General features: G+C 72.4%; 55 protein-coding genes (2 of these 55 only partly in view). 15 read left to right on the top strand and 40 right to left on the bottom strand.

What is annotated here, in order from left to right; all coding sequences use genetic code 11:
* The 9 genes from ACFYUV_RS44320 to ACFYUV_RS44280 all read right to left on the bottom strand — a co-directional run.
* Nucleotides 1-74 carry the beginning of a PucR family transcriptional regulator gene (locus ACFYUV_RS44320; RefSeq protein ID WP_387680322.1) on the bottom strand. It extends 1,432 nt beyond the left edge of the window, so 74 of the gene's 1,506 nt are visible here — the first part of the coding sequence; it begins with the start codon at nucleotides 72-74; its stop codon lies beyond the left edge, outside the window.
* The gene (locus ACFYUV_RS44315; protein ID WP_387680319.1) at nucleotides 71-1,126 is read right to left on the bottom strand and encodes a DUF917 domain-containing protein; all 1,056 of its coding nucleotides are present in this window, start codon (nucleotides 1,124-1,126) and stop codon (nucleotides 71-73) included. The genes ACFYUV_RS44320 and ACFYUV_RS44315 overlap by 4 nt, the downstream gene beginning before the upstream one ends.
* On the bottom strand, nucleotides 1,123-2,058 hold the full coding sequence (locus ACFYUV_RS44310; protein WP_387680317.1) for a hypothetical protein: 936 nt from the start codon (nucleotides 2,056-2,058) through the stop codon (nucleotides 1,123-1,125). The genes ACFYUV_RS44315 and ACFYUV_RS44310 overlap by 4 nt, the downstream gene beginning before the upstream one ends.
* On the bottom strand, nucleotides 2,055-3,374 hold the full coding sequence (locus tag ACFYUV_RS44305) for an MFS transporter (protein ID WP_387680314.1): 1,320 nt from the start codon (nucleotides 3,372-3,374) through the stop codon (nucleotides 2,055-2,057). The genes ACFYUV_RS44310 and ACFYUV_RS44305 overlap by 4 nt, the downstream gene beginning before the upstream one ends.
* 176 nt (nucleotides 3,375-3,550) lie before the next feature.
* A complete protein-coding gene (locus ACFYUV_RS44300) occupies nucleotides 3,551-3,967 on the bottom strand; it encodes a nuclear transport factor 2 family protein (protein ID WP_358299091.1) in 417 nt (138 codons plus the stop codon).
* 88 nt (nucleotides 3,968-4,055) lie between these two features.
* A complete protein-coding gene (locus ACFYUV_RS44295; RefSeq protein WP_387680311.1) occupies nucleotides 4,056-5,015 on the bottom strand; it encodes an alpha/beta hydrolase in 960 nt (319 codons plus the stop codon).
* A gap of 110 nt (nucleotides 5,016-5,125) precedes the next feature.
* Entirely contained in the window at nucleotides 5,126-5,881 is a 756-nt protein-coding gene (locus ACFYUV_RS44290) for an ATP-binding cassette domain-containing protein (protein ID WP_364341843.1), read from the bottom strand.
* Nucleotides 5,878-6,918 (bottom strand): ABC transporter permease, encoded by a 1,041-nt coding sequence (locus tag ACFYUV_RS44285; RefSeq protein ID WP_387680308.1) that lies wholly within the window; start codon nucleotides 6,916-6,918, stop codon nucleotides 5,878-5,880. Before ACFYUV_RS44285 ends, ACFYUV_RS44290 begins: the two co-directional genes overlap by 4 nt.
* A gap of 64 nt (nucleotides 6,919-6,982) precedes the next feature.
* A complete protein-coding gene (locus ACFYUV_RS44280) occupies nucleotides 6,983-7,963 on the bottom strand; it encodes a sugar ABC transporter substrate-binding protein (RefSeq protein ID WP_387680305.1) in 981 nt (326 codons plus the stop codon).
* 130 nt (nucleotides 7,964-8,093) lie between these two features.
* Here ACFYUV_RS44280 and ACFYUV_RS44275 point away from each other — a divergent pair, with 130 nt between their 5' ends.
* The gene (locus ACFYUV_RS44275; protein WP_352364129.1) at nucleotides 8,094-8,732 is read left to right on the top strand and encodes a TetR/AcrR family transcriptional regulator; all 639 of its coding nucleotides are present in this window, start codon (nucleotides 8,094-8,096) and stop codon (nucleotides 8,730-8,732) included.
* Nucleotides 8,733-8,743: 11 nt separating this feature from the next.
* On the opposite strand, the gene ACFYUV_RS44270 is transcribed toward ACFYUV_RS44275, so the two are convergent.
* Together ACFYUV_RS44270 and ACFYUV_RS44265 are read right to left on the bottom strand one after the other, a co-directional pair.
* The gene (locus ACFYUV_RS44270; RefSeq protein WP_387680301.1) at nucleotides 8,744-9,586 is read right to left on the bottom strand and encodes an HpcH/HpaI aldolase/citrate lyase family protein; all 843 of its coding nucleotides are present in this window, start codon (nucleotides 9,584-9,586) and stop codon (nucleotides 8,744-8,746) included.
* A complete protein-coding gene (locus ACFYUV_RS44265) occupies nucleotides 9,583-10,770 on the bottom strand; it encodes a CaiB/BaiF CoA transferase family protein (RefSeq protein WP_387680298.1) in 1,188 nt (395 codons plus the stop codon). Before ACFYUV_RS44265 ends, ACFYUV_RS44270 begins: the two co-directional genes overlap by 4 nt.
* Nucleotides 10,771-10,830: 60 nt before the next feature.
* Here ACFYUV_RS44265 and ACFYUV_RS44260 point away from each other — a divergent pair, with 60 nt between their 5' ends.
* The 4 genes from ACFYUV_RS44260 to ACFYUV_RS44245 all read left to right on the top strand — a co-directional run bounded on the left by ACFYUV_RS44260 (nucleotide 10,831) and on the right by ACFYUV_RS44245 (nucleotide 13,787).
* Complete coding sequence (locus ACFYUV_RS44260; RefSeq protein WP_352364123.1) at nucleotides 10,831-11,484, top strand: GntR family transcriptional regulator; 654 nt, start codon at nucleotides 10,831-10,833, stop codon at nucleotides 11,482-11,484.
* 110 nt (nucleotides 11,485-11,594) lie between these two features.
* Complete coding sequence (locus tag ACFYUV_RS44255; RefSeq protein WP_387680295.1) at nucleotides 11,595-12,320, top strand: hypothetical protein; 726 nt, start codon at nucleotides 11,595-11,597, stop codon at nucleotides 12,318-12,320.
* Nucleotides 12,317-13,018 carry an HAD family hydrolase gene (locus ACFYUV_RS44250; RefSeq protein WP_387680292.1) on the top strand — a complete coding sequence of 234 codons (702 nt, stop codon included), beginning with the start codon at nucleotides 12,317-12,319 and terminating at the stop codon, nucleotides 13,016-13,018. The genes ACFYUV_RS44255 and ACFYUV_RS44250 overlap by 4 nt, the downstream gene beginning before the upstream one ends.
* 28 nt (nucleotides 13,019-13,046) lie before the next feature.
* A complete protein-coding gene (locus tag ACFYUV_RS44245; protein WP_358299066.1) occupies nucleotides 13,047-13,787 on the top strand; it encodes a GntR family transcriptional regulator in 741 nt (246 codons plus the stop codon).
* On the opposite strand, the gene ACFYUV_RS44240 is transcribed toward ACFYUV_RS44245, so the two are convergent.
* The 3 genes from ACFYUV_RS44240 to ACFYUV_RS44230 form a co-directional block, all read right to left on the bottom strand.
* Nucleotides 13,731-14,378, bottom strand: coding sequence for a DedA family protein (locus ACFYUV_RS44240; protein ID WP_357977400.1), 648 nt, complete (start codon nucleotides 14,376-14,378; stop codon nucleotides 13,731-13,733). The two genes, ACFYUV_RS44245 and ACFYUV_RS44240, sit on opposite strands and share 57 nt — an antisense overlap.
* Before the next feature lie 212 nt (nucleotides 14,379-14,590).
* On the bottom strand, nucleotides 14,591-15,094 hold the full coding sequence (locus ACFYUV_RS44235) for a MarR family transcriptional regulator (RefSeq protein WP_352364113.1): 504 nt from the start codon (nucleotides 15,092-15,094) through the stop codon (nucleotides 14,591-14,593).
* Between the two features lie 84 nt (nucleotides 15,095-15,178).
* Nucleotides 15,179-17,368, bottom strand: coding sequence for an FUSC family protein (locus ACFYUV_RS44230; RefSeq protein WP_387680288.1), 2,190 nt, complete (start codon nucleotides 17,366-17,368; stop codon nucleotides 15,179-15,181).
* A gap of 261 nt (nucleotides 17,369-17,629) precedes the next feature.
* Here ACFYUV_RS44230 and ACFYUV_RS44225 point away from each other — a divergent pair, with 261 nt between their 5' ends.
* A complete protein-coding gene (locus tag ACFYUV_RS44225; RefSeq protein ID WP_387680285.1) occupies nucleotides 17,630-18,028 on the top strand; it encodes a hypothetical protein in 399 nt (132 codons plus the stop codon).
* Between the two features lie 168 nt (nucleotides 18,029-18,196).
* Here the strand turns inward: ACFYUV_RS44225 and ACFYUV_RS44220 are convergent, their stop codons facing one another.
* On the bottom strand, nucleotides 18,197-20,287 hold the full coding sequence (locus ACFYUV_RS44220; RefSeq protein WP_387680282.1) for an alpha-galactosidase: 2,091 nt from the start codon (nucleotides 20,285-20,287) through the stop codon (nucleotides 18,197-18,199).
* Nucleotides 20,288-20,557: 270 nt separating this feature from the next.
* Between ACFYUV_RS44220 and ACFYUV_RS44215 the strand changes: the two genes are divergently transcribed.
* Nucleotides 20,558-20,890, top strand: a complete 333-nt coding sequence (locus tag ACFYUV_RS44215) for an STAS domain-containing protein (RefSeq protein WP_352324744.1) — start codon at nucleotides 20,558-20,560, stop codon at nucleotides 20,888-20,890.
* Between the two features lie 36 nt (nucleotides 20,891-20,926).
* The gene (locus tag ACFYUV_RS44210; protein WP_387680368.1) at nucleotides 20,927-22,342 is read left to right on the top strand and encodes an RNB domain-containing ribonuclease; all 1,416 of its coding nucleotides are present in this window, start codon (nucleotides 20,927-20,929) and stop codon (nucleotides 22,340-22,342) included.
* A 116-nt stretch (nucleotides 22,343-22,458) separates the two neighbouring features.
* On the opposite strand, the gene ACFYUV_RS44205 is transcribed toward ACFYUV_RS44210, so the two are convergent.
* From ACFYUV_RS44205 to ACFYUV_RS44160, 10 genes are all read right to left on the bottom strand, one after another.
* Nucleotides 22,459-22,629 (bottom strand): hypothetical protein, encoded by a 171-nt coding sequence (locus ACFYUV_RS44205; protein WP_352331507.1) that lies wholly within the window; start codon nucleotides 22,627-22,629, stop codon nucleotides 22,459-22,461.
* Nucleotides 22,630-22,825: 196 nt separating this feature from the next.
* Nucleotides 22,826-23,404 (bottom strand): TetR/AcrR family transcriptional regulator, encoded by a 579-nt coding sequence (locus ACFYUV_RS44200; protein WP_387680279.1) that lies wholly within the window; start codon nucleotides 23,402-23,404, stop codon nucleotides 22,826-22,828.
* Nucleotides 23,405-23,532: 128 nt separating this feature from the next.
* Complete coding sequence (locus tag ACFYUV_RS44195; protein WP_387680276.1) at nucleotides 23,533-25,182, bottom strand: ABC transporter ATP-binding protein; 1,650 nt, start codon at nucleotides 25,180-25,182, stop codon at nucleotides 23,533-23,535.
* A gap of 574 nt (nucleotides 25,183-25,756) precedes the next feature.
* On the bottom strand, nucleotides 25,757-28,483 hold the full coding sequence (locus ACFYUV_RS44190) for a DEAD/DEAH box helicase (RefSeq protein ID WP_387680273.1): 2,727 nt from the start codon (nucleotides 28,481-28,483) through the stop codon (nucleotides 25,757-25,759).
* Nucleotides 28,484-28,562: 79 nt separating this feature from the next.
* Nucleotides 28,563-29,447 (bottom strand): diacylglycerol/lipid kinase family protein, encoded by an 885-nt coding sequence (locus ACFYUV_RS44185; RefSeq protein ID WP_387680270.1) that lies wholly within the window; start codon nucleotides 29,445-29,447, stop codon nucleotides 28,563-28,565.
* Nucleotides 29,448-29,463: 16 nt separating this feature from the next.
* Entirely contained in the window at nucleotides 29,464-30,333 is an 870-nt protein-coding gene (gene tatC, locus ACFYUV_RS44180; protein ID WP_387680267.1) for a twin-arginine translocase subunit TatC, read from the bottom strand.
* A 35-nt stretch (nucleotides 30,334-30,368) separates the two neighbouring features.
* Nucleotides 30,369-30,719 (bottom strand): Sec-independent protein translocase subunit TatA, encoded by a 351-nt coding sequence (tatA, locus tag ACFYUV_RS44175; RefSeq protein ID WP_358299048.1) that lies wholly within the window; start codon nucleotides 30,717-30,719, stop codon nucleotides 30,369-30,371.
* Between the two features lie 13 nt (nucleotides 30,720-30,732).
* Nucleotides 30,733-30,951 (bottom strand): hypothetical protein, encoded by a 219-nt coding sequence (locus tag ACFYUV_RS44170; protein ID WP_358299046.1) that lies wholly within the window; start codon nucleotides 30,949-30,951, stop codon nucleotides 30,733-30,735.
* Nucleotides 30,948-31,916 (bottom strand): WYL domain-containing protein, encoded by a 969-nt coding sequence (locus ACFYUV_RS44165; protein ID WP_364341813.1) that lies wholly within the window; start codon nucleotides 31,914-31,916, stop codon nucleotides 30,948-30,950. Before ACFYUV_RS44165 ends, ACFYUV_RS44170 begins: the two co-directional genes overlap by 4 nt.
* A complete protein-coding gene (locus ACFYUV_RS44160) occupies nucleotides 31,913-32,875 on the bottom strand; it encodes a WYL domain-containing protein (RefSeq protein WP_358299042.1) in 963 nt (320 codons plus the stop codon). Before ACFYUV_RS44160 ends, ACFYUV_RS44165 begins: the two co-directional genes overlap by 4 nt.
* 38 nt (nucleotides 32,876-32,913) lie before the next feature.
* Between ACFYUV_RS44160 and ACFYUV_RS44155 the strand changes: the two genes are divergently transcribed.
* Nucleotides 32,914-33,981, top strand: coding sequence for a DUF3866 family protein (locus ACFYUV_RS44155; RefSeq protein WP_387680262.1), 1,068 nt, complete (start codon nucleotides 32,914-32,916; stop codon nucleotides 33,979-33,981).
* On the opposite strand, the gene ACFYUV_RS44150 is transcribed toward ACFYUV_RS44155, so the two are convergent.
* The 8 genes from ACFYUV_RS44150 to prcB form a co-directional block, all read right to left on the bottom strand.
* Nucleotides 33,927-34,406, bottom strand: coding sequence for a DUF3291 domain-containing protein (locus ACFYUV_RS44150; protein ID WP_357977352.1), 480 nt, complete (start codon nucleotides 34,404-34,406; stop codon nucleotides 33,927-33,929). The genes ACFYUV_RS44155 and ACFYUV_RS44150 overlap by 55 nt on opposite strands.
* Nucleotides 34,407-34,439: 33 nt before the next feature.
* A complete protein-coding gene (locus ACFYUV_RS44145) occupies nucleotides 34,440-35,087 on the bottom strand; it encodes a helix-turn-helix domain-containing protein (RefSeq protein WP_364341809.1) in 648 nt (215 codons plus the stop codon).
* A gap of 19 nt (nucleotides 35,088-35,106) precedes the next feature.
* The gene (locus tag ACFYUV_RS44140) at nucleotides 35,107-36,033 is read right to left on the bottom strand and encodes an FKBP-type peptidyl-prolyl cis-trans isomerase (protein ID WP_387680259.1); all 927 of its coding nucleotides are present in this window, start codon (nucleotides 36,031-36,033) and stop codon (nucleotides 35,107-35,109) included.
* 94 nt (nucleotides 36,034-36,127) lie between these two features.
* Nucleotides 36,128-37,036 carry an FKBP-type peptidyl-prolyl cis-trans isomerase gene (locus ACFYUV_RS44135; RefSeq protein ID WP_387680256.1) on the bottom strand — a complete coding sequence of 303 codons (909 nt, stop codon included), beginning with the start codon at nucleotides 37,034-37,036 and terminating at the stop codon, nucleotides 36,128-36,130.
* Nucleotides 37,037-37,155: 119 nt separating this feature from the next.
* Nucleotides 37,156-38,514 carry a Pup--protein ligase gene (gene pafA, locus ACFYUV_RS44130; protein WP_125642647.1) on the bottom strand — a complete coding sequence of 453 codons (1,359 nt, stop codon included), beginning with the start codon at nucleotides 38,512-38,514 and terminating at the stop codon, nucleotides 37,156-37,158.
* 136 nt (nucleotides 38,515-38,650) lie between these two features.
* Nucleotides 38,651-39,238, bottom strand: coding sequence for a hypothetical protein (locus tag ACFYUV_RS44125; protein ID WP_387680255.1), 588 nt, complete (start codon nucleotides 39,236-39,238; stop codon nucleotides 38,651-38,653).
* A 152-nt stretch (nucleotides 39,239-39,390) separates the two neighbouring features.
* Nucleotides 39,391-40,257 carry a proteasome subunit alpha gene (prcA, locus tag ACFYUV_RS44120; RefSeq protein WP_387680252.1) on the bottom strand — a complete coding sequence of 289 codons (867 nt, stop codon included), beginning with the start codon at nucleotides 40,255-40,257 and terminating at the stop codon, nucleotides 39,391-39,393.
* 21 nt (nucleotides 40,258-40,278) lie between these two features.
* Entirely contained in the window at nucleotides 40,279-41,145 is an 867-nt protein-coding gene (gene prcB, locus ACFYUV_RS44115) for a proteasome subunit beta (RefSeq protein WP_387680249.1), read from the bottom strand.
* A 152-nt stretch (nucleotides 41,146-41,297) separates the two neighbouring features.
* On the opposite strand from prcB, the gene ACFYUV_RS44110 reads away from it, so the two are divergent.
* From ACFYUV_RS44110 to ACFYUV_RS44090, 5 genes are read left to right on the top strand one after another with little or no spacing between them, the layout of a single operon-like run.
* Entirely contained in the window at nucleotides 41,298-42,662 is a 1,365-nt protein-coding gene (locus ACFYUV_RS44110; protein ID WP_387680247.1) for an extracellular solute-binding protein, read from the top strand.
* Entirely contained in the window at nucleotides 42,637-43,563 is a 927-nt protein-coding gene (locus tag ACFYUV_RS44105; RefSeq protein ID WP_357977328.1) for a sugar ABC transporter permease, read from the top strand. The genes ACFYUV_RS44110 and ACFYUV_RS44105 overlap by 26 nt, the downstream gene beginning before the upstream one ends.
* Nucleotides 43,560-44,378 (top strand): carbohydrate ABC transporter permease, encoded by an 819-nt coding sequence (locus tag ACFYUV_RS44100; RefSeq protein WP_352364067.1) that lies wholly within the window; start codon nucleotides 43,560-43,562, stop codon nucleotides 44,376-44,378. The genes ACFYUV_RS44105 and ACFYUV_RS44100 overlap by 4 nt, the downstream gene beginning before the upstream one ends.
* Entirely contained in the window at nucleotides 44,375-45,421 is a 1,047-nt protein-coding gene (locus tag ACFYUV_RS44095; RefSeq protein ID WP_364338303.1) for an ABC transporter ATP-binding protein, read from the top strand. Before ACFYUV_RS44100 ends, ACFYUV_RS44095 begins: the two co-directional genes overlap by 4 nt.
* A gap of 32 nt (nucleotides 45,422-45,453) precedes the next feature.
* Nucleotides 45,454-46,500, top strand: a complete 1,047-nt coding sequence (locus ACFYUV_RS44090; RefSeq protein WP_387680243.1) for a DNA polymerase IV — start codon at nucleotides 45,454-45,456, stop codon at nucleotides 46,498-46,500.
* Nucleotides 46,501-46,585: 85 nt separating this feature from the next.
* Here the strand turns inward: ACFYUV_RS44090 and ACFYUV_RS44085 are convergent, their stop codons facing one another.
* The gene (locus tag ACFYUV_RS44085; protein WP_132622197.1) at nucleotides 46,586-46,795 is read right to left on the bottom strand and encodes a ubiquitin-like protein Pup; all 210 of its coding nucleotides are present in this window, start codon (nucleotides 46,793-46,795) and stop codon (nucleotides 46,586-46,588) included.
* 149 nt (nucleotides 46,796-46,944) lie between these two features.
* Here ACFYUV_RS44085 and ACFYUV_RS44080 point away from each other — a divergent pair, with 149 nt between their 5' ends.
* The gene (locus tag ACFYUV_RS44080) at nucleotides 46,945-47,349 is read left to right on the top strand and encodes a hypothetical protein (RefSeq protein WP_352327589.1); all 405 of its coding nucleotides are present in this window, start codon (nucleotides 46,945-46,947) and stop codon (nucleotides 47,347-47,349) included.
* A 25-nt stretch (nucleotides 47,350-47,374) separates the two neighbouring features.
* On the opposite strand, the gene dop is transcribed toward ACFYUV_RS44080, so the two are convergent.
* The 6 genes from dop to ACFYUV_RS44050 all read right to left on the bottom strand — a co-directional run.
* Nucleotides 47,375-48,892: a depupylase/deamidase Dop gene (gene dop / locus ACFYUV_RS44075; protein WP_358299020.1), complete on the bottom strand. Its 1,518-nt coding sequence runs from the start codon at nucleotides 48,890-48,892 to the stop codon at nucleotides 47,375-47,377.
* 86 nt (nucleotides 48,893-48,978) lie between these two features.
* Nucleotides 48,979-50,058: an acyltransferase family protein gene (locus ACFYUV_RS44070; protein WP_387680239.1), complete on the bottom strand. Its 1,080-nt coding sequence runs from the start codon at nucleotides 50,056-50,058 to the stop codon at nucleotides 48,979-48,981.
* Between the two features lie 66 nt (nucleotides 50,059-50,124).
* A complete protein-coding gene (locus ACFYUV_RS44065; protein WP_387680236.1) occupies nucleotides 50,125-51,144 on the bottom strand; it encodes a pyridoxal-phosphate dependent enzyme in 1,020 nt (339 codons plus the stop codon).
* Nucleotides 51,145-51,209: 65 nt separating this feature from the next.
* Nucleotides 51,210-53,468, bottom strand: a complete 2,259-nt coding sequence (gene hypF, locus ACFYUV_RS44060; RefSeq protein WP_387680233.1) for a carbamoyltransferase HypF — start codon at nucleotides 53,466-53,468, stop codon at nucleotides 51,210-51,212.
* Between the two features lie 147 nt (nucleotides 53,469-53,615).
* Entirely contained in the window at nucleotides 53,616-55,379 is a 1,764-nt protein-coding gene (gene arc / locus ACFYUV_RS44055) for a proteasome ATPase (protein WP_357706964.1), read from the bottom strand.
* 204 nt (nucleotides 55,380-55,583) lie between these two features.
* Nucleotides 55,584-56,180, bottom strand: the 3' portion of a protein-coding gene (locus tag ACFYUV_RS44050) for a tRNA (adenine-N1)-methyltransferase (RefSeq protein WP_352326892.1). 255 nt of this gene lie beyond the right edge of the window; only the last 597 of its 852 coding nucleotides appear in the window; its start codon lies off the right edge, out of view; it ends in the stop codon at nucleotides 55,584-55,586.

The raw sequence follows: 56,180 nt of genomic DNA, 5'->3' as shown, positions 1-56,180 counted from the left end.
GCCAGCGGGCCGGCGTTGACCAGCTCCGCCACCGTGACCGGCGCCTCCCAGCCGGGCTCGCGCAGGCCGCTCACGGCGACTCCGCCCGCTGCTCGAACGGGATCCCGAACGCCCGCAGCCCGCCCAGCGCGAGCCCCGCGTCCGTGTGCCAGACCGGCGCGGCCTTGACCACCATGACCTCCACCTCCATGCCGGGCGCCGCCTTGTCGACGTCCACGACCAGGCCGTCGGCGGACGAGATCATGCAGATCTGGTCCGGCGCCATCGCCACCGGCGCCCCGTCGGCCAGGGCGAGCACGATCTCGTTGTGCGCCTCCAGCCGGACGAGCCTGCGCAGGCCGCCCGTCTCCTGCACCACGATGCTGGAGGGCAGCGAGGGCATGGCCACGTCGACGCCGTGCCCCGTGCTGCCCTCGACGGCCAGGATGCGGCCCGCGCACAGCGTGCGCACCCCGTACGGGGCGGCCGCCGAGCGCGGCGCGCCGGGCACCCCGGCCGCCAGCAGCAGGCTGACCGTGCCCGGCACCAGCACCCGGGCCAGGTCCCGCGCCGCCATCGGGTAGCAGGCGGCCACCGCCCACCCGCCCACCGCCAGCACGACGGGACGCAGCAGCTCCTCCACCCGGCCGCCCGCGGTCTCCAGCAGCGCCAGCTCCCCCGACGCCCCGGCCAGCGCCAGCGGGGACGCGCTCAGCCCGCCCAGCGTGTACGTCGTCTGCTCCACCAGCGGGAACACCCGGCCCGTCCCGTCGCCGTCGACCAGCGGCACGCCCAGGGCCGCGGCGGCGACCAGCGGGATCAGCGCGTTCTCGGCCGCCAGATTGAGCGCCGCCACGGCTCCGGCCCGCTCCCCCAGCCGCCGCTCCAGCGCCCGCACCGCCCGTACGGGCTCGTCGCCCGCGGGCAGCTGCTCGCCCAGCGCGGTCGTGGACCCGACCAGGCTGACCACCATGCACAACGTCCCCGGGTCCAGCTCGTGCGCGGCGGCCAGCTCGACGCCGTCGCCGAGCACCGACTCCGCCCAGGCCAGGGTGAGGCCGTAGGAGGACTCGCCCGCGCCCGTGGCGAACAGCCGCGACCCCGCCGAGAAGCGGCGCAGCTCATCGGGGCCCACGAGCCGGGTCACGGCGTCGCGCCTTCGGCCGTGACGCGCACCCGGTAGAAGCCGTCGGGCAGGTAGGACAGCGGGTTGACGGTGGTCTCGGCGATCCGGGCGAAGCCGGGCGCGGCGCCGGCGCTGACCACGCGGGTCAGGGCCTCGTCCCTGGCGTCCTGCAGCGCCCGGTCCAGCTCGGCCCGGCCGCGGGCCTGCACGATGCGCTCCACCTGGGCCTCGGGACGGGCGAGCGCCGCGCCGTAGGCCGCGGCCAGCAGGTCCTCGCCCGCGGACTCGATCACCTGGAACGGCGCCGGGACGTCCGCCGTGGCCAGGGCGGCCCGGCCGCGGCGCAGGCTGGTCGTCCCGCCGCGGTCGCAGGCCCGCGGGAACCTGCGGAAGTAGTGCGCCGACACCAGGCCGCTGCCGGTGCGGGCGAAGAACACCGGCACCCCGGGCAGCTCCCGCGCCACCCGGTCGGCGATCCGGCCCGCCTCGGGGCCGAGCGCCGCGTTCCGGATCGCGTGCGCCTCGCGTTCCCGCAGGCCGGGGCGGCCGAACTCGTACGACAGCGTGATCCTGGCCGCGGGCACCTCGGCGGCGATGATCGCGGCCACCGCCAGCTCGTGGTCGGCCAGCATCGGCGAGCCGGTCGCCGTCACCGCGAAGTCGACCAGGCCGCAGCCGGCGGCGAACTCGCGTACCGCGCCGGTGTCCAGCGGCGCCAGCGGGCGGCCGGTCAGGCTGTGCCCGCCGCGCACGATCGTGGCCACCCCCGGGTCAGCGACCGGCCGCAGCACCGGCGGGCACGGTCCGCCGACGCGGATCGCGGCCACCGGCGCGCGGGCTATCCCGTCGAGGTCGACCGCCACGCAGGCGCGTACGGCCTGCGACGGCGGAGCGCCGTCGCCGACGGCCACCACCGCCGGCGACGGCCCGTCCAGCGCGACGCCGAGGATCACTCCAGCTCGCGCCCTTCGGTCTCGGGCAGCGGCATGGCCAGCAGCGCCGTGGCCACCATGAACGCGTTGATCACCAGCATCGTCGCGGTGAAGCCGGTGGCGTGGGCCAGCAGCGCGCCCACGGCCGACGGCGCGACCGTGGTGGCCACGAGCTGGGAGGCCGTGGCCCAGGAGTAGCCGGTGCCGCGCAGGGCGGTCGGGTAGAACTCGCCGTTCCAGGTGTTCCAGACGCCCCACGCGCCCAGGCTGAAGAACGACAGGACGAAGTTGCCCAGGTACAGGCCGGTCAGGCTGCTCGCGGTGGCGAACCACAGGCCGCCCAGCACGGCGGCGACGACGTAGAACAGGAAGACCTTCTTGCGGCCGAACCGGCCGGTCAGCAGGGACGCGCTCACGTAACCGGGGATCATCATCAGCGCGCTGAGCGCGGCGAAGCCGAGCGAGGCCGACAGCGACAGGCCCTTGGCCTGCAGCAGCGTCGGCAGCCAGGTCTGCAGCCCCCAGTAGCCCCAGTTGAAGACGAAGTTGAGCAGCAGCATGAGCACGGTGATCCGGGCCAGCCGGCCGCGGAACAGGTCCATGGGGTTGCCGGCCCGCGCGCCGGCCACCGTTCCGGCGATCGTGAACGTGGCCTCGGCGTCGGGGCTGCCCAGGACGCGCAGCACGGCCCGCGCCTCCTCCTGCCGCCCGCGGGCGGCCAGCCAGTACGGCGACTCGGGCACCCACGCCCTGATCGCGAACGCCCACAGCCCGGCCGCCGCGCTGGCGATGACCACGACGTGCCAGCCGAGCCCGCCGAGCGTCACCGAGGCGGCGATGGCCGCCAGCATGCCGATGGGCCAGCCGATCGACAGGTAGACCGCGGCCCGGCCCCGGTGCCTGGTCGGCAGCAGTTCCAGGAAGAGCGGGAAGGTGATGGTGTAGACCCCGGCCAGCGCGAGCCCGGAGCAGACGCGCAGCGCGACCAGGGTCGCCATGTTCGGCGCGAACGCCGAGGCGAGCGCGATCACGCCGTATGCCAGCAGCGACCAGAACGCGGTCGGCCGGCGCCCGACGCGGTCGGCGAGCGGTCCCCAGACCAGCACGCCGGGGATCATGCCGAACGCCACCGCCGACAGCACGACGCCGATCCCGGCCTCGTCGATGCCGAACGCCGGCCCGAGGTCGCCGGAGACGTAGACCAGGGCCAGCTGCTCCCAGGACTCGATGACGAAGGCGATGAACAGGGCGAGCGCGATGAGCACGTGCCGGCGGGAGAACGGCATCCGGTCGAACGCCGCCCCGATGGGGAGCGTCGGTGCGTCGGTGGCGGTCATGCAAGCTCCTCGGAGGGGGGCGCGAAGTATTGCCGCACCATAGGGCCGTCCCCCTTCCTCCTCGGTGTGCGCGACGCCCGGCCGGGGCGGGCCCGGCTGTGCGGGGCGCACTGCCGGGTCACTGCCGGTGTCACTGCCGGGGCCGTCGCGTGGCGCGCCCGCGCCCGGTCAGGTCGTCAGGGCGTGTCCGCGCGCGCGTCGTCCGTGTGCGGCCTGGTGCACGAGCTGAGCGTGTTCTCGTGCACGTGGACGATCTTCCACTCGCCGTCCACCAGGCGCAGCACGCTGGTCGTCCGGACGAGTTCGGGGTCGCCGTGCTCGAAGTCCACCTGCAGCAGGTACCGGGCCAGGGCGGTGTCGCCCCACACGTCCACGATCTCGTCGATGGCCCGGACGGAGGTCTCCGCCGGGCCGTCCGACGGCCGCGCGTCGCGCACTCTTTCGAGCTGCCGCCTGCTGGTGATCAGGCCGGGCTCGGCGGAGTCCCAGATCGTGGCCTCCGGGTGGAGGAGCCGGTCGATGCCCTGCCTGTCGCCTCGCGCGTAGGCGTCGTACATGCCGGTAATAACGGCCCAGACAGCGTCGCGTGCCACGCTTCCGTACTCCTTTGGCTTGGTGGAGAAATATCGTTCTTTCTCACCGTATGGGCAGCGTGAAACGCAGGCGTCTTTACGTTGTAGATCAGGCGTTCAGCCACTCGCGCAGCTTGGCGACCGCCAGGCTCATGGCGGCCTTGTTGGCGTTGGTGTCGCGCAGCAGGTCCACCATGGCGAAGTCGTGCACCATCCCCGCCAGCTCGACCGCCGTGACGTCGTTGCCCGCCTCCCGCAGCCGGGCCGCGTACGCCTCGCCCTCGTCCCGCAGGACGTCGGCCTGGCCGTTCAGCACCAGGGCCGGCGGCAGGCCGCGCAGTTCCTGGTCGCTCGCGCGCAGCGGCGAGGCGTGGCTCTCCGCGCGCTGCGCCGGATCTGTCGTGTACTGGTCCCAGAACCACTTCATGCCGTCCCGGTTGAGGTAGTAGCCCGTGGCGAACTGCTTGTAGGACTCGGTGTCGAAGTTCGCGTCCGTGACGGGGTAGAACAGCACCTGGCCGAGCAGCCGCACGTCACCGCGCTCCTTGGCCATGAGCGTGAGCACGATCGACATGTTGCCGCCCACCGAGTCCCCGGCCACGGCCATGCGGGAGGGGTCCAGGCCCTTCTCCGCGCCGTGCTCGGCCACCCACTGGGCGGCGGCGTAGTTCTGCTCGATCTGCGTGGGGTACTTCGCCTCGGGCGCGCGGTCGTACTCGGGGAAGACGACGGCGGCGCCGGTCCGCACGGCCAGCTCCCGCACGAGCCGGTCGTGCGTGTGCGCCGAGCCGAACACCCAGCCCGCGCCGTGGATGTAGAAGATGACCGGCAGCGTGCCCGTGGCGCCCTTGGGCTTGACGATGCGCACCGGCACGATGCCCGTCGGGCCGCCCTGGACCTGGATCCACTCCTCGTCGATCTCCGGCTTGGGCACGCTGGGGTCGGACTGCAGCTTCTCCAGCACCTCGCGGCCCTGCTCGGGCGGCAGCTCGTAGATGAAGGGCCGCTTGGCGTTGGCGTCGGCGAACTCCTGCGCCGCCTTCTCCAGCACGATCTGCTTGCTGATCATCGTCGTCACGGTGGCCGTCCCCGGGGTCGTCAGTCGTCGTCCACCCGGTTCCTGCCTTGGCCTACCTCGATCCGATCGCCCGATTCCGTCAAATTCCGATCAAGCGGCGATCATTCGCGCCGGAGCTCGTGGTCCAGCTCCGCCAGCTCCGCGCCGCCGGCCATCAGCGCGGTCAGCTCGTCCTTGCCGATGTCGGACTTGGCGTACTCGCCCATGCTGGTCCCGCGGTTGAGCAGGAGGAAGCGGTCGCCGACCGGGTAGGCGTGGTGCGGGTTGTGGGTGATGAACACCACGCCGAGCCCCCGGTCGCGGGCGCGGGCGATGTAGCGCAGCACCACGCCCGCCTGCTTGACGCCCAGCGCCGAGGTGGGCTCGTCCAGGATGAGGACCCGCGCGCCGAAGTGCACGGCCCTGGCGATGGCGACCGACTGCCGCTCGCCGCCCGACAGCGTGCCCACCGGCTGGTCGACGTCCCGGATGTCGATGCCCATGGCGCGCAGCTCCTCCGCCGCCACCCGGCGGGCCCTGGCCACGTCGAAGGCGAGCCCCTTGCGGGGTTCGGAGCCGAGGAAGAAGTTCCGCCAGACCGACATGAGCGGGATCATCGCCAGGTCCTGGTAGACGGTGGCGATGCCTCGGTCGAGCGCCTCGCGCGGGCCGGCGAAGCGCACCTCGGCGCCGTCCACCAGGTACGTCCCCGTGTCGTGCTGGTGCACCCCGGCCAGGATCTTGATGAGCGTGGACTTGCCGGCCCCGTTGTCGCCGAGCACGCAGGTGACCGAGCCCGCCTCCACGCCCATCGACACCCCGCGCAGGGCCAGCACCGAGCCGAACGTCTTGCCGATGTCGCGGGTCTGCAGGATCAATGCCGCACCTCCTCGGCGTAGCGCCGGACCATCCGGTTGGCCAGCGTGGCGAGCAGCAGCATGGCTCCGAGGAAGAACTTGAACCAGTCGGCGTCCCAGCCCAGGAACACGATGCCCTTGTCGGCCATGCCGAAGATCACCGCGCCGATGGAGGCGCCGACGGCGGAGCCGTACCCGCCGGTCAGCAGGCAGCCGCCGATGACGGCCGCGATGATGTAGACGAACTCCTGCCCGATGCCGATGTTGGCCTGGACGGAGGTGTAGCGCAGCGCCAGGATCGAGCCGACCAGCCAGGCGGCCACCGCCGTGGTCATGAACAGCGCGATCTTCGTCCGGGCCGCCGGCACCCCGACCGCCCGCGCGGCCTGCTCGTCGCCGCCCACGGCGAAGATCCAGTTGCCCGGCCTGGAGCGCATGAGCACCCACGTGGCCAGCGCGGTGATCGCGATCCACCACAGGATCGCCACCCGGAACGACGTGCCGCCGATCTGGATCGTGCCCGCGAGCAGCGCGCTGGCGCCGTCGAACCCGGCCGCCCGGCGCAGGCCGCCGACCTGCACGGTCCCGGTGACGGCCTTGGTGACGCCGAGGTTGACGCCCTGCAGCATGAGGAACGTGCCCAGCGTGACGATGAAGCTGGGCAGCTTCGTCCGGGTCACCACCAGGCCGTTGGCGAACCCCACGGCGAGCGCCACGACCAGCCCGGCCAGCATCGCCGGCCACACGCCGAACCCGTAGCGGGTGGCCAGCGTGACCAGGATCAGCCCGCTGGTGCCGGTCAGCACGCCCGCCGACAGGTCGAACTCGCCGCCGATCATGAGCAGCGCCACGGCGACCGCCATGATCCCGAGCGTGGCGGCCGGGTCGAGCCAGTTGGCGATCCCGGCCGGCGAGCGGAACACCTCCGACTGCGCGGCGAAGAACGCGAACACCACGACCAGCCCCACCACGGCGCCGAGCTCGGGCCGGACGATCAGGCGGCGGGCCAGGCCGACGCGGGCGACCCGCTCGTCGGCCCGCGCGGGAGCGGCCGTCATCGGCGGCCCTCCCCGCGCCCGGCCCCGTGCCCGGCCGCGTCCCCGCCCGCGTCCCGGCGGCCGCTCATCGGGTGCCCGCCTCGGCCAGCTTGGCCACCTGCTCGGCGTTGTCCTTGGTGACGAACCCGGGCCCGGTGTTGACCGGCAGCCCGCCGCCGACGGTGTTGAGGTTGTCCTTGTACAGCTTCAGTACCGTGATCGGCAGGTAGCCCTGCAGGTACTGCTGCTGGTCGACGGCGAACAGGATCTCGCCGTCCTTGATCGCGGCGACCACGTCGCCCGACAGGTCGAAGGTGGCGAGTTTCGCCTGCGAGCCCGAGTCCCTGATCGCGTCCCTGGCCGCCACGGCGACCGCCGGGTTGAGCGCGAGCACGCCGTTGACCTGCTTGTCCGACTGCAGCTTGGCGGTGACCTTGGAGGTGACGTCGGCCAGGTTGGCGACGTCCACCTGCAGGCGCTCGACCGTGCCGCCCAGGGTCTGCTCGGCGCCCTTGCAGCGCTGGTCGAGGCCGACGTTGCCGGCCTCGTGGACTACGCACAGCAGCTTGGTGACGCCCGCGGCCTTGAGCTGCTCGCCGGCGCCGCGCCCGGCCACGTCCTCGGACTGGCCGACGTGGGTGAGGGCGCCGAACGCCTTGGAGGAGTCGGCCCCGGAGTTGATGGTGACGACCGGGATCTTCGCCGCGACGGCCTTGCCGACGGCCTCCTTGAGCGCGTCGGGGTTCGCCATCGAGACGACGAGGCCGTCCACCTTCTCCGCGACGGCCTGGTCGATGAGCTGCGACTGCTTGGCGGGGTCGCCGTCGCCCTGGTAGGTGACCTTGACGCCGTACTGCTTGCCGGCGGCCTCGGCGCCGTTCTTGACCACGTCCCAGAAGGCGTCCCCGGCGCCGCCGTGGGTGATGACGGCGAAGCTGCCGCCGCCGGCCGCCGGGGCGGCGGCCGAGCCGGGCGCGGCGCTCTGCGCGCCAGGCTCGGCGGAGGAGGAACAGCTGGTCAGGGCGAGTACGCCGGCCAGCGCCAGCACGATCGGGGTACGTCTCATCGGATACCTCCAAGACCAACGGGCTAGCCTGGTTCTACCGCAATGTGCTCTCTTTGTATAGACATACGGACCAGCTCTTCGATCTTCACCGGAAGTAGAACGGAATCTTTCGTTCCCGTATGCTGGGGGCATGACCAGCGCACCCATGAGCGGCCGCAAGGCGCAGGCCGCCCGCAACGACGAGCTGATCCTCCAGGCGGCCAGGGCGGTCTTCACCGCCGATCCGGGCGCCCCCATCGCGGCCGTGGCCGAGAAGGCGGGCGTCGGGATCAGCGCGCTCTACCGCCGCTACCCCAGCAAGGAGGCGTTGCTGCAGAAGTTGTGCGGCGACGGGCTGAAGCTCTACGCCGCCGTGGCCCAGCGCGCGATGGACGACGAGGGCGACCCCTGGGAGGCGTTCGCCTCCTACCTGCGCGGCATCGTGGACGCCGACACCAACTCCCTGACGATCAAGCTGGCCGGCACCTTCCAGCCGACGGAGGAGCTGTACCACGACGCCGTCCGCGCCGGCGACCTGGCCACCCGGCTGCACCGCCGGGCGGTCGAGGCGGGCGTGCTGCGGGCCGACGTCACGGTGGCCGACATCGCGCTGCTGTTCGAGCAGATCGCCTCGATCAAGCTCGGCGACGAGGAGCGCACCTCCCAGCTCCGCCACCGCTACCTGACGCTGATGATGGACTCGCTGCGGGTGCCGCCCGCCCACCGCGACCTGCCCGGCCCGGCCCCGGCGGACGAGGAGCTGCAGGTCCGCTGGTACCCGTCGCGTTAACCGGGTTCGGGTCAACCGGGTTCGGGCCGGTCCGCCGGGGCGAGCCGGCGGGCCAGGTCCAGCACGCGGCGGGCCCTGGCGAGGACCGGGGCGTCCACGAAGCGGCCGTCGGGCAGGGCCACCGCCCCCGTGCCCGTGCCCGTGCCCGCCCGCTCGGCCGCCTCGACGATCTCGGCGGCCCTGGCCGTCTCCTCCTCGGTGGGACGGAAGGCCCGCCGGATGGCCGGGAGCTGCGCGGGGTGGATGGCGGTCCTGCCGAACAGGCCGAGCGCGCGGCCGGCCCGGCAGGAGGCGAGGAGCCCGTCCTCGTCCTTGATGTCGGGGTAGACCGACATGGGCACCGGCGGCAGGCCCGCGGCCGCGGCGGCCAGGACGACCTGCAGCCTGAGATGGTTCATGGCGGTTCCGTCGGTGAGGGACAGCTCGGCGGCCAGGTCCTGCTCGCCCAGCGCCACGCCGGCCACCCGCGGGTGCGCGGCCACGGCGCGGGCCTCGACGATCCCGGCCGCCGACTCCAGCAGCGCGTACAGGGGGGCCGTGCCGGGCAGGGCGTCCAGCGCGGCGGCCGACTCGACCTTGGGCAGCCGCACGGCGTCGGCCAGCTCGCCCACGGCGGCCAGGTCGTCCAGGCCGCGCGCGGTCGTCACGTCGTTCACCCGGACGTGGATGCGCGGCCCGGCCTGCCTGGGCCCGCGCAGGTAGGCGACGGCGTGGGCGCGGGCGGCGTCCTTGGCGGCGGGCGCGACCGCGTCCTCCAGGTCGATGATGACGACGTCGGCCCCCGAGGCGACGGCCTTGGCGAAGCGCTCGGGACGGTCGCCGGGCACGTACAGCCAGGTGACGGGGGCGTTCACGCGATCACCCCGGCCTCGCGCAGGGCCGCGACGGTCTCGGCCGGGTAGTCCAGCTCGCCGAGCACCTCGTCGGTGTCGTGGCCGAGCGGGCGGCCGGGCCAGCGGATCTCGCCGGGCGTCTCCGACAGGCGGAACAGCACGTTCTGCAGGGTGACCGTGCCCAGCTCCGGGTCCGGCAGCTCGACGAACGTGCCGAGCGCGGCGTACTGCGGGTCGGTCGCCAGGTCGGTGACGTCGTAGATGGGGGCGACGGCGGCCTGGGCCTCCTCGAAGCGGGCGATCACCTCGTCGGCGTCGCGGGCGGCGATCCAGGTGGCGACCGCCTCGTCCAGCTCGTCCACGTGCTGGACGCGGCCGTGACCGCTGGCGAACCAGGGCTGCTCGACCAGGTCCGGCCGCCCGACGAGGGTGACGACCCGCTCGGCGATGGGCTGGGCGCTGGTGGAGATCGCCACCCAGCGGCCGTCGCGGGTGCGGTAGGTGTTGCGCGGGGCGTTGCTGCTGGACCGGTTGCCGGTGCGCCGCGGCACCACCCCGAGCGCCTTGTAGGCGGTCATCTGCGGCCCGAGCAGGCCCAGGATCGGCTCGATGATGGCCAGGTCGATCACCTGCCCGCGGCCGGTCGCCGCGCGGGCGTGCAGGGCCACCATGATCGCGTACGACATGGCCAGGCCGGCGATGCCGTCGGCCAGGGCCAGCGGCGGCAGGGTCGGGGGGCCGTCCGGCTCGCCGGTCATGGCCGCGAACCCGCTCATGGCCTCGGCCAGCGTCCCGAACCCGGGCTGCCCGGCCATCGGGCCGATCTGCCCGAAGCCGGTCATCCGGGCCACGATCAGCCGCGGGTTGGCCTTGAGCAGGTCCTCGGGGGCCAGGTTCCAGCGTTCCAGGGTGCCGGGACGGAAGTTCTCGATCAGCACGTCGGAGCGCTCGGCCAGGCGGCGCAGGATCTCCTGGCCCTCGGCGCGGGAGAGGTCGACGGCGGCGGTGCGCTTGTTGCGGGACAACGACTTCCACCACAGGCCGACGCCGTCCACCGAGGCGCCGTGGCCGCGCGAGGGGTCGCCGCGGCGCGGGTGCTCGATCTTGATCACGTCGGCGCCGAAGTCGCCGAGCATCATCGCGGCGGAGGGGCCGGCGAACAGCGTCGCCGCGTCGATGACCCGCAGGTCGGCCAGACTTGTCATAGTTTGTAAGTTATAAGAAATAATTTATAGCCGCGACCGGCCGTGCGAGAGACTGGGGACATGACAGCCAGCGAGCCCACGCCGCCCATGAGCAAGGCCGACTACGTCTACAGCGTGCTGCTGGACGAGATCCGCGGCGGCCGCATCCCGGGCGGCACCGCCCTGCGCGCCGGGGCCGTCGCCCGGCGGCTCGGCGTCTCGGTCACCCCCGTGCGCGAGGCGCTGCGCCGGCTGGAGAAGGACCGGCTGATCAGCTACGAGGCCCACCACGGCGCGACCGTCATCGACCTCGGCGACGACGCCCTGGCCGAGTACTACGGGCTGCGCGCGGTCGTCGAGGGCCTGGGGGCGCGGCTGGCCGCCGCCCGGATCACCGCCGACGACCTCGCCGGGCTGCGCGACCTGCACCGCGAGATGGCCGCCGACGCCGAGCAGGGCAGGCACGACCGGCTGGCCGACCAGAGCAGCCGCTTCCACCTGCGCATCGTCGACATCGGCGGCCCGGCCTTCCTCGGCGCCCACGCCAGGTCGGTGCGCAACGGCGTCCCGGTGCCCGCCGAGGCGTCGCTGTGGCTCGACCCGGAGCAGGTCGGGCGGCAGCTCCAGGCGCACGAGCGGCTGCTGGCCGCGCTGGAGGCGGGCGACGCCGACGCCGCGGAGCGCGTCATGATCGACCACATCCGGCAGGCGGGCGAGTACCGCAAGCACCACTGATGACAAACATCATCGTTCACCCCCGGTTCATTGATTCACCGTGACGGGTGTTGCACGATGAGTCACTCTGATGGTCTTGCCGCGACCCCGACGCCGAAGGAGCCGACACTGTGGCGGACGTGTGGACGCTCAATCCCGACTACCGCACCCCCCGGGTCCCCACAGACCAGGCCACCGAACCCGGCCCCTGGCGCCACCCCGACGGCCAGGTGATGAACGGCGCCTACGAGCGCAGGCGTCCCAAGCGGCGCACCGAGGTCGTCACCGTCTGGTACGGCTACGCGCTGAGCCGCTGCCTGGGCCCCCGCATGCCGCGCTTCAGCAGCCCGCTGGTCTCGGCCTGGAACCCGGTGCTGGCCCAGGGCCTGAGCTGCGACCCGGGGTCGCCGACGCCGTACCGCGACGAGCACTGGTGCGACCGCTGGATCGCCGAGGCCCTGCTGTACGGGCGCAAGCCGTACGGCACCTTCACCCTGCCCGCCGAGGAGGCGCTGCGCTGGTTCGCCAAGAGCGGCGGCACCGGCCTGGTCTACCGGGCGCGCGCCGAAGGCTCGGCCGTCCGGGTCGTGGCCGGCACCACCGAGCCCTACGAGCGGCTCTTCGACCTCGACTCCCTGATCGCCGACTACCACGAGGCCCTGCCCCCCGGCCGGGCCGCGGCCGAGGTGGCGGCGCTGGAGTCGCATCGCGGCCTGTCCCCCGCCCTGGCCTACGTGCTGGGCGAGGACGCCGAGGCGCGCTTCGCCGCCGCGCCGCGCTCGGTGCGCGGCCTCACCCTGGGCTACCCGCCGCGCGAGACGGCCGCCCGCGTCGCCGCCGATATGCTCGCCGGGTGAGCGGCAGCATCAAGGGCATCCTGTTCGACCTCGACGGCACTCTGCTCGACCATCGCGGCGCGGCCGACGCCGCGATCACCGCGTGGGCGTCGGAGCTGGCCCCCGGCCATCCCCGCCTGCCCGAGGTCGCCTCGCTGTGGGCGGCGCTGGAGATCCCCCACCTGGCCGCCTGGCAGGCCGGCGACTGCTCCTGGCAGGAGCAGCGCCGCCGCCGGGTGCGCGCCCTGTGCCGGGAGCTGTCCGTGGAGGCGCCCGCCGACCTGGAGGCCGCCTTCGCCGGCTACACCGACCACTACCGGCGCGGCTGGGCCGCCTACCCCGACGTGGCCCCGGCGCTGGCCGGGCTGCGCGGCTACACGCTGGGCGTCCTGACCAACGGGTCACAGGGCGTGCAGGAGGCCAAGATCCGGGCGCTCGGCCTCGACGTGGGCCCGGTGCTGACCGGCGAGTGCCTGGGCGGGCACTTCAAGCCGTCCGCCGCCTGCTACGCCGCCGCCGCGCGGGCCCTCGGCCTGCCGCCCGAGCAGGTGCTCCTGGTGGGCGACGACCTCGACAACGACGTACGCGGCCCGGCGGCGGCCGGCATGCCCTCGGTGTGGCTCGACCGGCTGGGCGTCGAGGCGGCACCGGCCGGGTTCCCCCGCCTCACCTCGCTCGCCGGGCTGCCCGCGCTGCTCGCCACTCGCTATTTGTCTTGACATTCTGACCTCGGTTAGGCTGATCAGCATGACCCCGAACCTGGCCATCGACCTGGACCGATCCAGCCCTGTGCCGCTCTACTTCCAGGTGGCCGAGCAGATCGCCGAGGCGATCCGGCGCGGCGACCTGGCGCCCGGCTCCCGGCTGGACAACGAGATCCTGCTCGCCGACAAGCTCGGCCTGTCCAGGCCGACGATCCGCCAGGCGATCCAATACCTCGTGGACAAGGGCCTGCTGGTGCGCAAGCGCGGCGTCGGCACGCAGGTGGTGCACGGCCAGGTCAAGCGCTCGGTCGAGCTGACCAGCCTCTACGACGACCTGCGCCGCTCGGGCCAGGAGCCGGCCACGCAGGTGCTCGCGCTGGAGCCGCGCCCGGTCGAGGAGGACAAGGCGGCCATCCTGGGCGTCGAGCCCGGCACCGAGATCCTCTACCTCGAACGCCTGCGCTTCGCCGCCGGCGAGCCGCTCGCCGTGCTGCACAACTGGCTGCCGCTGGGCCTGGCCCCGCTCTCGGCCGCCGACCTGGAGGGCCGCGGCCTGTACGAGCTGCTGCGCGGCGCGGGCGTGCGCATGCGGGTGGCCAACCAGCGCATCGGGGCCCGCGCCGCCGGCCAGATCGAGGCCAAGCTGCTCGACGAGCGCCGCGGCGCGCCGCTGCTCACCATGATCAGGACGACGTACGACGACCAGGGCCGGGCCGTCGAGCACGGCTCACACGTCTATCGGGCCTCGCACTACTCCCTCGAGGTCACCCTCATCGAGCGCTGAGGCCGCGCGGCGCTTGAGATAGAGCGTGGTGCCGATGCCGAACAGCACGGCCACCCCGAGCCCGACCCAGGAGAAGCCCTTCAGCCACTTCTCGGCCACCATGCCGAGATAGTAGATCACCGCGGTGGTGCCGCCCGCCCACACGATGCCGCCCAGCACGTTCGCCACGGCGAACCGCCAGTACGGCATGCGCAGCGCCCCCGCCAGCGGCCCGGCCAGGATGCGCAGCAGCGCGATGAAGCGGCCGACGAACACGGCCCAGACGCCGTACCGGTGGAAGTAGTCCTCGGCCTTGGCGACGTGACGGGGGCCGAAGTGGCGGGGGAAGCGGCGGCCCAGCCGTTCGAACAGCCGGCGGCCGCCCTTGCGCCCGATGGCGTAGCCGGCGGAGTCGCCCACGATCGCCCCCGCGCTCGCGCACACGCCGACGGCGACCGGGCTGACCACGCCCTTGGCGGACAGAATGGCGGCGCTGACCAGCACGATCTCGCCGGGCAGCGGGATGCCGAGGCTCTCCAGGCCGATCACGAGCGCGACCATCGCGCACAACCAGGCGGCGGGGATCGCTTGCAGCCATTCGTCGATATGCACGCGGCCACCCTAACCCCGCTCCCCGCCTCCTCCATCCGTCCGCCACCCGAACCGCACACCCGAGCCGCACTTCTTGGGGCCGCACTTCTTGGGGCCGCACTCCTTGGGGCCGCGCTCCCGGCCCCCTCCCCGGCCCCCTCCCCGGCCCCCTCCCGGGGCCGCCGTCGGCGGGCCCGCCATGCGGAGGTGGGCGTGCGGAGGCGGCGGGGGGCTCAGCCGAGGAGGCCGCCGAGGCGGCCCTCCAGGACGAGCAGCAGTTCGGCCAGCAGGTCGGCGAGCTGGCGTTCGCGGTCGCGGGGAAGCCCTTCCAGCAGCTCGGTCTCGTAGTCGAGCTGCTCGGGCAGCAGGCGCAGGATCAGCTCCCTGCCGCGTCCGGTCAGCGAGAGGTGGGCGACGCGCCGGTCTCGCTCGTCCACCCGCCGGGCGACCAGGCCGATCTCCTCCAGCCGCCTGACCCGCTTGGTCACCGCCGCTCCCGAGGCGAACGTCTCGCGGGCCAGCCTGCCCGGCGTCAGCTCGCCGCCGACCCTGAGCAGGGCGCACAGCAGGTCGTACTCGGGACGGCTCACCCCGGCGCGCCCGAGCGGGGCGTCGGCGGCCTGCTGCAGGAGCGCGGCGCAGCGGTTGAGCCTGCCGATGACGGCGATCGTGTCGAGGTCGGCGTCGGGAAGGACCTGCCGCCATTGCCGCAACGCCTTCGCGACGGCGTCCTCCACGTGCTGGTTCCTCTCATCGTGCCGATCTTCCGGTGGCTCCGATCGTACGCGCCGACGGCGCCGCTCCGGCCCCCGGTGGAACGATCAGGCGTACAGGGTGGCGAGTCTGCGGTGACCGGCGCGCTCGGCGGCGGCGATGCGCTCATGGGGCAGCGCCCCGGTCCACCACTCGCCCGAAGCGACGTCGGCCGCTTCGCGGACCTCGACCAGCGCCGCGCGGAGCCGGTCCCGCTCCCCCGGCTCCGGCGTCCCGGCCAGCATCCGCTCCAGACGTACGAGCCCCGCCCGTACGCGCCGGGCCGCCCTCCGGTCCGGCACCAGCACGCAGGCCAGCAGCCCCGCCACCGCGCCGAGACACGTGTCCAGCCAGCGATCGGCCACGAGCTCGGCCACCGGCCGCGTCCCGGCGAACTCCCCCATGAGGATGGCCATCGGCGTGACGAAGACGCTGCCCAGCCAGTAGTTGCGCGTGATGGCCGCCTCCGTCGCGAACTGCAACGCCAGCACGGCCACGACGAGCGCCACCGCGCCGAGCCGGGTCACGGGGGCGACCAGGGTGAACAGCCCGACGCCCAGCAGGTTGCCGACGACGCGCTGGATCGCGCGGCTCCAGGAGAGAGTGGTGTTGGCCGCGAACACGGCCGCCGCCGTCACCACCGCCCAGTACGGCCTGCCCACCCCCAACGCCATGGACCCCCACCCGGCCACAGCGGCCCCGGCGCACACCATCCCGACAACCCGCCACCGCCTCACCACCTCGCCCACCACCCGCACAACGCCACCCCCTGTCCCACGCCGCACTACCTCGCCCGATCCACGCACCCCGCCGCCCGCTGCCCCACGCCGGACTCGGCCAGCCGCCGCCGCACGCCCTACTCCGCCGGCCGCCGCCGCACGTCCCGGCCTGTCCGCTCCGGTCATCGCGGACTCGTCCCGTCCAGCCGCGACGCCTTCGAGTTCGGCCCGCTCATCCGCAGGGAGCGCGACCTCGCGCGGGGACGGCAGCGGGCGCCCTTTGCGCAGGTCGCGGGCCCAGCGGGCGAGCTCTCCGGGGGTGGCCCGCCGCATTGCACCTGAAGCAGCGAGAGCGCCAGGAACCGCCTGAGCCCCCGAAACACCGGAAACATTCGGAACACCCGGAACACCGGGTAGGCCCGGAACACCCGGAACACCGGGAGGGCCAGAAACGCCGGGAAGGCTCGAAACACTCGGAAGGCCCGGAGCCCTCGCAGCGCAGGGACCGGTCTCCCCGACAATCCCAGCGGCAGCCGACTCGGCGCGGACCAGCAGCCGGGCCAGCGCGTCACGGCGCCGAGCGGGGACGCCGGAGCGCAACAGCGTCTGCCAGGCGGCGTTGACCGCCGCCGCAGCGGCATGGCGCGCCTGGTGGACCGCAGCGGCCTCGCGCCCCTCAGGGAAGTCGCGCCCCTCAGGGAAGTCGCGGGCCTCCGAGAGGTCGCAGGTCTCGGCGAGACCGCGCCCCTCGAAGAGGCCGCGGATGCCGGAGAGAGCATGCCCATCGAAGAGGCCACGGGCGCCGGGGATGCTGCGGGTGCTGAGGACGCTGCGTCCCTCCAGGAGAACGCGAGTCTCGGGGAGAGCGCACGTCTCCGGGAGGGCGCGGGGCTCGGGGAGGGCGCGGGGCTCGGGGAGGGCGCGGGGCCCGGGGGCTGTACGCAGGAGGTGGGCGGTGGATTCGAGGGCGCGGGCGACGGCGATGCGTTCGGGGCCGTCGGGGCGCAGGAGGACGGGGGCCATGCCGACCGTCCAGGCGAGGAGCCCGCCGAGCAGCCCGAGACCGACGTGGGCCGGCACGTCGCCCAGTTCCTGCGGGACGAACACCGCGCCGGCGGCGACGAACGTGAGCACGACGTTCCCCGGCGGCCCGATCCGGGTGGCGTCGCAGACCGCCTTGTGCAGCCCGGCCAGCAGGGCGGCCACCGCCACCCGGACGGCGACCGAGCCGGTGAGGGCCGAGACGACCAGCGCGACCGCCGTGCCGGACGTCATCCCCAGGACGACCCAGGCCAGCGCCCTGGCACGGGCCGCGTACGGCAGGCCGTGACCGTACAGGGCGCACATCGAGCCGGCGGCGGCGTAGGGCACGAGGTCGAGCCGTCCGGCCCACAGGAGGGCGAGCAGCGGGACGGCGAGGGCGACGACGGCGCTCAGGGCGGGTTTGTGCCAGATGTCACCGACGGGCCCCAGCCGTAGCGCCGCACGCACGGGCAGCCGCGCCCGCCACCCCGCCGACGCCCCCACCGCAGACCACAATGAACGCTCCTGCGACGGCGACGGCGACGGCGAAGCAGGGGACGGCAGGGATCGGGCACGGGATCGGGCACGGGATCGGAGCGCACTGGTCATCCCCAAAAGGTTACCAGGTGTTTTACCTGTGAAATAAACCAGGTCGGCGACGGGATCTTGCAACCGGCGATCAAGCGGCGGTCAAGCCGTCCCGGCTAGAAAGTCCTTCGAGATCAGACGGAACGAGCCGCCCGGACGCCGGGCGGAGGACAGAACTGGGGAAGCACAGTGACCACGGGAATCTTGCTGGCTGTGGCGATCACCGCCGGGACGACGCTGCTCACGGCCGCGGTCGGCGTGCCGTTCCTGATCATGGCGAGGAACGGCCAGCGACTCCTGGCGACCGGGATTCCCGCGCAGGCCGTGGTGGAGTCGATGGCCGACACCCACATGTCCGTCAACGACCAGCCCGTCGTCAGCTTCGGGCTGGTGGTGCAGCCGCACGAGGGCCCCGCCTACCGGGTCGCCCACCGCCAGACGCTGCCGCGCATCCCCATGGGCCTGGTGGTCCCGGGCGCGGTGCTGCCCGTGAAGGTGGACCCGGCCCGGCCGGACCGGGTGCGCATCGACTGGGCGGCCTGGCGCCCCTCCCCCGCCGACGCCCCCTGGCGCCCGGCCACCCACTGACCGCCCCGCAGACCGCACCGCTGACCGCACCACCGGCCGCGCCATCGACTGCCCCGCTGAGCACACCACCGAGCACCCCCACGGGACCGGCCCCCGGCCTGAGCACCGCGTGACCGGGAGCGGTCCTCGTGCCACGGAATCGGGCGGCTGGGCCCCGCGATCGAGCGGCTAGCTCTGCCGGCCCCCTGCCACCCGTTCGACCTCGAAGACCAGCGCCGAGGCCGGACGCAGCGCGGGCCCCGGCAGCCCCAGCTCGGCCAGCGCCGCCCCCGGCAGCCGCGCCGGCGCGAACACCCACTGCGGCAGCCCCGCGCCCTCCGGCAGCGGCCCCGCGGCCCGCACCTCGTACAGCGCGGCCGGGTCGAGCCCCGGCAGCCGCAACGGTTCCGGGCTGACGGTGACGCGGCTGGTGAGCTGGACGCAGGCGAACACGGCCTTTTCGGGCAGCACGACCCCGTGCACCAGCGTCGAGGGGTCGGGATGGTCGGCCCGCACGACCCGCCCGGCGTGCAGCACCGGCCGCAGCCGCTTGTGCAGCGCGATCCAGACGCCCAGCTCCTCCAGTTCCTGCGGACTCGCCGAGGTCAGGTCCCACTCCACGCCCATGTGGCCGAACATCGCGGTCGCCGCCCGGAAGGCGAGCGGCAGCGCGCGGCCGGTGATGTGGTCGTGGGGCGCGCCGACGTGGCAGCCCATGCGGTCCGGCGGCACCAGCAGCCCGGTCCAGCGCTGGATGGCCTGCCGGTCGAGGGCGTCGTTGCTGTCGGAGGCCCACACGCGGTCGGTGCGAGCCAGGACGCCGTAGTCGATGCGCGCGCCGCCCGACGAGCACGACTCGATCTCCAGCCCGGGGTGGCGGCGGCGCAGCTCGTCGATCAGCCGGTAGACCGCGGCCGTCTGCGCGTGCACGCCCGGCGTTCCGTCGTGGACGGGCTCGGCCAGGTCGCGGTTGTGGTCCCACTTGATGTAGTCCAGGGCGTACTCGCGGGTCAGCGTGTCCAGGCGGTCGAGGAGGTAGTCGTAGACCTCGGGCCGGGCCAGGTCGAGCACCTGCTGGTTGCGCCAGAGCGCGGGCGGACGGGCGGCGCGGGCGAGGATCCAGTCGGGGTGGGCGCGGGCCAGGTCGGAGTCGGGGTTGACCATCTCGGGCTCGAACCACAGGCCGAACTGCAGGCCCAGCTCGCGTACGTGCTCGGCCAGCGGGTGCAGGCCGCCGGGCCACACGTCCTCGTCGACGTACCAGTCGCCGAGCCCGGCGCGGTCGTGGCGGCGGTGGCGGAACCAGCCGTCGTCGAGCACGAACCGTTCGACGCCGGCGGCGGCCGCCTTGTCGGCCAGCTCGCGCAGCCGGTCGAGGCCGTGGTCGAAGTAGGTGGCCTCCCAGTTGTTCAGGGTGACCGGGCGGACCGGGAGCGGGCGGGCGGCGCGCAGGTGGTCGTGCAGGCGGCCGGCGGCCTCGTCCAGGCCGCTGCCGGACCAGGTGAAGTAGACCCACGGGGTGGTGTAGGCGCCGTCCTGGGCGAGGGTGATCTCGCCGGGTTCGAGCAGTTCGCCGGCGGCCAGCACGGCCTGCCCCTCGACGAGCCGTTCTGCGTAGTGGACGTGGCCGCCGCTCCAGCCGGCGTGCACGGCCCACACCTCGCCGGAGCGGAACCCGAAACCGGGCGTGCCGGCGACGAGCAGGCCGGTCGCGTCGTGCCCGGTTCGGCCGCGGCGGCTCTCCCGCGACCACACCCCCTGCCCGAACTCCCTGCGCTGCGGCACCTTCTCCAGCGCCCACCGTCCGGTGAAGTCCAGCAGCTCCCCGGCCCTGGCGGGCAGCGGCAGCGCGCACGTCAACCCCTGCAGCCGGTACGGCGAGGCGGCGGTGTTGGTCACCGTGTGCCGCATCATGACGACGCCGGAGGCGTCCATCACCAGCTCGCTGAGCAGCCGCAACCCCGCCTCGGCGTCCACGGCGGCGACGGCGACGCGGCCGCCCGCGCCCGGCTCGGCCGCCGTCTCGACGCTCTCGGCGCTCCAGCGCACCGGCCAGTGCTCACCGGCCCGGTCACCGGACAGACCCGGCCGGCCGAACCAGGACTCGTCCTGGCCGGGCAGCAGGGCCAGCGCGGGGGTCAGGGAGAGCAGGGCGGGCGCCAGGTCGGCTCCGGCGACCGCCCCGAGGTCGGCGCCGTAGTGCCGCACCCGCGGCAGCCCGGGGCCGGAGTCGTCGAGCACCAGGGCCGAGCCGGCGGCGGAAAGGATGACGGGGGGCACGTCACGCTCCTCTATGTCAGTAGATCAGGTGGAACGAGACGTTACCGGGCAGTACGCCCCCGCCCGCAACGCCCGTGGCGCCGGTCCCCGCGGGCTCTTCGCACGGAGGGGGCCTGCTCCGCGAGCCCGGACAGGAGGGCATGTACACTCCTCTTCGGAAACAGACCGTAGCGCTGCGTGACGATCATCGCATCCGGCGCCTTCGGCCAGGGGCGGGTCCCCGTAGTCAGCACCACCTTCCTCCGCCCGGACCGACAGCGGGGAGCCGACATGGATTCTCTTCACCTGACCACCAGCCGCCACGACACGACCGTGACCGTCTCCCTGAGCGGCGAGCTCGACATCGCCACCACCGAGGCCGTCCGCGGCCACCTGCTCGGCGTGCTGGAGGAGGCCGGGCGGGCGCGGCGGCCGGACATGTCGGTGGTGATCGAGGTGGGCGGCCTGTCCTTCATCGACGCGGCCGGGCTCGGCATCCTGGTCTCCCTGCACAACCAGGCCGCCCGCGGGCACACCAGCCTGCGGCTGGCCAACGTCCCGCCCAACATGAAGCGCCTGCTGCGGATCACCGGCCTCGACGCCCACCTGACGCCCCAGTCGTGACGGTACGCCCGCCTTGAGTAGGTTGTGGGCGTGTCGATGATTCAGGTTCCTGGCCCGATCCCCGCCAGGCTGGAGGACGGGTTCGACCGCGTGCTGCGCGAGCAGCGGCTGCCCGCCGGGTTCCCCCAGGACGTGCTCGACGAGGCCGACTGGGTGGCGCAGGTGCCCAGGCTTGACGCCAAAGACCTGACCGACGTGCCGTTCGTGACCATCGACCCGCCGGGCTCGATGGACCTCGACCAGGCCCTGCACCTGGAACGGCTGCGCGACGGCTACCGCGTCTGGTACGCCATCGCCGACGTCGGGGCCTTCGTCCGGCCGGGCGGCCCGATCGACGTCGAGGCCCGGACCAGGGGTGAGACGGTGTACCTGCCGGTGGGCAGGGTGCCGCTGCATCCCAAGGTGCTGTCGGAGGGCGCGGCGAGCCTGCTGCCGGGCGCGATCCGTCCGGCCGCGGTCTGGCGCGTCGACCTCGACGCCGAGGGCCGGATCGTCGGCGCGGACGTGCAGCGCGCCCGGGTGCGCAGCCGCGAACGGCTCGACTACGCCTACGTGCAGGCGGCCGTGGACACCGGCACCGCCGACGGCACCCTGAGCCTGCTGGCCGAGATCGGCGCGCTGCGGCTGGGGCTGGAGCGAGCGCGCGGCGGCGTCACCCTGCCCACGCCCGAGCAGGAGGTCGTCCGGGACGCCGACGGCGGCTACCGGCTGGAGTTCCGCGTGCCGCTGCCCGCCGAGGCGTGGAACGCCCAGATCTCGCTGCTGACCGGCATGGCCGCCGCCTCGATGATGCTGGACGCCGAGGTCGGCATCCTGCGCGTGCTGCCCGCGGCGCAGCCGGACGACCTGGCCAAGGTGCGCAGGGTCGCGCAGGCGCTCGGCGTGCCGTGGCCCGAGGGCGCCGGTTACGGGGAGGTCGTGCACGATCTCGACCCGAAGAACCCGCAGCAGGCGGCGTTCCTGCAGGAGTCGAAGGTGCTGCTGCGCGGCGCCGGGTATGCGGCCTTCGACGGCGCGCCGCCCAAACTGGCCGAGCACGCAGCGGTGGCGGCGCCGTACGCGCACGTCACGGCGCCGCTGCGGCGTCTGGTGGACCGGTACGCGACCGAGGTGTGCCTGGCGGTCGCGGCGGGCGAGCCGGTGCCCGCCGAGGTACGGGCCGCGCTGCCGCTGCTGCCCGACATCATGTCGGCGACCGGCCGCCGCGCGGGGGCGGTCGACCGGGCCTGCGTGGACCTGGTGGAGGCGTTCCTGCTGCGGGAGCGGATCGGCCAGTCGTTCGAGGCGATGGTGATCGACGTGGACGAGCGCCGCGGCGGCGGCCAGGTGCAGCTCGTCGAGCCGGCCGTGATCGCCCGCTGCGACGGCGTCCTGCCGCTGGGCGAGCGGGTCGCCGTGCGCCTGACGCAGGCCGACCCGGCCACCCGCGAGGTGCGCTTCACCCTGGCCTGAAACCCACCGGGCCGGCCACCCGCGGGTACGGCGAGGGCCGTGCCGCCGGGCGCCCGCGGGCACGGCGAGGGCCGCGCGCTCGACGATCTCGCGCGCGGCCCCCGGTACCCCTGCCCTCACCGCTTGAGCGGCGACCATCCCGCGCCGACCCCCAGCAGGTGGAGGGCGACGCACAGCAGCCCGGCCGTGGTGAGCGTGCCCGCGGTGAGCACGTTGCCGACGGCGGTGCCGGCGATGTCGAAGATCAGGGCGAGCAGGAAGAACAGGGCGGCGATGAGAGCGAACACGGGTTACCTCCCGAGCTGACCGGACCCGGCCGATGGGCCTGAAGGGGGATCCCTTTCCTACGTCTTGGGGATGTCCGCCGGATTCGACGGAGAAACTGCCCCGAGGGTGACGATCTGTAGCCATATGACGACACCTCCTTGACCGGCCGGTCAGTCGGCTCCGGCCGCCGTGATCTGCGGCGGGACGGGCGGCCGGTCAGTCGGCTGTGGCGCGCATGCCGTCGCACATCACGGCCGCCATCCGCCCGGCCGCGCCCCTGCCCCGCGCGTGGCGTTCGGCCGCCAGGGCCCCGCGCAGCAGGTCGCGGACGTCGTCGGCGGACAGGTCGCGGCGCACGGCCCCGGCGCGCTGCGCGCGGGCCAGCAGCCGCCCGACCGCGTCGGCCAGGTCGGCCTCCAGCGCCGAGCCGGGCCGCGACCCCGGCCCCGCGCCACCGTCCAGCAGGTCGCACAGCGCCTGGTGGGCCGCGGCCTGCTCGGCGACCCGGCAGAACCAGCCGAAGAAGGCCCGCCCGGCGTCCTCGGCGGTGGCCAGCGCGCGGGCGTCGGCCACGAAACGTTCGGCCCGACCCAGCAGCACGGCCTCCAGCAGCGCCTCCTCGGTGGGGAAGTGGCGGTGAACGGTGCCGACCCCGAACCCGGCGCGGCGGGCGATCTCGTCGAGGGAGATGGTCAGCCCGTCGGCGGCCAGCGCCTCCTGCGCGATCTGCAGCACCCGCTCGCGGTTGCGGCGGGCGTCGGCGCGTAACGGCCGGGCGGAGCTGTGGTCGCCCATGGGGAACCTGCCTTTGGCAAGCGGAGGGAGGGCTCCGATTCTACCGGGCGGTAGCCCGGCGTGGCGCGGCCGCCCGCCCTGGCCGGAGCCAGGAGGGGCGGCCGCGTGGGACCTGTCGCACCCGCCGCTCAGGGCGGCGTCGTCAGCCGCGGCCCGAGGCCGAACGAGCCGACGCGCTTGAGCCGGATGCGCTCCTCGCGGGGCACCGGCTCCAGCTCCACGGCTCGCGCGCCCTCGGGCACGTGACGCAGGTCGTGGGTGATGAGGATGGTCGTGCGCCCGGCCATCAGCCGCCGCAGCGGCTTCATGACCTGGGCGACGGTGGCGTCGTCCAGCCCGGTCATCGGCTCGTCGAGCACCAGGACGGGCGCGTCGCGCAGGATGGCCCTGGCGATCCCGATCCGCTGCCGCTGGCCGCCGGACAGCAGCCGGCCCCGCTGCCCGACCGGGGTGTCGTACCCCTGGGGCAGCAGCTTGACGAAGTCGTGCACGCCCGCCGCCTCGGCCGCCCTGATCACCTCGTCGAGCGAGGCGCCCGGCCGGCCGTAGGCGATGTTGTCGCGTACGGACCCCGAGAACAGCAGCGTCTCCTGGTGCAGGATCGCCACGTTGGCACGCAGCGACTCCCGCGTCAGGCCCCTGATGTCACGGCCGTCGAGCAGGATGCGCCCGCGTTCCGGGTCGTAGAACCGCAGCAGCAGCTTGGCCAGCGTCGACTTGCCGCTCCCGCTGGGCCCGGTGCAGACGATGAGCTCGCCGGGCCCGGCGGTGAACGACACATCGCGCACGGCAGGACGGCTGCGTCCCGGATAGGTGAAGCCGACGCCGTCGAACTCCACCCGTCCCTCGGCCCGGCCGGGCAGCGCCACCGCCCCCTCGGGGTCGGTGACGAGGGGCCGGACGTGCAGGACCTCGATCACCCGGTCGGATCCCGCCGCCGCCTCCGACACCGTCAGCGCGAGCTCCCCCAGGCTCTGCACGGCCGGGTAGAGCATCGCCAGGTAGGCGGCGAAGGCGAGCAGGCCGCCCAGGGTGAGCCGTCCGGAGACGATCTCCCAGGCGCCGAACCCGATGATGACGATCAGGCAGACCGTCTCGATGACCTGGACGACGGGCTGGTAGAGCCCCGACAGCCAGGCCTGGGACAGGTTGGCGCGCAGCCAGCGGCGACCCTCGCCGTGCAGGCGCCCGGACTCTGCCCCCTGCCGGTTGTAGGCCTGGACGAGCGCCTGGTTGGCCAGGCCCTCCTCCAGCACGCTGTTCATGGCGCCGTTGCTGAGCCGCTCGCGCGCCGCCGCCGTCCTGAACCTGGCCGCGAACAGCTTCGAGACGACCAGGAACGCCGGGATCAGCGCCATCGTGACGAGGGCGAGGTCCCAGCGGATGAGGAAGGCGGCGCCGGCGAAGAACACCACGCTGGCCGCGGTGGTGAACAGTTTGACCAGGCCGGAGCCGACCAGTTCCTCGATGGCCTGGATGTCGTCGGTCAGCCGGGCCATGAGGTCACCGAGCCGCCGGTTCTCCGAGAAGTCCGGCGACAGGGTCTGGATGTGCGCGAACACGCGGTCGCGCAGGGCGAGCAGGAAACGTTCCGCGCCGTAGGCCGTGGCGTACGTCCCGACGAAGGACGTCAGCCCGGCGAAGGCGGCGAGCCCGAGCCAGGTGAAGGCGGGCGCCCAGAAGGCGTCCAGATCGCGGGTGGCGAGCACGTCGTCCGTGATGTGCCCGAACAGGCGGATCGCGGCGACCTCGCAGAGTGCCGCAAGGACGGCGAACACCACGCCACACGCGAAGAACCGGCGCAGACCTTTGGTGTCCGGCCAGAACTCGCGAAAGGTTCGACGGATGGAAACGGCAGGAGCGAGTTCACGGCCGGAGAGCGTAAGGGAGAGCCGGCGGCTGGGCCGCCGGCTCTCACGGGGTTGCTCTACCACCCCCAGCCCCACCACCTGCGGTAGCAGCAGCGACGGCGGTACCACCGGCGACGGCGGCAGCGCCAGGACTCCTGGAAGCCGGGCTGGGTCAGCTGGTTGTTAGCCATGTTTTCCTCCCCCGTATGGCTGTTCCATTCGACAAATGGGACGATACCCACGAATTCGCCGCAAATCACCAGAAGTACGGACTTAAAGGGAGAATTGACCGGTGAATCCCGGCCACAAAGGCACTACTGCCGGCCACTTAAATGAGCCGTAAATCGCGAAATCCGCCGATAGCGGTCACGGAACGCCCAAAGATGCTACTCAGAACTGGTTCTCACCTAATCGGAAAACCCGAAGGGCGGGCGGATCCGGCCGGATCCACCCGCCCTTCGCGGGCATTCCCGGGGCTCAGGTGAGCCCTCAAGGGGAGTCCTCAGGTGAGCGACGAGTACGCAACGACGCCGCGGCGCATGGCGTCCATCGCCTTGCCCGCGGTCTGCTTGATCTTGCTGCCCTCGGGGGCCGCGCTGCCGAGCTGGCCGAGCAGGTCCATCAGCTGCTTGATCCACCGCACGAAGTCGCCGGCCGCCAGCTCGTTGCCGGCCACGCCCTCCAGCAGCACCGCGTCGAGGCTGTGGCCCTTGGCCCACCGGAACGCCGCCCACGCGAACCCCAGATCGGGCTCACGGATGGTGGACAGCCCGTGGTCGGACTCGATGCCCTCCAGCTCGCCCCACAGCCGGATCATCGACGACAGCGCGTCCTCGGCCCGCCCGGCCGGGATCTTGGGACGGCGCGCGTCGTCGGACTGCCGCGACTCGAACACCAGCGCCGACACGCACGCGGCCAGCTCGGCCGGTTCGAGCTCCTCCCACAGGCCGCCGCGCAGGCACTCGGCGGTCAGCAGGTCGAGCTCGGTGTAGAGGCGGCCCAGGCGGCGGCCCTCGTCGGTGACGGCCTCGCCGTCGAGGTAGCCCAGCTGCTCCAGCACCGAGCAGATGCGGTCGAAGGTGCGGGAGATGACGTGGGAGCGGCCCTCGACGCGGCGGCGCAGCCCCTCGGTCTCGCGCTGCAGCTTGTAGTAGCGCTCGGCCCAGCGGGCGTGGTCCTCCCGCTCGTCGCAGCCGTGGCAGGGGTGCTGGCGGATGCTCCGGCGCAGCTCGTTGACCTCGTCGTCGTCGACCGAGTGGTCGCGCGCCCTGGCCGGCTTGCCGAGGTCGCGGTCGCCGATCTTGGCCAGCAGGGTGGAGACGAGGTTGGCGCGTTCCTTCGGCGAGCGCCCGTTGAAGTTCTTCGGGATGCGCAGCTTCTCCAGCGGCTCGACCGGCACCGGGAAGTCGGCCGGGTCGAGCTTCTTGACCTGCTTGCCGATGGTCAGCACCAGCGGGCTCGGGCCGTGGCCACGCGGGTTGCGCCCGGGGTCGAGCACGATGGCCAGGCCCGCCCGGCGCCCGCCCGGCACCCGGATCACGTCGCCCGGCTGCAGCGCCTCCAGCGAGCGCACGGCGGCCGCCCGCCGGGCCGCGCCACGCTGCTTGGACAGCTCGGCCTCACGGTCCGACAGACGCCGGCGCAGCGCGGCGTACTCGGGGAAGTCGCCCAGGTGGCACGTCATGGCCTCCTGGTAGCCCTCCAGGGCCTCCTCGTGCTTGCGCAGCTGCTTGGCCAGGCCCACGACCGCCCGGTCGGCCTGGAACTGCGCGAAGGACTCCTCCAGCAGCGTGCGGGCGCGCTCGCGGCCGAACTGGCCCACCAGGTTGACGGCCATGTTGTAGGACGGCTGGAAGCTGGAGCGCAGCGGGTAGGTGCGGGTGCCGGCCAGCCCGGCCACCGACAGCGGGTCCATGCCCGGCTGCCACAGCACCACCGCGTGCCCCTCGACGTCGATGCCGCGCCGCCCGGCCCGCCCGGTGAGCTGGGTGTACTCGCCCGGGGTGAGGTCGGCGTGGGTCTCGCCGTTCCACTTGTCGAGCTTCTCGATCACCACGCTGCGCGCGGGCATGTTGATGCCGAGCGCCAGCGTCTCGGTGGCGAAGACGGCCTTGACCAGGCCGCGGGTGAACAGCTCCTCGACGACCTCCTTGAAGGCCGGCAGCATGCCCGCGTGATGGGCGGCCAGGCCGCGCTCCAGGCAGTCGCGCCACTCCAGGTAGCCCAGCACGGCCAGGTCCTCGTCGGGCAGGTGGGCGGTGCGCTCGTCGACGAGCTGCCTGATCTCGTGGCGCTCGCGGTCGGTGGTCAGCCGGATGCCGGCGTAGAGGCACTGCTGCACGGCCGCCTGGCAACCGGCCCGCGAGAAGATGAACGTGATCGCCGGGAGCAGCCCCTCGGAGTCGAGCTTCTCGATCACCTGGACGCGGTCGGGCGGCCGCGAGCGGTGGACCTTGCCGTAGCCGCGGCGCCCGCGCCGCCCGGCCATCAGCCGCTCGGCGTCGCGCGTCACCCGCATCAGCGCGGGGTTGATGCGCGGCGTCAGGTCGTCGGTCATGAACATGTCGTAGACGCGGTTGCCGACCATCATGTGCTGCCACAGCGGCACCGGCCGGTGCTCGTCGACGATGACCGTGGTGTCGCCGCGCACCTCGCCCAGCCACTCGCCGAACTCCTCGGCGTTGCTGACCGTGGCCGACAGCGCCACCAGGCGCACCGACTCCGGCAGGTGGATGATGACCTCTTCCCACACCGCGCCGCGGAAGCGGTCGGCGAGGTAGTGGACCTCGTCCATGACGGCGAAGCCCAGCCCGGCCAGGGTGGCCGAGCCGGCGTAGAGCATGTTGCGCAGCACCTCGGTGGTCATGACCACGATGGGGGCCTCGCCGTTGACGCTGTTGTCGCCCGTCAGCAGGCCGACCTTGGCCGTGCCGTAGCGCTTGACCAGGTCGTTGTACTTCTGGTTGGACAGCGCCTTGATGGGGGTGGTGTAGAAGCACTTGCGGCCCTGCTCCAGGGCCAGGTGGACGGCGAACTCGCCGACGACCGTCTTGCCCGACCCGGTGGGCGCGGCCACCAGGACGCCGTCGCCCGCCTCCAGGGCCCGGCAGGCGTCGAGCTGGAAGTCGTCGAGCTCGAAGTCGTAGAGACCGCGGAACGATCTCAGCGCCCCTCCGTCGTCTCCGTGCTTCTGACGGAAGGCCGCGTAGCGTTCCGCTGGCGTTGTCATACCCGTCAGCCTACCGAAATCGCCATTCCGGTCCGTCCCGGCGGACTCGGCCCGCGGCGAACAGCCTTCACGTCGTGGATCAGGTGATCACGCGCAGCGCGCCGGGCTGGATCTCGCAGCTGACCGGCACCGGCCCCACGCGCTCGCCGTCGGCGTAGGCCACCACGTCGGCCGCCTCCAGCGTGACCCGGCGGGCCCGCCGCACCGACACCGCCGGATGCCCCACGTGGGTGCCCCGGTAGACGCCCGGGAAGACGCGCAGGAACTCGCCCTTGGACACCGCGCCGACCATCATCACGTCGAGCAGGCCGTCGTCGGGCGAGGCGTCGGGGCACACGCGCATGCCTGCCCCGTAGGAACGGGTGTTGGCCACGGCGACCATCATGGCCTCCTGCTCGACCACCTCCCCGTCGTCGAGGGTGACCCGGAACGGGATGGGCCGGAAGGCGCGCAGCTCCTCGGCCACCGCCACCAGGTAGCGGCCCCTGCCGGGCGGCCAGGTGCGCCGGTTGGCGCGTTCGTTGACGCGCGAGTCGAAGCCGCAGCAGAGCACCCCGGCGAACAGCTCCTCCGACCCCCCGGCCCGTACGCGGGCCGCGTCGACCGGCCGGGCCCGCATCCGCAGCACGGTCCTGGCCGCGGCCAGCGGGTCGCGCGCCAGCCCCAGGGCGGCGGCGAAGTCGTTGCCGGTGCCGGCCGGGATGATGCCGAGCGGCACGTCGGTGCCCGCCACGGCCTGGACGGCGAGGTGGACCAGCCCGTCGCCGCCGAAGGCGACCAGCGCGTCGGGGCGCTCGGCGACGGCGGTGCAGGCACGTTCGAGGGCGTCGGCGGCGTCGGCGCCGACGATCACCGACAGCTCGGCGCCGCCGGCCCGCAACCGGCGGGCGACGGGTTCGAGCAGTCGCAGGGTGCGCCCGCCGCGCGCGGCGGGGTTGACGAGCAGGGCGATTTGGGGGGCCACGCCCGGAACCTATCGCCTATCGGGCGCCGTCGGAATCCTCGGCGTCGGACGCGGCGTCCGCCAGCGGCGAGGCCTCGTCGTCGGACAGGTGCGAGAAGTCCTCGCCCGCGGGCCTGCGGCGCTCCCGCACGTACATGAAGAGCTCGGCGAGGAAGTACAGGATGATCATCGGCGCGGCCAGCGCCATCATGGTGAGCGGGTCGCCACCGGGGGTGATGACCGCCCCGAACACGAACATCGCGAAGATCACCGTACGCCGGTGCTTCTTCACGGTCGCGTGGGACAGGACGCCGATGACGTTGAGGAAGACCAGCAGCAGCGGCAGCTCGAACGACACGCCGAAGATCATCAACATGATCAGGACGTAGTCGAGGTACTCGTCGATCGAGATCGTCGCGACGGTGTCCTCAAGCGAGAAGCTCAGCAGGATGCCGAGGCTGGTGTCCATGATGACGTAGGCCAGGCCCGCGCCGAACACGAACAGCGGGACGGCCAGGCCGAGGAACGCGATCGAGTAGCGCTTCTCGTTGCGGTAGAGGGCCGGGGTGACGAAGGCCCAGATCTGGTAGAGCCAGACCGGTGAGGCCACCACGACGCCCACCATCGCCGAGACCTTCAGGGTGATGAAGAAGGACTGGAAGATGCCGTTGTAGACCAGGCTGCAGTGACCGTTGAGCTGGCGCGACTGCACCGTCTCGCAGTAGGGCGCGCGCAGCGCCTCCCACACCGGGTCGAACAGCATCCAGCCGACGACGATGCCCACGACCACCGCGAGAACCGAGATGAGCAGCCTGTTGCGCAGTTCGCGCAGGTGCTCCATGAGCGGCATCCGGCCCTCGGGGTCGGGGGCCGATCCGGAATCTCTCGACCGTTTGAGCAGCGCCATTCGCACGTCCAGGGGTGAAGGAGGAGGAAGGGGGGTCAGCCTTGCTTGTCGGCCTGGGCGGCGCTGGCGCGCAGGCGGGCGGCCTGCTCCTCGAGCTGGCGGGCCTGCTCCTCGGCCGAGAGCGCCGGGGCGGCGGCGGGGGCCGGGGCGGGAGCGGGGGTGATCGGCTGCGGTGCGGCCTGCTGGGCCGGAGCCGGGGCCGGCTGCGCCTGGACCGTGGTGTGGGGCGTGTCGTCGTCGTCATCGCGGAGCTTGGCGGTCTCCGACTTGAAGATGCGCAGCGACCTGCCGACGCCCCTGGCCACGTCGGGCAGCTTCTTGGCACCGAACAGCAGGACGAGCACGCCTGCGATGATCAGGAGCTCGGGAACTCCAAGGTTCGACATGAAACGTCCTTTATCAGCGAGTGCCGGTCTTCAGCCCCGATGGTACGCCCCCAGGGGCCGTGGTCTCATCCTTCCGGGGCGTCAATCTGACCTGCCCCCGCTCCAGACGCGCCTTCGCCGCGGCGACCTCCCTCTTCAGGGAACGTGCCGCGGCGGCGGCCCTGGCGCCCGCGACGCCGAGCACGGCCAGCCCGGCCAGGACCAGCCCGGCGGCCAAGAAGATCCACGTCATGGGTGCTGAGCGTACAGGGCCAGGGCCCGCTCGGCCTCCCCGCGCACGGTCTCGGCCATCGCCGGCGGGAAGACGACCCGGCCGGTGTCGCCGAGCCGCAGCGCCAGCTTGACGATCCAGTCCTCGTCACGCGCCCGCAACGAGATCTTCAGCCGTCCTTCACCGAGCTCGGTGACCTCCTCGCACGGGTAGTACTCGGCCACCCACCGCCCGGCGGCGCTGACCTCCAGCTCGACCAGCTCGTCGGTCGGCGAGGGACGGAAGACGCCGCGGGTGACGTCGATGGGCTCGGCCTCGGCCGGCGGGTCGGCCGGCACGTCGAGCACGTCGACGCCGAGCACCCGGTCGAGCCGGAACAGCCGCATCGCCTCGGCCCGGTAGCACCAGCCCTCCAGGTACGTGCGGCCGTCGACGACCACGACCCGGGTCGGGTCGACCTCGCGCGGGGTGACCTCGTCGCGCCCGGGCACGTAGTAGCGCAGCGACAGCCGGCGCCGGGCGGTGAGCCCCTCGCGCACCCGGCCGAGCGCGTCGGGTGCGGCCTCGACGTCGAAGGCGACCTGGCTGCTGACGGTGGCCGCGCCCTCGCCCGCGGCGCGCTCCAGCTTGGCCACCACGCGCGGCAGCGCGTCGCCGGCGGCCACGTCGGCCAGCTCGGGCGTGGCGGCCAGCATGCGCAGCGCGACCAGCAGCGCGCTGGCCTCGTCGATGCCGAGCCGCAGCGGCCGGGCGATGGTGTCGGCGTTGTCGATGATGATCTCGCCGCCGTCCCAGGAGACGTCGATGAGGTCGCCGGGGGTGTGGCCGGGCAGGCCGCACATCCACACCAGTTGCAGGTCGTCGATGAGCTGCTTCTCGCTCAGCCCGAAGACCTCGGCGACCTCGCCGACCTGGGCCCCCGGGTGGGACATCAGGTACGGCACCAGCGCCAGCAGCCTGGGCAGCCGGTCAGCAGAACCGCTCATGCCAGGGCTCCCTTCAGTCGGCGGATGACGGCCTCGCGGGCGTCGGGCGGCCCGACCACCTCGACGTCGGCGCCGAGGCTGGCCATCCAGCCCGCGAGGCGTTCGGGGTCGGCGAAGGCCAGCTCGGCCTCGTCCCAGCCGTCCTCGCGCGGGTGCACGGCCCTGGCGAGCTGGCGCAGGCCCTCGCAGGTCCCCCGGCGCACCCGGATGACGGCGACGCGCTCGTCCACGGGCTCCTCGGGGAAGCCGACCATGGCCCGCAGGTCGACCCCGTGGGGCACCTCGACGACGCCGGGGCGGCCGAGCGCGGTGACCGGACCGGCGATGCGGCTGAGCCGGAAGGCGCGCGGCGCGGCGCGGTCGCGGTCGAACCCGGCCAGGTACCAGCGCCCGCGCCGGCTGACCACGCCCCACGGCTCGACGGTGCGGGCGCGCACGGTCTCGCTGCCGGAGGCGCGGTAGTCGAAGCGCACCACGCGGCGGTCGCGCACGGCGTCCCACAGGGCGGGGAAGGCCGGGTCGCGGGTGTCGACGCGCAGTTCCAGGGCGCCGCCGCCGATCGGGCCGCCGACCGGCTCGTCGGTGGCCACGCCGGCGGCGCGCAGCTTCAGCAGCGCCCCCGAGGCGGCCTCGGCCAGGCTGGCCCGCTGCCACACCTGCGCCGCCAGGCCCAGCACGGCGGCCTCGTCGGCCTCCAGGGTGATCTCCGGCAGCTCGTAGGACTGCGGGTCGATGCGGTAGCCCGGCTCGTCCTCCCACGGGTCGCGCACGACGTCGATGGGGATGCCGATCTCGCGCAGCTCGTTCTTGTCGCGTTCGAACATGCGCTGGAACGCCTCGTCGCCGTCGCGGTCGTAGCCGGGAACCGCCTGGCGGATCTGCTCGGCCGACAGCGGGCGGCGGGTGGCGAGCAGGCAGATCACCAGATTCAGCAACCGCTCGGTCTTACGGCGCGACATCTGCCTCACTCCTCCTTCATCGACGCTACCCTGCCCCCGTGATCAGATGGCGCAAGGGCGAGGTTGTCCGGATCCGACGCGAGTGGCCGGGAGCGGTGGAGCTGGACGTCGCCGTTCCCGAAGGTGAGTGCCGGGCACTGGCCTACCCCCCGTTGGTGGGCCGCCCGGAACCCGGTGACGAGGTGCTGCTCAACACGACCGCACTCGCGATGGGTCTCGGTACGGGAGGTTACGCCATGGTGGTGGCCGTCCCGAACCGTTTGCCGCAAGATCCGGTGGGTCCGGGGCACCTGGTGAAGGCCCGCTACACGCCGCTGCAGGCCACGGTGCTGGGCGCCGACGAGCAGGACTCGCCGTTCCACGACGTCCTGAGCGAGGCCGACGACCTGGCCGGGATGCCGGTGATCGTGGCCGATCTGCACTCCGCGCTGGCCCCGATCCTGTCCGGCCTGTACGACGGCGCCCCCGGCCCGCGGGTGGCGTACGTGATGCAGGACGGCGGCGCGCTGCCCGCCTGGTTCTCGATGTCGGCGGCCCGGCTGCGCGAGACCGGCTGGCTGGCCGGGGTGGTGACGACGGGCCAGGCGTTCGGCGGCGACGTCGAGACGGTCACCGTCCACACCGGGCTGCTGGCGGCCAGGCACGTGCTGCGGGCCGACGTGGCGATCGTCACGCAGGGCCCGGGCAACCTGGGGACGGGCACCCGCTGGGGCTTCTCGGGCGTGGCGGCGGGCGAGGCGGTCAACGCCGCCGGGGTGCTGGGCGGCCGTCCGGTGGCGGCGCTGCGCGTCAGCGAGGGCGACGCGCGCGAGCGGCACGTCGGCGTCTCCCACCACTCGCTGACCGCCTACGGCCGGGTCGCGCTCTCGCCGGCCGACGTGGCGGTGCCGCAGCTGCCCGGCGCGTTCGGCGAGCGGGTGCGCGAGCAGGCCGGGCCGCTGGCGGCCCGGCACCGGCTGGTGCCGGTGCCGGTGGACGGCCTGCACGAGGCGCTGCGCGCCGCGCCCGTGAAGCTGTCCACCATGGGCAGGGGCCTGGAGGAGGACCTGCCCTACTTCCTGACCTCGGCGGCGGCGGGCAGGCTGGCGGCCTCGCTGCTGTCGTAGGAGTCCTTGTAGGTGAACGCCTCGGGGCTCGGCCCCTCGGTCCTGAGGCGTTCCAGCCGCCGCATGCCCTCGGCCAGCGACGGGATGTGCCCCTCGGGCACCCACCACATCACCATGTACGGCTCGGCCACGCGCAGGAACCACTCCCTGCGCCGGCGCAGCACGCCCAGATGGACGCTGCGGTAGGTGAAGTCCCACAGGGTCTCCAGCGACTCCCACACCGAGAAGTTGATCAGCAGGTGGTCGCCGAAGTCGTGCACGACGGTGGCGGTGGGGTCGCTCTCGCTCTCCTTCATCCGCCACACGAAGCCGGGGGCCTCGTCGGCGACGGCGTTGACGGGTTCGAGCAGGGCGACGAACTCGGCGAGTTCGGGGGCGTCGATGGGCGCGCGCAGGTGCGCGACGTTGAGCTGGGCCAGATGCATGGGGCTCAGCACATCACTCTCGCGGCTTCTATGTCAATCTTCATTTGTTTTAGAAAGCGAGACGCAGCACTCCCCCGGCCGCGGATCCAGCCGCGCCCTGCCCGGGTCCTCGCCCATACCCTCCAGCAGCCCCTGGCACAGCGCCAGGTTCATCGAGCACACCAGCAGCGGCTGCTCCTGCGACAGCAGGTGGAAGGGGCAGTTGCGCAGCCGCAGCGCGCCGCCCTCGTCGTAGGGCTCGTAGCCGCGCTCGCGCAGCACCCGGTCGACGGGCTCGCCGCCGCGCCCCCTGCCGATGCGCGCGCCCGCCCGGCGGGCCGCCTGCTCGGCCTGCTCCTCCGCGCCGAGCAGCTCCACCACGTCGGCCAGCACCGCGGCGGGCGTGGCGTAGTCGCGCGGGGGCAGGCTGACCGTGCGCTCGCCCTTGGCCCTGCGGTAGACCTTGGCCGGGCGGCCGCTGCCGGGGCCCTTCCTGTCCTGGGGACGAAAGCCGCTCTCCAGCAGCCCGGCCTCGACGAGCTTGTCGAGGTGGTGGCCGGCCAGCGTCCTGGACACGCCGGCCGCCTCGGCGGCCTCGCCCCGGCCGACGTCGCCGCCGCCGGCGGTCACGGCCTCGTACAGGCTGCGGCGCACGGGGTCGTGCAGCAGGCCGAGCGCCTGCAGGTCGTCGTCACTGCTCACAGCCGGAGTCTACGGAGCCTCAGTAGGCGGCCAGGACGTCCACGACGAACACGAGGGCGTCGGAGCCCTTGATCCCGTACGCGGGATGGCCCGGCGCGCCGTAGCCGTAGGCGGGCGGGACGACCATCAGCACCCGGCTGCCGACGGGCACGCCGACCAGCGCCTTGTCCCACGCCTTGATCACGGTGCCGTCGCCGATCCGGAACGCCTTCGGCAGACCGGTCGACCAGGTGGAGTCGAAGACCTCGCGCCGGGCCCAGATCGCGCCCTCGTACTGGGTGACCAGGAGCTGCCCGGCCCGCGCCGGGCCGCCGCTCCCCCGCCGCAGCACCTTGGCGGCGAAGGCGCGCGGCGGCGCGGCGGCCGGGATCGACACCTTCGGCCGCTCGCCGCCGGTCACCCGGACGCCGGCCAGCGACCCGCCGGCCGCCTCGACCGAGACGCCCTTGCGGTGGGCGCCCAGGATGTCCACGACGTAGACCAGGTCGTCGGCCGGGCCGACGCCGCGCGGCGGGGCGGCGCCGAAGCCCTGGTCGGGCGGGACGGCCGCGAGCACCCTGCTGCCCACCGTGCGGCCGCGCAGCGCCCTGCCGAGCCCCGGCAGCAGCGAGCCCACCGGGAAGGCCGCGGGGGCGCCCCGGTTGAAGCTGGAGTCGACCAGGCGGTTGTCGCGGCCGTCCCAGACGTGCGCGGTGTACTGGACGACCGCGACGTCGTCGTCGCCCAGCCGGTCGCCGCCGCCCGTGGTCAGCTCGTCGACCTGGAGATCGGCGGCCGGCCGGCCGGCGGGGAAGACGATCGTGGGCCGGGCGCCGAACGCGCCGCCCACCTTCAGGTCGAGTTTCTTCTCCGCCTTGAGCGCGGGCCCGCCGGCCGTCGGGCCCGTGCAGGCGGCGGCCAGCAGCAGCAGCGACGCCAGCGACGGCACGATCGTACGGCGGCGCATCTGCCCTCCCACGACAAAGTGGCCCGGCGGCGAGACGCCACCGGGCCACGAGATGCTACCGCGTCGTCGGACGGCCCGTCAGGAGATCACCCGGTCAGGAGGCCGCCAGCACGTCGACCACGAACACCAGCGTGCTCTTGGCGGGGATCTTGTCCTGGGCCTGGTCGCCGTAGCCGAGGTCCGGCGGGATGCTCATCACGACCCGGCTGCCGACCGGCACCCCGGCCAGGCCCTTCTGCCAGCCCTGGATCACGTTCGCGAGCGGGAACTCGGCCGGCTCGCCGCGCTCCCAGCTGGAGTCGAACTGGCTGTCGGTGCCCCAGATCTTGCCCGTGTAGTGGACGGTCAGCGTCTGGGTGGGCTGCACCTTGGCGCCGGTGCCCTCGATGATGGTCTTGACCACCAGCTCCTTGGACGGCTTCTCGTCGGTCTTGGTGGTCAGCGTCGGAGCCTTCTCCCCACCCGGGTTGTCCACCTTGACGCCCTTGAGGGTCTGGCCGGTCTCCTTGCCCGTGGCCGCCTTCAGCGCCGGGGGCCGGGCGCCGACCACGTCGAGCACGAACACCTTCGTCGGCTCGGCACCGGCCGTGGCCTGCCCCGCCGGGGCCGAGTCGTTGGCCAGCACGGCCAGCAGCCGGCCGCCGTGCTTGACCTTCGTGAAGCCGGTGCGCAGCACCTCCGGCAGCTGCTCGTTGACCGGGACGGTCTCGGGCTGCTTGGTGTCGTAGGAGGAGCCCTGGATCGCGTTGCCCTTGCCGTCCCAGTTGTAGACGGTCAGGTTGACGATCAGCTTGTCGCCGGTCTTGACCTCCGGGCCGGTGCCCGGCTGGATCACCTTGTAGGAGGACTTCGTCGCCGGCGAGCCGGCGGGGAAGGTCACCGTGGGCTTGACGCCCACGTTCCCGGTGACGGTGAGCCCGGCCGCGTCGGTGCCGGTGGTGGCGCCTCCGTTCGCCCCGGCGTCGGTGTCGCCGCACGCGGCGGCGACGAAGATCAAAGGCACGGCTGCCAGTACGGCCAGAGCGCGGCGCATGGACTTCCCTCGGAAAAGACGTCAGATTCGCGTCACCCTACCCGACATCGAGGTAGGGCCGAGGTAAACACCACGCCCCGGCCGTCGCCTCACATGCCGGCGATGAGCTTGTCGACGCGCTCGTCCACGCTGCGGAAGGGGTCCTTGCACAGCACCGTGCGCTGGGCCTGGTCGTTCAGCTTCAGGTGAACCCAGTCGACGGTGAAGTCGCGCCGCTTCTCCTGCGCCTTGCGGATGAACTCGCCGCGCAGGCGCGCCCTGGTGGTCTGCGGCGGCACCGACTTGGCCTCGAAGATCTTCAGGTCGGAGGCCACCCGCTCGACCGAGCCGCGCTTCTGCAGCAGGTAGAACAGGCCGCGCTTGCGGTGGACGTCGTGGTAGGCCAGGTCGAGCTGGGCCACCCTGGGCGAGGACAGCGGCAGGTCGTACTTCTTGCGGTAGCGCTCGATCAGCTGGTATTTGGTCACCCAGTCGATCTCGCGCGAGACCAGGTCGAGGTCGCCGGTCTCGACGGCGCGCAGGGTGCGTTCCCACAGCTCCAGCACCCGGCGGGTGATGGCGTCGCCGCCGCGCCGGTCGACGAAGTCCTGGGCCTTGGACAGGTACTCCTGCTGGATCTCCAGGCTGGAGGCCTCCCGGCCGTTGGCCAGGCGCACCCGGCGGCGGCCGGTCATGTCGTGGGAGACCTCGCGGATGGCCCTGATCGGGTTCTCCAGGGACAGGTCGCGCATCACCGTGCCGGCCTCGATCATGCGCAGCACCAGGTCGGTCGCGCCGACCTTGAGCAGCATCGTGGTCTCGCTCATGTTCGAGTCGCCGACGATCACGTGCAGGCGGCGGAAGCGCTCGGCGTCGGCGTGCGGCTCGTCGCGGGTGTTGATGATCGGCCGGGACCGGGTGGTGGCGCTGGAGACGCCCTCCCAGATGTGCTCGGCCCGCTGCGAGACGCAGTAGACGGCGCCGCGCGGCGTCTGGAGCACCTTGCCCGCCCCGCACACGATCTGCCGGGTCACCAGGAACGGGATCAGCACGTCGGCCAGGCGGCCGAACTCGCCGTGCCGGCCCACCAGGTAGTTCTCGTGGCAGCCGTAGGAGTTGCCGGCCGAGTCGGTGTTGTTCTTGAACAGGTAGATGTCACCCGCGATGCCCTCTTCGCGCAGGCGTTTCTCGGCGTCGACGAGAAGGCCCTCAAGGATGCGCTCGCCCGCCTTGTCGTGGGTGACGAGTTCGATGACGTTGTCACACTCGGGTGTTGCGTACTCAGGATGGCTGCCCACGTCGAGGTAGAGACGTGCGCCGTTGCGGAGGAAGACGTTGCTCGATCGGCCCCAGGACACGACCCGCCGGAACAGGTAGCGCGCGACCTCGTCGGGGGACAGCCTGCGCTGTCCCCTGAACGTGCAGGTCACGCCGTACTCGTTCTCCAGCCCGAAGATGCGACGATCCATCACCTCACACTATGCCCACGGATCGGCGATAGGGAGAGATCTTCACAGGTGTTTTCCGGCGGACGTCCCATTTGCCAGATTTGCTGGGTGGGTTTTACCAGGTCCGCGCCCGCCCCCGCGAAGCGCGGAGCCGGGATCACGGGGTGTAGATCTCCTGAACCTTGACGATCTTGCCCTTGTGCACCGTGATGAGCGACGGCTGCCGCTGCTTGTCGTGCCGCTTGACCAGGACGGACGCGGGGCAGCGCTTGGCGCCCAGGCCGGTGTTGCGGTCGACGGTCATGGCCGCCATCACCGGCTTGCAGCCGTAGGCCGACAGGAAGACGACGTCCTTGGCGATCGGGGAGGCGTAGGCCGTCACGTCGCCCTCGGGCGGGCCGACGAAGTAGCCCTCGGTGGTCTTGGACCGCTTCCACTTGATGGGCTCGTACTCGGCGACGCCGTCGCGCACGTCGGTGATCCAGCCGCGCAGGATGCCGCTGTGGCGGGAGTGGATGCCCTTGGTGAAGTCGTGGCCGGGGTCGGCCTGGAAGCTCGTGCCGAAGATCGCGGGCTTCTTGTACGCCGGGTAGGCGGTGGCGGCCTGGCTCGCCGTGGCGGTGGCGGTGGCGGTGGCGGTGGCGGTGGCGGTGGCGGTCGTGGCCGCGTGGGCGGCGACGCCGGAGGCCAGCAGCGCGGCGGCGGCGGTGCCGCCGGTGAGGAGGGTGCGCATCGTTGTGTTCACGCTTGCTGAGATCCCACCTCGCGCCCCGGGGTTCACCGCCATGCCGGTGATACAGGTCACACAGCGCGGGCCCTGTCGCGGGCGGTGAGCTCAAGGGAGAGGGCGAGGGCCGTCATGGTGGCCCTCGCCCTCTCCCTGCGGTCTTCGAAGGCTCAGAGCGGCCCGGAGCCGTCGTCGACGTCGCCTTCGGGGCCCGTGGGCGGACCGGTCGGCGGCGCGGCGGGCGGCGTGGTGGGCGGGGTGGCGGGCGGGGTCTCAGGCGCCGTCCCGGACGACTCCCCGGCGGGCCCGGTCGGCGGGGCCTCGGGCGGGGTGGCGGGCTGCGCGGCGGACGTCGTCGTCTGGGCGAGCAGGCGCTCCAGCCGCGCGCCCGTCAGCCGCAGGAACTTGCGGTGCTCGCGGTTGCGGTCGAGCACCGCGACCTCCAGCTGGGTGACCGGCGGCCGCTCGCCGCCCGGCTCGGTGAGCGCGGCCAGCGCCACCTCAAGGGCGTCGGCCAGCGACATCGACTCGCGGTAGCGCTCCTTCAGCCGCCCGGCCACGGCGTCGGCCTGGCCGCCCATGGCGGCGAAGCCGTGCTCGTCGAACACCGAGCCGTCGAAGGTCAGCCGGTAGATCGCGTCGCCGTCGGGCGTGTCGCCGACCTCGGCGACGACGACCTCCACCTCCAGCGACTTGATCGACTCGGTGAAGATGCGGCCCAGGTTGGAGGCGTAGAGGTTGGCCAGCCCGCGACCGGTCACGTCGGAGCGGTCGTAGGTGTAGCCGTTGATGTCGGCGTAGCGGATGCCGCCGAGGCGCAGCTCCTCGAACTCGTTGTAGCGGCCGACGGCGGCGAACCCGATGCGGTCGTAGATCTCGCTGATCTTGTGCAGCGCCCGCGACGGGTTGGGCGCCACGAACAGGATGCCGTCGACGTACTGCAACACGACGACCGACCGGCCCCGCGCGATGCCCTTGCGCGCGTAGTCGGCCTTGTCCCGCATGATCTGCTCAGGGGACGCATATCCAAAAGGCATGGACACGGGCAGTGGTCCTTTCTAGCGCAGCGGGGCGATGGGGCCGTCGGGCGAGATCATCCGGGCCTCCAGCATCTGTTCGACCTTGGCGGCCACCTGCTGGTCGGTCAGCCTGCGGAAGCCGTCGGCGTCGATCACCGACACGATCGGCCAGATCTTCCTCGACACGTCGGGCCCGCCGGTCGCCGAGTCGTCGTCGGCCGCGTCGTAGAGGGCCTGGATCACCGTCATCACCATGTCGTCGGCCGAGGCGCCGTCGCGGTAGAGCTTCTTCAGCGAGCCGCGGGCGAAGATCGAGCCGGAGCCGATGGCGTCGTAGCGGTCGCGCTCGTAGGGGCCGCCCGCCACGTCGTAGCTGAAGATGCGGCCCTCGTCGCGGTCGGGGTCGTAGGCCGCGAACAGCGGCACCACCACCAGGCCCTGCATCGCCATGCCGAGGTTGCCGCGGATCATGGTGGCCAGGCGGTTGGCCTTGCCCGCCACCGAGAGCGTGCGGCCCTCCATCTTCTCGTAGTGCTCCAGCTCCACGCGGTAGAGGCGGGCCATCTCGATGCCGGTGCTGGCCGTGCCCGCGATGCCCATGCACGAGTAGTCGTCGGAGCGGAACACCTTCTCGATGTCACGCTGCGAGATGATGTTCCCCGACGTGGCCCGCCGGTCGCCCGCCATCACCACGCCGCCGGCGAAGGTGGCGGCCACGATCGTGGTCGCGTGGGGGACCTGGTCGCCGATCGGAGTGGCCAGCGCCTGGTGACGCTGCGGCAGCAACTCGGGCGCGTAAGAGCCGACGAACTCGGTGAACGAGGAGTTCCCTGAGTTTCGGAAAAGCTGGTCCACCAGGCCGACGGGCAGATCCCTGTTCGGTGCCACGCGACTCCCTCCCAACATCAGTGTCTCTAGGCCGACCCTACTCATGTTGCGTTGCTGTCTGCACTTCCCACGATCAGCTCACGGCGAACCGTTCATCAGATCGTTTCTTTACGCCCGCCACACCCCGTGCGATTGTCGGTATGTCTGCACGTCCTGAACAGGAGGCCGACTTGCGACTTCCCAGCCGGCCCGCGCTCGTCGCGGCCGCAGCCGTCCTGGCCCTCACCTCCTGCGGCTCCGGCACCCAGTCCGGGGGCAGCATCACCCTCACCATCACCGCCAACTCCATCGAGGGCGGCAAGAACTCCGAGTCCGCCGCCTGGATCAAGAAGTGGGTCATCCCCGAGTTCGAGAAGACCCACCAGAACGTCAAGGTGCTCTTCCAGGGCAACGGCGTGGACGACGAGCAGTACAAGACCAAGATCGCGCTCGACCTCAAGTCCAGGACCGGGGCCGACGTCATCGACCTCGACGGCATCTGGGTCGGCGAGTTCGCCCAGGCCGGATACATCAAGCCGCTCACCGAGGTCGGCGGCGCCGGCGTCGAGCAGTGGGAGGGCTGGTCGCAGATCCCGCAGGCCGTCCAGGGCCTCGGCATCTTCGACGGCAAGAAGTACGGCCTGCCCCAGGGCACCGACGGCCGCGTGCTGTTCTACAACAAGGCGCTGTTCAGGAAGGCCGGGCTGCCAGAGACCTGGCAGCCGACCAGCTGGCAGCAGATCATCGACGCCGGCGTCAAGCTCAAGGCCGCCGGGGTGCCCACGCCCCTCCAGATCGACGCCGGCACCGCCATGGGCGAGGCCACCACCATGCAGGGCGTGCTGCCGCTGCTGGCCGGCGCCGGGGCGGAGATCTACGCCTCGGGCAAGTGGACCGGCGCCTCCCAGGCCGTCAAGGACGTCCTCGGCTTCTACCAGCAGGTCTACGGCGGCAGCGGGCTCGGCGACCCCAAGCTCCAGCAGGAGGCCAAGGGGCGCGACAAGTCCTTCGCGCAGTTCGCCGCCGGCAAGATCGCCATCCTGGCCGAGAGCGACTACTTCTGGCGCTCGGTCATCGAGCCCAAGGCCGGGGTCGCCCCCATGCCCGACCGCGACCAGGTCGTGGGCTACGCCAAGATCCCGGCCAGGCAGCCCGGCGGCGGCATCCGCGGCCAGGACTTCGTCAGCATGTCCGGCGGGGCGGTCCGCGTGCTCAACCCCTTCTCCAAGAACCCCAAGGCGGCCTGGGAGCTGCTGGCCTTCATGCACTCGGCCGCCGCGACCAAGTCGCAGCTGGCCGGGAAGGCCCGCGTCAGCGCCCGCACCGACGTCAACGAAGAGGTGCTGAGCGCCGACCCCATGCTCAAGTTCGTCGCCGACGAGGTGCTGCCCATCACCGCCTACCGGCCGGGCCTGGCCGTCTACCCGCAGGTCTCCACCGCCCTGCAGGAGGCCACGGCGGCCGTGGTGGCCGGGAAGAGCGCCGACGAGGCGGCCGCGGCGTACCGGAGCAAGCTGGAGGGACTGGTCGGTGGCGCGGCCAACGTCGGCGGCTGACGCCGCCGGGCTGGGCCGGGGCAGGGCGGTCGCGTTCGTCCTGCCCGCCCTGGTCCTGATCGGCGTCTTCCTGCTCTTCCCGGCCCTGTGGACCATCTACCTCGGCCTGACCGACTACCGGCTGACCGGTCTGGCCGCCGCCGACCCCCAGGTCGTCGGACTGGACAACTACACCGCCGCGCTCGCCGACCCGCGGTTCCTGTCCTCGCTGTGGCTCACCCTGCTGTACGTCGGCGGCTCGGCCGTCGTCGGGCAGGCCGGGCTGGGCTTCGCCCTGGCCTGGATCCTGCGCTCGCGCACCGGCCCGCTGCGCCGGGTCGTCGAGGGCGCGGTGCTGCTGTCGTGGATCCTGCCCAGCACCGTGGTCGGCATGTTGTGGTTCGCGCTGCTCGACCGCGACGACGGCACGCTCAACGCCCTGCTGCACACGCCGGGGTTCGCCTGGCTGCTGGACTACCCGCTGCTGTCGATCATCGTCTTCAACGTGTGGCGCGGCACCGCGTTCTCGATGATGCTCTACTCGGCCGCCCTGGAGAACGTGCCGCCCTCGCACCTGGAGACCGCCCGGCTGGCCGGCGCGAGCGTGCCGCAGCAGCTGCGCGACGTGGTGCTGCCCGCCATCAGGCGGCACGTCCTGACGAACCTGCTGCTGATCAGCCTGTGGACGTTCAACGACTTCACGCCGTTCGTGCTGACCGGCGGCGGGCCCGAGGGCCGCTCGGAGATCCTGCCCGTGTACGTCTACCGCGTCGCCCTCCAGGACGGGCAGCTCGGCGTGGGCGCCGCCATCTCCTTCCTCATCCTGCTGATCAACCTCGTCTTCGCCCTGGCCTACCTGCGGTTGCTGCGCGGACGTCGCCGCACGCGGGAGGTCGCCGCCGCCGGAGGACCGCCCGCATGATCCGCCACACGCTCGGACGGCTGGCCGCCACCGTGTTCGTCGCCGTCGTCCTGGCCTTCTTCGCGCTGCCCATGCTCTGGCTGGCCAGCGCGCCCTTCGACGACACGCCGACGATCACCACGTCGATCCCCGAGTTCACGTTGCGCAACTTCGCCGCCGTTCTGGACAACCCGTACGCGCTGGGCTCGATCCGCAACTCACTCATCCAAGGGGGCGGGGCGGCGGTGCTGGTCGTCGTCCTGTCGGCGCTGGCCGCCTACGCCCTGTCGCGGGTGCGGCTGCCCGGCCGTGACGTGCTGCTCTACCTGCTCCTGCTGCTGTCGTCCGTGGTCACCGGCACCGCGGCGATGGTGCCGATCTTCGAGCTGGCCACCCGGCTCGGCCTCATCGACACCCATCTCGGCGTCGTCCTCGTGGTCTCGGCCGGTCTGCTGCCCGCCGCGATCTTCATCCTGAAGGACTTCATGGACGAGACGCCCACCTCCTACGAGGAGTCCGCCCGGGTCTTCGGCGCCTCGTCGCTGCAGATCCTGCGGCACATCGTGGTCCCGCTCGTCCGGCCGGGGCTGGCCACCATCGCCGTGTGGGCGCTGGCCAGCGTGTGGGGCGGGTTCCTGTTCCAGTTCATTCTGCTGCGCGACCCCGAGAAGGCGCCCGGCTCGATCATCCTCTACACGCTCTACACCGAGGGCGGCGCGCCCCGGCTCGACCTCATCTCCGCCTTCTCGCTGCTGTACTCCCTGCCGGTGGTGCTGATGTACCTGTTCGTCTCCCAGCGGTACGGTTTCCGCTTCCACGGAGGAATCAAGCGTTGATTTCCCTGCACGGCCTGACCAAGGTGTTCCCCGGAGGCGTGCGCGCGCTCGACGACCTCGCCCTCACCGTCGAGGACGGCGAGTTCTTCGCCCTGCTCGGCCCCTCCGGCTGCGGCAAGACCACCCTCCTGCGCAGCATCGCCGGCCTGGAGACCCCCACCTCCGGGACCGTCGCCATCAACGGCAAGGACGTCACCGCGCTGCCGCCGGGCGAGCGCGACGTCGCCATGGTCTTCCAGGACTACGCGATCTTCCCCCACATGGACGTCACCGCCAACATCGCCTACCCGCTGCGCATCAGGAAGGTCCCCCGCGCCCGCCGGACGGAGAAGGCGGCCGAGGTCGCGGCCCGGCTCAGCCTCACCGAGCTGCTGCTGCGGCGTCCGTCCGAGCTGTCCGGCGGCCAGCAGCAGCGGGTGGCGCTGGCCCGCGCGATCGCCTGCCACCCGGCCGCGTTCCTGTTCGACGAGCCGCTGTCCAACCTCGACGCCCGCCTGCGCCTGGAGGCGCGCACCTTCCTCAAGCGGCTGCAGCGGGAGCTGGCCGTCACCACCGTGTTCGTCACCCACGACCAGGCCGAGGCGCTCGCGCTGGCCGACCGCATCGCCGTCATGTCCAGGGGCTCGATGATCCAGGTCGGCACCCCGGCGGAGATCTTCCACCGGCCGGCCACCACGTTCGTGGCCTCCTTCATCGGCTCCACCCCGATGAACCTGCTGCCCGCCCAGGTCACCGGCTCCGGGCTCAAGGTGGCCGGCGCCCTGCGCCCCCTGCCCGACGGCCTGCCCCCGGACGACGACGCCCCCGTGACGTACGGCGTGCGCCCGGAGTACATGGACCTGTCCCCCGCCGAGCGCCCCGACGCCTTCCCCGGCGTCGTCTCCGTCCTGGAGAACATGGGCACCCACACCCTCATCACCCTGGAGTCGCCGGACGCGCTCATCCAGGCCGTCGTGCCGGAGGGCGAGGAGCCGCCGCTCGGCGCCGCCCGCTGGGCCGTGCCGCGCCGCGCCCTGGTCTACCGCGACGACCGGCTGCTGTGACCCCGGGGCGGCCCGCCTCGCATACTGGACTCATGGCCAGGGCCTGGATCCTGCACGTCGACCTCGACCAGTTCATCGCCGCCGTCGAGCTGCTGCGCCATCCCGAGCTGCGCGGCAGGCCCGTCGTCGTGGGCGGTTCCGGCGACCCCGCCCAGCCGCGCACGGTCGCCGCGACCGCCACCTACGAGGCCCGCGCGCACGGCGTGCACTCCGGCATGCCGCTGCGCACCGCGCTGCGGCGCTGCCCCGACGCCGTCTTCCTGCCCAGCGACCCGCCCGCCTACGAGGCCGCCTCCGAGCGCGTCATGGCCGCCCTGCGCGAGCTGCCGGTGCTGGTGGAGGTCTGGGGCTGGGACGAGGCGTTCGTCGGCGCCACGACCGACGACCCCGAGGCGCTGGCGGCCGACCTGCGGCGGGTCGTGCTCGACCGCACCACGCTGAGCTGCTCGGTCGGCATCGGCGACAACAAGCACCAGGCCAAGCTCGCCTCGGCCTTCGCCAAACCGGCCGGCGTCTACCGCCTGACCGGCGAGAACTGGGCCGAGGTGATGAACGACCGGCCGACCGACGCGCTGTGGGGCATCGGCGCCCGGACGGCGAAGAAACTCGCCGGGCTCGGCCTGCGCACGGTCGCCGACCTGGCCGCCGCCGACCCCGCCGAGCTGGCCCGCGCCTTCGGTCCGGTGAATGGCCCCTGGTACCACTACCTGGCCCTCGGCAGGGGCGAGGCCGAGGTGGACACCACTCCCTGGGTGGCCCGCGGTCACAGCCGCGAGATCACCTTTCCCCGTGACCTCACCGATCGGGAGGCCGTCGCCGGCCAGGTGGCCGATCTCGCCGGGCAGGTCGCCCGCGACGCCGTGGCGGCGGGGCGTCTCTGCGCGCGGGTGACGGTCAAGGTGCGCTTCACCCCGTTCCTGACCCGTACCCGGCAGTGCACGCTCCCCGGGCCCACGGCCGACGCCGGCGCGCTGACCGAGGCGGCGCTCGCCGCGCTGGGCCGCTTCGACCTGGACCGACCGGTCCGGCTGCTCGGCGTGGCGGTCGACTACACGGCGCCCGACCGAACTCCTGGCTGAGTGCCAGAGGAGTGAGCCCCGGCCGCATCGGCCGGGGCTCATCCTTCCCCATGGTCAGAGCGGTGAGGACAAGGCCCTACTGGCCCTACTCGCCACCCTTTTGCACATAGGAACGCACGAATTCCTCTGCGTTCTCTTCGAGTACTTCGTCGATTTCGTCCAGGATCGCGTCGACATCGTCAGTGAGCTTCTCCTGTCGCTCCTGCACGTCCGGCGCCGCCGAGGCCTCGGTCTCCTCAACTTCGGCCTCACGCCGGCCGGTCTGCTTCTGCCCGCCGGTGTCCTTGGTTGCCATGTCCTACCTCCGCTTGGGGGACTGCCTCTAAGGCATATCTTCCCCGAACCGGACGACATTTCGCGTCGAACACCCTGCGATCTTGGCGGCTTGACTGGATAGCGCTCCTATCCAATAATGGATCCACCTATACACAAGGAGATCCCGACATGTCGCCTTCGTCGCTGCACACGGCAGGTGTGCTCCTCATCACAGTCCCCGGCGTCGCGTTCGGCGGTGTGACGCTGCTGCGTTTCCTCATGCGCAACGAGCCGGGCTACCTGGACAACCCCGTCCGCAGGGGCCTGTGGCGGGCCGGGCACGCGCACGCGGGCGTCCTGGTGCTGTTCAGCCTGGTCGCGATGGTGTATGTGGACCAGGCGAGCCTGTCCGAAGGCGTGAAGGCGCTGACGCGCACGCTCATCGTGGCCGCGCCCATCCTGATGCCGCTGGGCTTCTTCCTGTCGGTGCTGCGTCCGCGCGACACCAAGCCGAACCGGCTGATCTGGCTGACCGCGGTGGGCGGCGCCTCGCTGGCCGCGGGCACGCTGACGCTCGGCATCGGCCTGCTGTGAGCCCCGGGACGCCCCGGGGCCCCGGCTACTCCCCGGTGCCGGTCAGCGCCGCGACCAGCTCGGCCGCGGTGCGGCAGCGGTCGAAGAGCTCGCCGACGTGGGCCTTGGTGCCGCGCAGCGGTTCGAGCGTGGGCACGCGCTGCAGGGACTCCCGGCCGGGGATGTCGAAGATCACCGAGTCCCAGGAGGCGGCGGCCACCGACTCGCTGTACTGGCTCAGGCAGCGCCCGCGGAAGTAGGCGCGGGTGTCGGTCGGCGGCAGCTCGATCGCGCGCTCGACCTCCTCCTCGCTGATCAGGCGCTGCATGCGCCCGCGCGCCACGAGCCGGTTGTACAGGCCGCGGTCGGGGCGGATGTCGGAGTACTGGAGGTCGACGAGCTGCAGCCGCGGGTGGGACCAGGGCAGGCTGTCGCGGGTGCGGTAGCCCTCCAGCAGCTCCAGCTTGGCGACCCAGTCGAGCTCGCGCGAGAGCTGCATCGGGTCCTCGGCCAGGCGCGTGAGCACGGACTCCCAGCGGTCGAGGACGTCCTTGTTCATCTCGTCCTGGGCGGTGCCGCGTTCCTCGACGTACTTGCGGGCCTGCTCCAGGTACTCCATCTGGAGCTGCACGGCGGTGAGCCTGCGGCCGTCGCGCATCGGGATCTCGTAGCGGCAGGTCGGGTCGTGGCTGACCGCCCGCAGCGACTGGACGGGGTTCTCCACGGCCAGGTCGCGGGTCAGGAAGCCCTCCTCGATCATGGCCAGGACGAGCGCGGTGGAGCCGAGCTTGAGATAGGTGGAGATCTCCGACATGTTGGCGTCGCCGATGATCACGTGCAGCCGGCGGTACTTCTCGGGGTCGGCGTGCGGCTCGTCGCGGGTGTTGATGATGGGCCGCTTGAGCGTGGTTTCCAGGCCCACCTCGACCTCGAAGAAGTCGGCGCGCTGGCTGATCTGGAAGCCCTCGCCGCGGGAGTCCTGGCCGATGCCGACCTTGCCCGCGCCGGTGACGACCTGCCGCGAGACGAAGAACGGCGTCAGGTGCCGGACGATGTCGGCGAACGGCGTGGCCCGCCGCATCAGGTAGTTCTCGTGGCAGCCGTAGGAGGCGCCCTTGGCGTCGGTGTTGTTCTTGTAGAGCTGGATCGGCGCGTTGGACGGGATCGCCGAGGCGCGGGTGGCCGCGTCGTACATCACGCGCTCGCCGGCCTTGTCCCAGATGACCGCGGCCCGCGGGTTGGTGCACTCCGGCGAGGAGTACTCCGGGTGGGCGTGGTCGACGTAGAGCCTGGCCCCGTTGGTGAGGATGACGTTGGCCAGCCCGAGGTCCTCGTCGGTGAGCTGGCTGGGATCGGCGACCTCGCGGGCCAGGTCGAAGCCGCGCGCGTCGCGCAGCGGGTTCTCCTCCTCGAAGTCCCATCGCGCTCTGCGCGCGCGGGCCGCCGAGGCGGCCAGGTAGGCGTTCACGACCTGGGAGGAGGTCACCATCGCGTTGGCGCCTGGCTGACCTGGTACGGAGATGCCGTATTCGGTCTCGATGCCCATCACCCGACGCACCGTCATGCAACACCCTCTGTTCGTCCGGATCTGCCTATCCGCCGTTTATATGCCCGAGCCTATGCCCTTCACAGTGCCCCGAGGCCACAGAGTTATGGCACCGACGCCTTCTGAATCTGTACGGCGGAGCTTGTTGTGGTTTGCGGTGATCTGCGGGGCTTGAGGAGTCGCTGGATCGGCCGTTCGGCAAAGGAGTAGATCAGATACGACAGCACGACGGCGGCCAGCGTCGTGACCAGGGCCACCGCCCAGGGGGGCAGGTCGCCGGTGAGCAGCGGGATGAGCGCCGCCGCGGTAACCCCATGGAAGAGGTAAAGCGGGTAAGTGGTGGCGCCCAGCGCGGTGAGCGTCCTGGACGGTTTGAGACGGATCAGGCCGAGGGCCACCAGGGCCATGGCGGCGAAGATCAGGGTGAGGGTGACGATCACGCCGGTGTCGGTGACGGGCATGTTCTTGAACCCGGCGGCGTCGATGCGGCGGTGCACGCGGCCCAGCGCGGCGGGAATGGCCATGGCGTATCCGGCGGCCACGTACAGCCACGGGAGCAGGGCCTTGCGGTTCTGGTGGATGAGATAGAGGGCCATGCCGGCGACGAAGTAGGGGGCGTAGTCGGGCATGACGATCTCGTTCAGCAGATCGTTCTCCACGAACCTGGCGGCCAGCGCGACGGCCAGCCAGACGCCCGAGAAGACCAGCACGCGCCCGTACGTGACGCCGGCGATCACCAGGATCGCGATCAGCAGGTAGAAGCGCAGCTCGGCCCAGAGCGACCAGTAGACGCCGCTGGCGTCGGCCACCTTGAACAGCCGCTGGAACATGGTGGCGTTCACCAGGTACTGGCCTGGTGAAAGTTTTGGGTCCAGCGCGGTGGCGCCGGTCAGCCCGTACAGGGCCGCCACCGCGCCGAGGCTCAGCCAGTACGCCGGGTAGAGCCGCACCAGCCGCGACCGGGCGAACGCCCCGAGCCCCCTCCCCCACACCGTCATGAGGATGACGAACCCGCTGATGACGAAGAACAGCTCGACACCGAGGATGCCCAGCCCGGCGAACGGCGCCAGCGCGGGGAACAGCGCGGCGGGCCTGGCCCCCCAAACCGAGGCGAAGGCCACCAGGTAGTGGAAGGCGACGACCGCCAGGGCGGCGAGGAAACGCAGCAGGTCGAGCTCGGCCAACCGGCCGTCTCCCCGAGCATGCTTTGGCCGGTTAGCTTGATGCACGCCCTTTTGACGACCCGCTGATCACTTTGGTTCCACGGGTCCCTCTGTTCCCACCAGCAACACGCGTGCGGACGGGCCGAGCGCGATCGCCTCGCGGGTGCCCGGGTCGAGGGCGAGCAGCCCGGCGGCCCCCGCCGCGCCGCACTCCGACAAGGCCACCCCGCGCTCGGCCAGCAGCGCGGCGGCCTCGGCGGCCTGCTCGTCGGCCACGGTGACGAACAGGTCGGCCTGGCGGCTCAGCAGGTCGAAGGCGATCAGGGACGGTTCCAGGCAGTCGAGCCTGCCCAGGCGCGTGGGCGAACCGGTGGCGTGCACCGGCCGTCCCGCGCGGGCGCTCTCCAGCAGGCAGGGCGCGCCGTCGGGCTCGACCACGACGATCCTGGGCTGCTCGCCCCAGCGGTCGCGCGTGTACCCGGCCGCGGCGGCGGCCAGCCCGCCCACCCCGGCCTGCACGAACACGTGGGTGGGCGGGATCTCGATCTCGTCGAACAGGACGGTGTAGCCGCGCATCACGTCCAGGGGGATGTCGTCGTAGCCCTCCCAGGAGGTGTCGGCGACCAGACGCCAGCCGTGCTCCTGGGAGGCGTGCAGGGCGGCGGCCAGGCTGGCGTCGTAGTCGCCGCCCTCGCGGCGGACCTCGGCGTCCAGGGCGCGCAGCCGGTGCGCGAACGGCTCGGGCACCTGCTCGCTGAGGTAGACGACGCAGTGCGCGCCGAGCTCCCTGGCCCCGGCCGCGACCGAGATGCCGTGGTTGCCGGCGCTGGCGCAGACGTACGTGGTGCCGCCGCCGTCGCGTTCGGACAGCCGGTGCACGGCGTAGGCCCCGCCGAGCGCCTTGAAGCTGCCCAGGCCCATGCGGCCGCTCTCGTCCTTGACGTGCACGGTGCCCGCCTCGGCCAGATCGGTCAGGGTGTGCACGGGCGTGGGCCGGTAGGCCGGGTGCCGGGCGAAATGGGCGCGGGCGAGCCGGGCGTGCTCCACACCGATCAGCTCACGGTCGCGTTCGGCGTAGGGCGTGCGGCCGGGGTTGAAGAAATGCATGATCGCCATGCTAGGACGGGCCGGGCGGCGTTCCCCGGCACCTGGCGGGCGCGCCCGGCCGCATGTCACGCGGACCGGTCGCGGGCGGCGGCCACGGCGGCCTGGCCGAGGCTGAGGCCGCCGTCGCCGGGCGGCACCCGGGTGTGGGTGAGCACCCGGAACCCGGCCCCGCGCAGGCGCTCGACGGCCCGTTCGAGCAGCAGCGCGTTCTGCAGCACCGAGCCCGACAGCGCCACGGTGTTCAGGCCGGTGCCGTCCCTGAGCATGACGCAGCAGCGCACGACGGCGTCGGCCACGCCGTTGTGGAAGCGGCCCGCGATCGAGCCGGTGGCCACCCCGGCCGCGACGTCGGCGGCGGCGGCCCGGACGAGGTCGGCGGCGTGCACGACGAGCAGGTCGCCCTCGGTGATGGTCGCCGGGTACGAGCCGCTCTCGGCCGGGTCGGCGCGCTGTTCGAGCTCGGCGGCCGCCTGCCCCTCGTAGGTGACGGCGTCCCGGATGCCGAGCAGCGCCGAGACGGCGTCGAACAGCGGCCCGGCGCTGGAGGTCATGGGCGCGCCCAGCCCGGTGCGGGTCCGGGCCAGCACGTCGGGCCAGTGGGCGGCGTTGCGGCGGACGACGTCCAGGCCGGGGTGCTCGTCGCGCAGGTAGGCGGCGGCCATGCGCCACGGCTGGCGGAGCGCGGCGGCGCCGCCGGGCATCGGGACCAGGGCCAGGTGGCCGAGCCGGTGGCAGGAGGTCAGGTCGGCGCGCAGGAACTCGCCGCCCCACAGCGTGCCGTCGAGGCCGTGGCCGGGGCCGTCGAGGGCCACGCCGATCACCGGGCCCGTCTCGCCGTTGTCGGCCAGGCAGGAGGCGATGTGGGCGTGGTGGTGCTGGACGCCGACCAGCTCGACGCCGGTCAGCTCCAGGGCGTGCCTGGTGGACAGGTAGCCGGGGTCGAGGTCGTGGGCGACGACCTCGGGACGGATGTCGAACAGGCCGCAGAAGTGGTCGATGCCCTCGACGAAGGAGCGCAGGGTCTCCTGGTCGTCCAGGTCGCCGATGTGCTGGGACAGGAACGCGCGCCGGCCGCGTACCAGGCAGAAGGTGCTGCGCAGCTCGGCGCCGCAGGCCAGCACCGGGCGGGGCGCGGGACGGCGCAGCGTGAGCGGCTCGGGCGCGTGGCCGCGGGCGCGGCGCAGCACGGTGTGCCCGCCGGACCAGGGGCGCAGCACCGAGTCGTCGGCGGGGACGTGGATGGCCCGGTCGTGGACCAGGAAGGCGTCGGCGATGCCGCCGAGCCGGGTGACCGCGTCGGCGTCCTCGTAGGCGATGGGTTCGTCGCCGACGCTGCCGCTGGTCAGGACCATGGGCTCGGCCAGCTCCGCGAGCAGCAGGTGGTGCAGCGGCGTGCAGGGCAGCATCAGGCCGAGGTCGCGGCTGCCGGGCGCGACGGCGTCGGCGACGGGCGCGCCGGGCAGCCGGGGCAGCAGCACGATCGGGCGCGCGCGGCCGGTGAGCAGCGCCGCGCCCTGCCCGTCGACCGCGCACAGTCGGCGGGCCTGGTCGAGGTCGGCGACCATGACGGCGAACGGCTTCTCCGCGCGGTGCTTGCGGGCCCGCAGCGCCGCGGCGGCCTCCTGGTGGGCGGCGGGCACGGCCAGGTGGAACCCGCCCAGCCCCTTGACGGCGACGACGCGGCCGGCCCGCAGCAGGGTCGCGCAGGCGCTGACCGGGTCGCCGCACAGCTCGGCGCCGCGGGCGTCCAGCAGGCGCAGGGACGGGCCGCAGGCCGGGCAGCAGGTGGACTCGGCGCGGAAGTGGCGGTCGCCGGGGTCGTGGTACTCGGCCGCGCAGCCGGCGCACATCGCGAACCCGGCCATGGTGGTCAGCAGCCGGTCGTAGGGCACGCCGCGCACGACGGTGAAGCGCGGCCCGCAGTTGGCGCAGGCGATGAACGGGTAGCGGTGGCGCCGTCCGGCCGGGTCGGCCAGCTCGCGCAGGCAGTCGTCGCAGGTGGCCAGGTCGGCCGGGACGAGGGCGCGGCGCGGGCCGGCCGGGTCGCCGGCGGCGATGCTGAAGCCCCGGTGGCCGGCGGGCGCGCCGCTGACGACGGTGACGCTCTCGATCTCCGACAGGGCGGGCGCGTCGCGCTCCAGCGCGGTCAGGAACTCCTCGACCCCGGCCAGGGCGCCCTCGACCTCGATGAACACCCCCTCGACGTCGTTGCGCACGCGGCCGGCCAGGCCGAGCCTGCTGGCCAGCGAATACACGAAGGGGCGGAACCCCACGCCCTGGACGACGCCTTCGACGCGGACGTCCACCCGTTTACGGACGGTCACAGGCCCCAGTGTGCGCCTCACCAAGGCGGCTTGTACGCCGGATGACGCGTGTCGCGGCCTTCCTCTCAGGAAGTCAAGGTGCCCATCTCCCCCGGTGGGCATGGAAAGGGCCGCGCGGACGGCCGCGCGGCCCTTTCCAGACGTTCCCTACAGGTACTGGCCGGTGTTGGCGACCGTGTCGATCGAACGGCCGGCCTCGGTGCCCTGCTTGCCGGAGACCAGCGTGCGGATGTAGACGATCCGCTCGCCCTTCTTGCCGGAGATGCGGGCCCAGTCGTCGGGGTTGGTGGTGTTGGGCAGGTCTTCGTTCTCGGAGAACTCGTCGACGCAGGCGGTGAGCAGGTGTTGCACCCGCAGGCCCTTCTGGCCGCTCTCCAGGAACTGCTTGATGGCCATCTTCTTGCCCCGGTCGACGATGTTCTGGATCATCGCGCCGGAGTTGAAGTCCTTGAAGTAGAGGACTTCCTTGTCACCGTTGGCGTAGGTCACCTCGAGGAAGCGGTTCTCCTCGCTCTCGGTGTACATGCGCTCCACCACACTCTGGATCATGCCGTGGATGGTCGCCTCGCGAGAGTCGCCGTGCTCGGACAGATCGTCGGGGTGCAGGGGAAGCTCGGCCAGCAGGTACTTGGAGAAGATGTCCTTGGCCGCCTCGGCGTCGGGCCGCTCGATCTTGATCTTCACGTCCAGGCGGCCCGGCCGCAGGATCGCGGGGTCGATCATGTCCTCGCGGTTGGAGGCGCCGATCACGATGACGTTCTCCAGGCCCTCGACGCCGTCGATCTCCGACAGCAGCTGAGGGACGATGGTGTTCTCCACGTCGGACGAGACGCCGGAGCCTCGGGTGCGGAAGATCGAGTCCATCTCGTCGAAGAACACGATCACCGGGGTGCCCTCGGAGGCCTTCTCACGGGCCCGCTGGAAGACCAGGCGGATGTGCCGCTCGGTCTCGCCGACGTACTTGTTGAGCAGCTCCGGGCCCTTGATGTTGAGGAAGAAGCTCTTGCCGGACTGGCCGGTCTTCTCCGCGACCTGCTTGGCCAGGGAGTTGGCGACCGCCTTGGCGATGAGCGTCTTGCCGCAGCCGGGCGGGCCGTAGAGCAGCACGCCCTTCGGGGGACGGAGTTTGTGCTCGCGGAACAGGTCGGCGTGCAGGTAGGGCAGCTCGATGGCGTCCCTGATCTGCTCGATCTGCCGCATGAGCCCGCCGATCTCCTCGTAGGAGATGTCGGGGACCTCCTCGAGCACGAGCTCTTCGACTTCGGACTTGGGTATGCGCTCGTAGACGTAGCCGGAGCGGGGTTCGAGCAGGAGCGAGTCACCGGCCCTGATGGGCTGGCCGACCAGCGAGTCGGCCAGTCGCACGACGCGCTCCTCGTCGGCGTGCGAGATGACCAGGGCCCGCTTGCCCTCGTCCAGCAGTTCCTTGAGCATGACGATCTCGCCGACCTCTTCGTAGCCGAGCGCCTCGACCACGTTGAGTGCTTCGTTGAGCATGACCTCCTGGCCACGCCTCAGCGAGTCGACGTCGACGGCGGGGCTGACGTTCACCCGGAGCTTGCGCCCTCCGGTGAACACCTCGATCGTGCCGTCTTCTCGGGCTTCAAGGAAGGTGCCGAAGCCGGACGGCGGCTGCGCCAGCCGGTCGACCTCCTCCTTGAGAGCGACGATCTGGTCCCGGGCCTCCTTGAGTGTGGCCACCAGGCGCTCGTTCTGGCCTGTCACGGCCGCGAGATTCGCCTGTGCCTCATGGAGACGTTCTTCGAGGACTCTGGCCTGACGGGGTGACTCGGCCAGCTTCCGCCTCAGCGCGGTGATCTCCTCCTGGAGGAAGGAGACCTGTGTTGAAAGATCAGCGACCTCCCGTTCGCGCTGCGCGGCTCGAGCCTCAGCATCATCGCGAGCTGCCACGCCCCGTCACCTCCTTCCCAGTCGAGGGCGACTACTAAGGACCTTACCTATCTCGGGCCCCTCCGTAACCTGGCCGGGCAGTGTTCGTCGAGTGACATGCAGTATTCGGTGAATAATCCCCAATGGTGCGTTTAATACTCCCAGCATATGAACACGGCGATCTGTTCCCGTGTCACGCACCAACGCACCCTCGTGGCCAAATTGTCATAGTTCCTCGGTGGTTCCCTTCGGTCGGCGGCGTCGCGGTGGCGGCGTCACTCCGTCTGCCATGCGGCGGGCGCTGACGAGGAAGCCGGTGTGGCCGATCATCCGATGATCGGGACGAACCGCGAGCCCTTCGACATGCCAGTCGCGAACCAGGGTCTCCCACGCATGAGGCTCAGTGAAACACCCGTGATCGCGAATGGCCTCCACGGTCTTGGACATCTGGGTGGTGGTGGCGACATAGCAGCAGATGACGCCGCCCGGCGTGAGGGCCTTGGCGGCGGCGTCGACGCACTCCCAGGGGGCCAGCATGTCGAGGATGACGCGGTCGACGTCGGCCTCGTCGATCGAGGAGACCAGGTCGCCGACGACCAGGCGCCAGTTGTCCTCCATCGGGTCGCCGAAGAACTTCTCCACGTTCTTGCGGGCCACCTCGGAGAACTCCTCGCGGCGCTCGTAGGAGGTGACGTGGCCCTCGGGGCCGACGGCGCGCAGCAGGAAGCAGGTCAGGGCGCCGGAGCCGACGCCGGCCTCGATCACCCGGGCGCCGGGGAAGACGTCGGCCATGCCGACGATCATCGAGGCGTCCTTGGGGTA

This window comes from Nonomuraea sp. NPDC003560 (assembly GCF_042878785.1).
Classification (GTDB): domain Bacteria; phylum Actinomycetota; class Actinomycetes; order Streptosporangiales; family Streptosporangiaceae; genus Nonomuraea.
Note: the sequence above shows the minus strand (reverse complement) of the source record. Positions and strands in the feature narration are given on the sequence as shown.

Bases quoted from the DNA above. Each gene is read 5' to 3' on its own strand.
- ACFYUV_RS44305 (WP_387680314.1), bottom strand. From the start codon at position 3,374: ATGACCGCCACCGACGCACCGACGCTCCCCATCGGGGCGGCGTTCGAC.
- ACFYUV_RS44295 (WP_387680311.1), bottom strand. From the start codon at position 5,015: ATGATCAGCAAGCAGATCGTGCTGGAGAAGGCGGCGCAGGAGTTCGCC.
- ACFYUV_RS44285 (WP_387680308.1), bottom strand. From the start codon at position 6,918: ATGACGGCCGCTCCCGCGCGGGCCGACGAGCGGGTCGCCCGCGTCGGC.
- ACFYUV_RS44280 (WP_387680305.1), bottom strand. From the start codon at position 7,963: ATGAGACGTACCCCGATCGTGCTGGCGCTGGCCGGCGTACTCGCCCTG.
- ACFYUV_RS44275 (WP_352364129.1), top strand. From the start codon at position 8,094: ATGACCAGCGCACCCATGAGCGGCCGCAAGGCGCAGGCCGCCCGCAAC.
- ACFYUV_RS44265 (WP_387680298.1), bottom strand. From the start codon at position 10,770: ATGACAAGTCTGGCCGACCTGCGGGTCATCGACGCGGCGACGCTGTTC.
- ACFYUV_RS44260 (WP_352364123.1), top strand. From the start codon at position 10,831: ATGACAGCCAGCGAGCCCACGCCGCCCATGAGCAAGGCCGACTACGTC.
- ACFYUV_RS44245 (WP_358299066.1), top strand. From the start codon at position 13,047: ATGACCCCGAACCTGGCCATCGACCTGGACCGATCCAGCCCTGTGCCG.
- ACFYUV_RS44215 (WP_352324744.1), top strand. From the start codon at position 20,558: ATGGATTCTCTTCACCTGACCACCAGCCGCCACGACACGACCGTGACC.
- ACFYUV_RS44210 (WP_387680368.1), top strand. From the start codon at position 20,927: ATGATTCAGGTTCCTGGCCCGATCCCCGCCAGGCTGGAGGACGGGTTC.
- ACFYUV_RS44200 (WP_387680279.1), bottom strand. From the start codon at position 23,404: ATGGGCGACCACAGCTCCGCCCGGCCGTTACGCGCCGACGCCCGCCGC.
- ACFYUV_RS44190 (WP_387680273.1), bottom strand. From the start codon at position 28,483: ATGACAACGCCAGCGGAACGCTACGCGGCCTTCCGTCAGAAGCACGGA.
- tatC (WP_387680267.1), bottom strand. From the start codon at position 30,333: ATGGCGCTGCTCAAACGGTCGAGAGATTCCGGATCGGCCCCCGACCCC.
- tatA (WP_358299048.1), bottom strand. From the start codon at position 30,719: ATGTCGAACCTTGGAGTTCCCGAGCTCCTGATCATCGCAGGCGTGCTC.
- ACFYUV_RS44170 (WP_358299046.1), bottom strand. From the start codon at position 30,951: ATGACGTGGATCTTCTTGGCCGCCGGGCTGGTCCTGGCCGGGCTGGCC.
- ACFYUV_RS44165 (WP_364341813.1), bottom strand. From the start codon at position 31,916: ATGAGCGGTTCTGCTGACCGGCTGCCCAGGCTGCTGGCGCTGGTGCCG.
- ACFYUV_RS44160 (WP_358299042.1), bottom strand. From the start codon at position 32,875: ATGTCGCGCCGTAAGACCGAGCGGTTGCTGAATCTGGTGATCTGCCTG.
- ACFYUV_RS44150 (WP_357977352.1), bottom strand. From the start codon at position 34,406: ATGCATCTGGCCCAGCTCAACGTCGCGCACCTGCGCGCGCCCATCGAC.
- ACFYUV_RS44140 (WP_387680259.1), bottom strand. From the start codon at position 36,033: ATGCGCCGCCGTACGATCGTGCCGTCGCTGGCGTCGCTGCTGCTGCTG.
- pafA (WP_125642647.1), bottom strand. From the start codon at position 38,514: ATGGATCGTCGCATCTTCGGGCTGGAGAACGAGTACGGCGTGACCTGC.
- prcA (WP_387680252.1), bottom strand. From the start codon at position 40,257: ATGCCTTTTGGATATGCGTCCCCTGAGCAGATCATGCGGGACAAGGCC.
- prcB (WP_387680249.1), bottom strand. From the start codon at position 41,145: ATGTTGGGAGGGAGTCGCGTGGCACCGAACAGGGATCTGCCCGTCGGC.
- ACFYUV_RS44100 (WP_352364067.1), top strand. From the start codon at position 43,560: ATGATCCGCCACACGCTCGGACGGCTGGCCGCCACCGTGTTCGTCGCC.
- ACFYUV_RS44090 (WP_387680243.1), top strand. From the start codon at position 45,454: ATGGCCAGGGCCTGGATCCTGCACGTCGACCTCGACCAGTTCATCGCC.
- ACFYUV_RS44085 (WP_132622197.1), bottom strand. From the start codon at position 46,795: ATGGCAACCAAGGACACCGGCGGGCAGAAGCAGACCGGCCGGCGTGAG.
- ACFYUV_RS44080 (WP_352327589.1), top strand. From the start codon at position 46,945: ATGTCGCCTTCGTCGCTGCACACGGCAGGTGTGCTCCTCATCACAGTC.
- dop (WP_358299020.1), bottom strand. From the start codon at position 48,892: ATGACGGTGCGTCGGGTGATGGGCATCGAGACCGAATACGGCATCTCC.
- ACFYUV_RS44065 (WP_387680236.1), bottom strand. From the start codon at position 51,144: ATGCATTTCTTCAACCCCGGCCGCACGCCCTACGCCGAACGCGACCGT.